This window comes from Amycolatopsis sp. NPDC041971 (assembly GCF_055588925.1).
In genome coordinates this window covers 1-56928 of record NZ_JBVJCE010000029.1, presented here as the reverse complement: position 1 = coordinate 56928, position 56928 = coordinate 1, and the positions used below count along the sequence as shown (strand labels likewise).

Below are 56928 nucleotides of genomic sequence, written 5' to 3'. Positions count from 1 at the left end.
GATCGCCGGGCTGATCGAACGGATGGCTAGGGAGAACCACAGCTGGGGCTACAAGAGGATTCAGGGTGAGCTGCTCAAGCTTGGACACCAGGTCGGTTCCTCGACGATCCGGCGGATCCTGAAGCGTGCGCGCATACCTCCCGCGCCGGACCGGCACACCGACACGACCTGGCGGCAGTTCCTGCGTACACAGGCCTCGACGATGCTGGCGTGCGACTTCTTCCACGTCGACTGCGCGCTTACTCTCAAGCGGATCTACGTGTTCTTCGTGCTGGAGGTCGGCAGCCGCTATGTCCACGTCCTCGGCATGACCACGAATCCGGACGGCAGGTGGACCACTCAGCAGATCCGCAACCTCGTGCTGGATCTCGGTGATCGAGTCGATGAGTTCAGATTTCTGATCCGCGACCGGGCCGGCCAGTTCACGGCCTCCTTCGATGCCGTCCTGGCCGACGGGGGCATCGAGACGATCAGGATTCCGCCGCGTTGCCCACGGGCGAACGGCTACGCCGAACGGTTCGTGCTCACGGCCAGAACCGAGCTCACTGACCGTATGTTGATCCTTAACGAGCGGCATCTGCACGCCGTGCTCGCCGAGTACGTCCGGCACTACAACGGTCGACGACCGCACCGCTCCCGCGAGCTTCGCCCACCCCGGCCGACCCACCCCGTGGCAGACGGCAACTCTCAGCGGATCAAACGACAGCGGCTTCTCGGAGCATGATCAACGAGTACGAACGAGCCGCGTAAATCCACTGGTCAGCACCGGTGACCAACTTTTGGAACCTCACAGGGTACGACTCGGGCAAAAGCCGGGACGAACTGGCCAGACGCGGCCTGCACGGACAGATCGCCCACAACGACAGAAAGCACCCATCCAGGCCAGCGGGCGCTGGCAGGTGGAACACACCAAAGGCCTGGCACAATGCGTTCACCCGGCTCCGGCGCTTCTACGAACGCCGCGAGACCGTCGTCGACGCCTACTTCGACCTCGCTGACACCATCACCGCCATCCGCGCGGCATGATCCGCAAAGCCTGGACTCTCTACCTCTGGGGCAGCCGACCCGCACGCAGCCCCTGAAGGTCATCAAATTGCGCGGCCTCCCTAGTCTGTTGTGTGGAGGCGCTGCGGGGACCTCACATGGATAATCACCTGGGCCGTTTGATCCAGGCAGATACGGCTGAATGGTTTAGCACGCTTTGATGTTGCCGTCTAAGCAGGACTGGGCTCTTTGAGTGATCTTTTCGCTATCTGACGCCTGTGTGCGGAGGACTGCGTTAGCGTCCTGGGCACGTCCAGGGGGTCGTGCGGCTTCCGTCGAGGGTGGACGCGGGGGAAGGTCTTAATTGATGAAAACAGGTCTGGGCGGAGCTTTGCGCTGCGCGGCGGTCGACCGTGAGGAAAGCAGAAGATCAGGGGTGTTCTCCCGTGTACTCGTTGCCACGGTGACCGTCGTAGCGGCTCTGATTTGCTTTACACCCGCGGCCACGGCGGCGGCTGCTCCCGAAGAATTGTCGCTTTCCGGCGTTGTTCCGGCGACTCCGACCGAGTTGGGCGCCTTCCTGGGCCGAACTGTCGAGTCCAACACCTTTGCGCTCCGGCCTATGTCAAACTCGAATCAGTGTCTCGATGTCTACGCCAGCGGCCAAGGTCCGTGGGTGCAGGCTTGGACCTGTAATGGCCAAGCGAACCAGCAATGGTATTTCGTGTGGTACGACAACACCCACAACTGGGAGGTCCGCAGCGCGGACACGTGGTGTGTCGACAGCCGTAACGGCCGTGGTGAGTCACTGGAACATCAGCCCTGTACCGGTGTCGCCAGTCAGCGGTTCAACGTCTATCCGATCGACTCGGCGCTGGTGTTCGAGAGCGCCACACGCCCGAATCAGGTGTGGGACGTCTACGACCAGGGTAGGGGCACCATAGTGCAACTATGGGACTACAACCGCACCCCGAATCAACGATGGAAGAATTCTTGATTCCCCATCTATCATAGACCAGACATGGAGTCGCACCCAGCTGACTATACCGCTGAAGCGTGCACTGAAACTATCTAACGCTGGCTTCATAAAGGAGATCAGTCAATCATGAGATCCCGAACCGCACAAAGACTTATACTACGCGGGATATCCATATCCGCTATTTCCGCACTGGTGGCAACAATTCCTGTTGTGGTGGTCCAGGCCGCGGAAGCACCGTCTGGACCGGTCGATGCGGGGGTGTCGATTCCGGCATCGGCGTGGGTGCCGCCCGCGCAGGTGAACCGCACGCCCACCGGTGGCGCGCCCCCGGCGACCCTGTGGCAAGGGCCCGGTAGCCGTGGCCAGGCAGCACCTGATGCGATGCGAGCCGAGGCGGTGACCTGTTCCTCTGGGGTGGCCACCGGGATCTTGAAGCAGTATCCGCTGGAGCGTTTCCCGGTCTCGGACCGGTCCGAGCTCCTGGTGAACACCGCCAACGGCAACGTCGTGATCAATGCCAGCGATCTGACGGTGAAGGGCACCGGTCACCACCTGTCGCTCAACCATGTCTACAACAGCAAACTTGCCGATGGTGGAGCGCTGGGTACCGGATGGTCGCTGAACACCGGTCGAGATGTCGGCCTGACGTTCGAGGGCGACAACGTGGTGCTGCACGGCGACAGCGCGTACTGCGCGACGTTCACCAAGAACACCTCCGGCGGCTACAAACCGGCTCCCGGGGTCGGCGCGGAACTCGCGAAGCTCGACGGTGGCACGTACGCGCTGACCTTCAACGGTTCCAACGAAAAATGGTCGTTCAACGCCCAGGGCTGGCTTCTGTCCCAGGCCGACCGCAACGGCAACAGCACCACGCCTCGCTACCACGGCAACGGCACCCTCGCGTCGATCACCGACTCCCAAGGGCGGGTCACCACCTTCGCCTATGACAGTGCTCAGCACCTGACCGCCGTCACCGACCACACAGGCACCACCGCTGCGAGCTACGTCTACGACTCGACGGGCAAGCTGAGCAGCTACACCGACCGTGCGGGCAACCAGACCACGCTGCAGTACGACGCCGCGAACAACCTCAGCGCCCTCATCGACCCGAACAAGGGCAAGACCCAACTTTTCTACGATTCGTCCGACCGGGTCATCGACGTACGGGTTCCCGGCCAGGCGGGCCCGCTGACTACCTTGTTCGCCTACGGCGACAAGCAGACCACCGAAACCGACGCCAATACCAACAAGGTCACTTACAAGTTCGACGACCAGGGCCGCCAGATCGAGGCCGTCGACGCGCTCGGCCACTCACAGAAGAAGACCTGGACCGCCAACAGCGATGTCCAGGTGACCACGGACGGGCTCACCAACAACACCACCCGCAGCTACGACAGCCTCAACAATCTGATCGGCACCGAACTGCCAACCGGCGCCAAGAACGCCATCGGCTACACCAAGTCCGGGCAGCCGCACCTGCCCACCTCGGTCAAAGACCCCCAGGGCAACGAAGTCACCCGCGACTACGACAGCGCGGGAAACCTCACCAAGGTGCGTTCCACCGGTTTGAACGCCGACTTGCAGGTCCTCACCTACAACCATCCCCAGGGCACCGTGGCGTCCAGCGCGGACGGAAACGGGCAGCTCACCACCTTCGGCTACGACGCCGCAGGCAACCTGACCTCGATGGACCCGGCAGGGCCGATCCAGCCCACCCGCTACGGCTACGATTCGCTGTCACGGGTCACCAGCGTCACCGACGGCAACGGCATGCGCCTTGACTACAGCTATGACAAACTCGACCGCGTGGTCGCAGTCAGCCGCAACGGGCAAGCCTTACAGGCGCACACCTACGACGCGATCGGCAACCTGATCACGCGCCGATTCGGTGCGGTGACTACTTCATTCCAGTGGACCAAAACCCCGGCGGCCAGCCAGCCGACCCAAGTCAAACGTAGCGAAGGCACCTCGGTGGAGACCGTCGGCTACACCTACGACAAGGTCGGCAACCTCACAACCCTGACCGACGCGGGCGGCACCACCACCTACACCTACGACGCCGCGGACCGGCTCACCACGCTGGCCGATCCGTTCGGGCAGAGCACCACCTTCGGCTATGACGATGCCGACCGCCGTACCCGCGCCAACTTCGCCGGCGGCACCGTGCAGTACACCGGCTACGACAAGAGCGGCCGGCAAACCAGCATCACCGTCAACAAAACCGGCGGAATCCCACTCCTGCGCCACACCTACAACTACACCAAAACCGGCGGCGGAGACAGCAACCAGCTACAGGCCAAGAACATCAACGGAGACACCACCGCCTACACCTACGACAGCCTCGGACGGCTCACCAAAGCCGGCAACAGCACCTTCGCCTATGACACCGCCAGCAACATGACCAACCTGGCCGGCACCGCGTTCACCATCAACACCGCCAACCAGTCCACCACAGCGGGCAACGACAACCTGGCCTTCGACGGCGCCGGGAACCTGACCAGCAACACCGCGGGCAACACCAGCCACACCTACAGCCCCACCAACCAGCTCACCCGCACCGCCACCGGCGGACAGCAGGTGTTCTCCGCCAGCTACGACACCATCGACCAAACCCAACGCCGCACCATCACCGAAACCGTCAACGGCACCAGCACCACCCACGTCTTCGGCGAAACCGCACTCGGCACCACCCAGGTGACCGACAACGGAGCCCGCACCAGCTACACCCGCGACCCCGACGGCACCCCCATCACCCAGAAAACCGCCACCGGAGCACGCCACAACCTCATCACCGACTACCAAGGCAGCGTCCTCGGCCTCATCGACAGCAACGGCCAACTGACCGCCACCTACACCTATAGCCCCTACGGCACCGCGACCGCCACCGGCCCAGCAGCCGACACCAACCACTTCCGCTGGATCGGCACCTACCAACTCCGCAACGGAACCAACCTCACCGGCTACCGCAACTACAACCCCACCTGGGGCCGCTTCACCCAAACCGACCCCACCGGCCAAGAACCCAACCCCTACAACTACGCCCAGGCAGACCCCTGCAACAGAACAGATCCCACAGGCGCCGCGTCGTCAGCATGCGTCAAGGCCGGCGTCACCTCCATTCTCGGCCTGGTGGGGACCGCCGCCACCTACGTCACCAGCGCCGCCACAGCCGGCGTCACGGCCGGACTGGCAGTGGGATCGACAGTCGCTACCGTGACCGCTATCACCAATGCGGCGCTCGCGTGCAGCTAGCCACATCAATTGAACGCAAGGAGAACCAGACACGATGAGCAAATCCACAAGCATGGTCTTCCTAGTCATCTCAGGAATCTTGCTCGTCACCCTCGTCGTGCTGGCTGTCTTTTGGCCCACCACCCTCAATATCGTCATGGCGGCGGTTCTGGCACTGCTATTTGCCTACTCTGCCTTTTCCGTGAAGCGCAGATGGGAAAAACTGCGGTAGCCACAGGATGGGAAACGATGACGGAGAGCGCGGCTTGGTTCTTGCGCTCTCCGTCATCAGCTTACCTGGGGTCGCTTCACCCAACCCGACCCCGCAGGGCAGGAGATCAACCCGTACAACTACGCCACCGGCGACCCGATCAACAGCTGCGACCCCACCGGCGCCTACAGTGTCGACGACTTCATCTCGGACGCGGATATTATCGGGAAATTCCCTGGCGCTGGCATCGGCGCTATGGCGGGTCTTGTCGCCTGTGCGTTCGGCCCAGTCGGCTGCGGAGCGGGTGCCGGTATCGGTGGTGGGCTCGACGCCGTCGTAGGCATTGGAGTCGCAACGCGCAAACGGTTCGTTCCAGCCCTGTGCCGAACCTTCTGCCGCAAGTAAAAAACGCGAAGTGCTAAGGGTTGACAGGGTCTTGGACGATATGTACCTGGCCGGGACCCTGTCACCTTCTCTGCGCGGCGAACGCGAACCCGAAGGGAAGTGACTAAATGGAACATCGACTTAAATTAAAAACTGTACACGTCATAGCGACTTTGGTAATGGTACTTCTTGCTCTTGTTGCAGGCTTTGTTGGCGCTGCCCTTGCAGAAAAGTATAATTTGCCATGGCTAACCTTCCTACTGCTAGCCGTCGTAGTAGTGGTAGCACTCGCTCTATTTTTCAGGTCAGATCTTGCCAAAAATTTGCCTAAGAAGAGGAGGTAGTCCACCACTTCCGTCGCGGATGCGACGGCTGATCGAGGGCATTCTCATCACCCAAAAAACACCGCCGGGGCTTCGGTAATCTCATCACTGACTTTCCCGGCAGTGTATCCAGGATCGGCAACTGCCAACTCCGCAACGGAACTGGATCTCACCGGCTACCGCAACTACAACTCCACCTGGGGCCGCCTTACTCAAACCGACCCGCCGGCCAAGAACTCGCTCCCTGCAACTACGCCATCGGCGACCCCATCAACCGCAGCGATCCCGCCGGGGCCTACGGCGGGGCCGACCTCGGTCAAGACATCGGTTCTTATGCCTGGCAGCGGTCGGTACCGCAATCGCCGGGTCCGCGTGTGCCATCACAACCGGTGTCGGCTGCCTCGTAGCGGGAATCGCGGCAGGCGATTCTGGGAGAAGCGGGCGGCGGAGCGGGAGCGTTGATCGGCGGCGGCGACTCGGACAAGGCCCGAGACGGAATGATCAGCGGTGCGATAGGTGGATCACTGGGAGGTGGCGTGGGAGGACCCGGCCCACCACATCAACATCGCTGCCGACCCGCAGGGATGTTGGTCCTTCGGCGTCAATCGCGACTGGGCGCCGTTTGTCTCCGGTGTGCCGATAGTTGGAGAAGCGCTCTGCGGAGCCGGTTGCTGGCGTAGCAGCCTTTCTGCTTCCTCGCCACAACCGCTGCGGTGGGGTCTTCAGCAAGCACACCTCCCGGTGTCGGGAACTCAAGGCTCAGTGCCCGCTGCTGTGCCGGGCAACGCCGGTCTTGTCCCCGGCGACGATCGCGTCGACGTGCACACCTGAGTGGCTCATCGCGCATGCTTCTGACGGTGGTTGGATTGAACACATGGCCGCACTTCCAATCCATGATCGTTTTGGCAACACCTTGGTCGATTTTCGTTTCGTCACGGAAGAAGAGCTGGCTCGTCTGAGCAAGCAGATGGCCGCGCCAGCCTCGCTGATCGTCGTCTCCCACGCGGACGCTGTCCTGATGATGTTCGACAACTGGCGGAAGCAGTGGGAGCTTCCCGGGGGAACGCGAGAGCAAGGCGAAACCCCGCGCCAGACCGCCGCGCGGGAGTTGCGCGAGGAGACCGGCATCCAAGTGTCGAATTTGACTTTCGCCACAGTCGCCGAGTTCGATCTCACGAAGCCAGAGCGCAGGGAACTCCTTGCGGTTTATCGGGTTCGACTCAAGGTGGCGCCGCAGCTGACTGTGAACGACGAAGCGCTGGACTTCTGCTGGTGGCCGCCATCGCAACCGGTGAGCAAGGACATGAGCCCGCTGGACGCGGAAATCGCCAGGCGCGTGGTCGGCTCGTCAACCACCTGAACGCCGGCCACGATCTTCCGCCGTGAAGCGACACGGCTTCACGTAAAATACAAGATGCTCGCCCAGCTCGACGAACTCGAAACCGGCCGGGCCGATCGCCGCACTCGCTCCGAAGCAGGTCACTGGGCCGGGGAGATCGAGGGATCGACATGAGCGGGACCCTCCTGTGGCCGGGCAGCACTCCGCTTGAGTCGGTCAAGGCCATAGACGGTCCGCGATGGCGTCCGGCCCGCCCCTTGGCTCCGGCCGACGTAATGCGGTGACTTCGCCGGTTGCGGGGTTCTCAGCACAGAAGGTGTGAGCATCCCAGGTGGTGACGGGCGCCGGGAAGGTACTCGCCGGGATGTCTCCGCGGAGCCGGTCCTTCCAAACTCGCTGTAGTAGCGAACGTGTCAATCATCGGGGCCACGTGGGGGATGTTCTCTCATCCTTCAGCATGACAGCCAGTGCGATCTCGGCCGCCGCGACGAGCACTACCCCGACAACGACGCCCCACAATCCCCACTTCCACCGCTGCTCATCGTCGACAACGATGTTCGGTTCGCCGAATTGCCAAGAGCGAAGTTTCCTATCAATGCGGTCCATCAATACGTCGGCGGATTGCTCTGCAGATTCCCTTATCTGTTCAATCTCGGGAACGCAACGATCGATGTCGCGGCGGCTCGATTAAGGCTGCTAGTGACCTCGCTTATTTGGCTAGACGAGATGGCATCAGAAGCTTGCGAAAGTCTGGAGGATGCGGCCTCGCTGGGAAGCGTAGAAAAGGTTACTGGAGTTTGATTCGACGTCACCAAGACGAGATGTGGCCGCGTCGAGGCGATCAACATGCTCACGGTCAAGATAATGCCCCTCGATCCGGTCAAAGAGAGTCTGGAGTACTTCTGCGGCAGAGGAGCTGACGTCACAGAGGTCTGATATCGAGTTTTCGATTTGCTCTCTCGTGTTGTCAGCTGCCCCACGCGGCATATCTTCCAGTCGCTCCTCGGTAGGCCGATCCAAGCTGTCTACCTTTGACCTGATATTCTTCTCCATATTTCGCTTCCCTGTGTTAAGCGGGTCAACCGTGTAGATGTGCTCGTTCGTCTTACTGTCCACAATGCCGTGATAGAAGTCGCAAAAGTAGAAGGCATTTCGCTACTTTGAGGTCATCGCGGGCAAGCCGCAGGTTGATATTGTGGACCTTCTGGAGAGATGGCCCTGATGTGAGCTATCTGCACGTTCTTTTTCGGTGCGTCGCCGAAGATCTGCACACTGGGTTGAGTGCAATCGGGCTCGTAGCATTTCGTGCTAAGTGCGGATAGGGCGCCCTGGTCGCTTCGCTGTAATTTCGAATATCACCCACCTGGACCCTCCGATATCCCGAACCAGTCAACCGCCTGCCGAGGGACTGTATGCGGAGACACCGACAAAACGGTGCGGCGATGGCGTGACCGCGTCGGTGTGACAACTCGGTCGTAACTAGCGGTGCAGGTCAAGGGTTCATGCTGACAGCAAGCGGGTGCAGGCCGGTCATACATTGCGTTTGTTCGATCGCGGAAGCCCGGGTCACGACGGCCAAGACGTTGCGCCGTGCTCATCTAGCCGAGCATGGCGGCGTGTAGCGGTTCGCGGTAGAGCGCCGAGCCAGCGGATGTCACCGCGTTCGAGCTTGCCGATGTAGTTTGACGTCGGTCGTGTCAACCGCCTTGCTGCGATCAATGGCCGCCAGCGGGGAATCGAACTGACCGTCCGCGGGGCCGTCCATGGGGAATTTCGACTGACCCCTGGCGCCCGTCTAGATCACCGGGCGATGCTTAACGACGTTCCGTGCGGGGATGTCGGGTTACTCGGCGGGGCGGCGTCGTTTGTCGCGGATGTAGATGCCTGCGGCCTTGCCGTCGCCGGGGGTGCGGCGGTCTTGCCCGAACAACGTGGTGGCGTTGATCAGGCCGCTGAGCTTGGGGTAGCCGTAGTTGCGTGGGTCGAAGTCTGGGCGTTGTTTGGTGATGATGCTGCCTACGGCGGCGAGTGCGGCCCAGCCGTCGTCGTCGGAGGCAGCTTCGACGACGTTGCGGAGTTGGTTCACCAGTGCTGTCGGCTTTCGGCTGTGTCGCGGCCGTAGCGGTTTTCGGTTTGGCGTCCGTTTCCGCCGGTGCAGTGGGGGTAGCTGAGGTTCTCGGTGTAGATGAATTTGTCGCAGGCCCTAGGGGCTGCCCCGAGTTTGGCCGTCACCGGTGCCGGCACCGCTCCGGCCCAGTGGCCGGCGCTGGTCAGTCCCCTCCTCACCCTCGCAGTCGTGTGAGGCGGCTAGCGATGTCAGCAGGTAGACCCCTTGTATCGCCGTGCGTCGTCAGGACGATTCGTAGCGACCCGTCATGCGTGACGACACCGAGAATCCGTTCGTTCCGGACCTGCGTCGTCATCGTCGGTCCCCAGATCGCGACCGCGGACGGCGTGCCGGGCTCGTATGTCCCCAGGTTGGTGATCTCCAGGTCGGCGGTGGTGGCGGCGAGCATCGCTGCCTCTGCCTCCACGGCGTCGGCGGGATCGAGCGAGGCCAGCATGAGTGCCGCGTCGCGGGCGGCGTCGCGTGCCGCGCGCAGTTGCGCCGTCGCGTCCTGGGCGAGGGACCAAAGCGTGCTGTGCGCGGGTGCCCGCATGACGACAGTCGTCGCCGTGAAGCGGTTCACGACCTCATCATCGAGACCCAGCACCGAGCGGAGGTCGATGGGCACATTGATGCGGATGCTGTCGGCGCCGGTGAGCGCGGTGAGTGCTTGTGCGGCAGCGGCACAGAGTGCGCCTTGGACAGTTGAAGCGTGGGCACGAGCGGTTGAGCGAAGGAGCTCGGTCGTCGCGGGGTCGAGTTCGGCGCCTTCGATGCTCGGTGCCGTGGCGTCGAACGGACGGATCGTGGCGACAGGCGGGTCTGTCGCAGTGCCCGGGGCGTGCTCGATCGGCTGCTCTGCCCGGGGTAGGCGCTCGAGCAGACTCTCCTGGTCGATGGGCACCGGCCGAGCCGGGAGCGTCCGCCCGTCGAGGATCGCGAGGAGGTCGTGTGCTGCGCGGAGTGCGCCGCGTCCGTCGGCGATCTGGTGGGAGAACGTCAGAAGGACGATGGTTCCACGGTCACCAGGACCGTCGCTCAACAACGTCGCGCGCGCCAGAGGACTCCCGTTGGCGTCGATGGGACGCGTCTGCTCCTTTGCTGCCGCTTCCCGCCAGTCGCCCGTGCGGGCCTCTCGGATCGGAATGAGCCCGGTCGACCGTCGGAATACCGGGCGATCACCGGTGCGATCGATGCCGACGGTGAGCAGCGGATGCGTTTGCTGCAGCTGCGCGAGCGCGCGCTCCAATTGCTGTGCCCAGACGGGCGACCCGAGTTCGATGATGAGCGAAAACTGTACTGGGTTGCGACTGATGTAGAGGTCGATGATGCGCTCGAACGCCCCTAGCGGGCGCAGGATCGAGTCTGCTTCAGAGTGGCGCATGCCGTCCTTCGTATCGTTGTGCTCGATGGGTCGGGCGCGTGTCGCGATTGAACCGGGCCACTCAGGGGCCGGGTCCCGCGAGGGGACCGTCGACGGGCCGCTGAGTGGCGGTTCCCGGTGGATGATCAGGGGTCCTGGTCAGAGTCGACAGTGTTGGTCTTCCTTGGGGACTTTCAGTTCGATGAGGTAGGCGGCGACGGCGGCGTTGACGCAGGGGTTGATCCCCTCTTGCGCCACGGTGTGCCGTGCACCTTCGACGGTGAGCACGGTGCCGCCGATCTCGTCGGCCAGGACCTTGCCGGCAGCGTAGGGGGTGGACGGGTCGCCGGTGATGGAGATGATCAAGGTGTCGGGCAGCCCTTTGACGTCCTGCGCGTAGGGAATGCCGAGGCTGGGCTTACCAGGCCAGGATTCGCACGCGTCCCGGCTGACTCCTTCGGCCTGCTCACCGGTCGCCAGGTACGGGCTGGTCCGGACGATGTCGGCGCGTAGCCGGGTTTCTTCCTCGGGCGTGCGGCGCACCTCGTCGTTGCAGTTGACAGCGAGGTTCGCCTCGGAGAAGTTGGTCCACACGCCCGAGGCGTCCCGACCGCCGAACAGGTCGCCGACCTCCATGATCTTCGTCCCGTCGCCCTGCTTGAGCTGGGTAAGGCCCTTGATGAGCACCGGCCAGACCTCGGGGTAGTACAGGCCGGCGGTGACGCCTCCGGTGGCCTGGTTGAAGTTCAGCGTGCGCCCCTTGCCGGCGGGGATCGGCTTGTCGATCAGCGGCTGGACCAGCTTCTGGAAGGCTTCCGTGGCCTGGGCCGGGTCGGTACCCAACGGGCAGTCAGGGCTGGTGGCACAGGCGGCTGCCAGCTTTTCGAAGTTCTGCTGGAAGCCGGCCTGCTGGGTGAGCCGCCGCGGCGGGTTCTCCAGGGTGGGGTCCACCACGCCGTCCAGTACCAGTGCGCGCACATTCTTGGGGAACATCTCGGCGTAGACCGCGCCGAGCCGGGTGCCGTAGCTCTGCCCCGCGTAGGTCAACTTCTCGTCGCCCAGAGCCGAGCGCAGGATGTCCATGTCCCGGGCGGCGTTACGGGTGCCGACCGCGGCCAGGATCTCCTTCCCGCCCGAGCCCTCCGCGCATCGCTCCACCAGGCGCCGGGTGTCGTCCTCGCTCCACTTGCCCGACGACGCCAGCAGTGTGGTCTGATCCTCACCGCGATCGCGTTCCTGGTCGGTGAAACAGCTGATCGCGGGCGTCGACGACCCGACCCCGCGCGGATCGAACCCCACCACGTCGAACCGTTGCAACAGCGGGCTCTTCGCGAACGCGGTACTGGACTTCGTCGCCTGGGTCATGCCCGAACCGCCCGGGCCGCCCGGGTTGAGCACCAGTGAGCCGATGCGTTGACCGGGGTCCCCCTGGGAGGGAAGCCGGAGTACAGCGACCTGAATGGTCTTTCCCTTCGGATCCTGGTAGTCCAGCGGCACCTTCAGCCGGGCGCACTCGAAAGGCTCGACGTAGAGCTTCTTCTCCCCCGGCGTGGAGCCGTAGCCCTCACACGAGCCGAACTTCAGCTTCTGTCCGTAGTACGCCGTCAATTCGGCGGGAGACGGCTGCGACTCAGCACTCGTCGAGGTCGGAGTGCTCGCGCAGGCGGTCGCCAGCGCGAGCACCACCGTCGCCCCGACAGCGGCACCTATGCGATCGGTGGTGCGTCGAGTGACAGGCGGGCCGGAGTCGTGCAAGGCCATGGAAGCCTCCGGGATCGATTCGTTGGCACGGTGCGCCTTCAACGAGACACTCGGCCGTAGCGGCACACTCAACCCCGTACCCGTGTGACCTTGCCGACGATCTCCGGAGATATCCGCGACCTCGCGAGTTCCGCGATGGTCCACCGAAGACCTTCCCGGCGTCCACTTGACCATGCCCTGAGGGGACAGGGTCGAATGCGGGCAGGCCCGCTGAGGGTGGGTCAGACAGGAGACGGGAATGTTTCGTACACGGGGTATGGCCCTGGTGGGGACGCTGGGTTCGATCGGTGTCCTGGCCGCGGTGATTCCGGCGACAGCCGGGGAATGGTGTCGCGGATCGCGAGCACGAAACCGGAGAAGCGGCGAGGCGTGCTGATGTTCAACCCGGGCGGCCCGGGCGGCACCGGGCTGGACCAGCCGGCTTCTTGATAGGCAAAGGGCTTCCATCCGGCGTCATGGACGCCTACGACCTGATCGGCATGGACACCCGGGGTGTGGGGCACTCGCCAAAGGTCACCTGCGGTTTCACCGCCGGCGACGCCTACTGGGGCAACATCCCGCCGTACGCCGCCGTGACCCGGCAGGCGGAGATCGTCAAGGAGGTCGCCGCGCGGTGCGCCTCGAACGACATCGGCGGGCGCCTGCGGCATCTGAGCACCGCCAACACGGCGCGCGACCTGGACCGGATCCGGGCCGCGCTCGGTGAGAAGAAGGCCAGCTTTCACGGGGCGTCCTACGGCTCGGCGTACGTCTCGCTGTTCCCGGACAGCACCGACCGGATCGTGCTGGACAGCAACGTCGGCGACACCCACCTCGACCGGGACGGACTGCGCCGGTACGGGCTCTGCATGGAGCAGCCGTTCCCCGGCTTCGCGAAGTGGCACGACTCGTACGGGCTGGGCCGCACGCCGCAGCAGGTGCGTGAGACCTACCTCGCCATCGCTGAACGGCCCGACCGGACACCGTCGCCCGACGGGATCACCGGTCCCCTCTTCCGGCAGCTCACCTTCGACCTTCTCTACAACGAGATGCGGAACAGACGTTCCGCGCCCTCGACGCCGAGCCGGCGGCCAACATCGAGCGCCGGCAACGGATCTGCGGGGAACCGGGCAACCACACCCCGGATTACTGACCCGGATGGTCGTGCGGGTCGGACAGCAGTTTGTTGATGCGCCGGAGAACGTCCAGCTGCGCGCTGTTGTAGAGCTCCGTCAGGGCCTTGCCGACGGCCTGCTCGACGTAGCGCGCACTGTGCCGGGTGCCGGCGTTCGTGATCTTCACTTCAGGATGCTTCGCGTACAGCGTGCGTACGTAGGGGACCATGTCCCGGGCCACCGCGGCGCGGGTCTGCTCGTCGGCGTCCGCGGAAAGCGTGTCGAACCGTCCGGCGACCGGGTCGGTGACGGGCTCACGCAGCATGTCCGTCCAGGCCCGCATGGTCCCCGCTCCGAGGACCCGGGTCAGCACGACGACGAATGAGCGGTCGGCGTGCGACATCCTCGCCACGACGTCGGAGGCCGCGAAGCCGGGTGGCAGTTCGGCCGGCGTCGGCTGTCGCAGGATGACGCCGAGTTCGCCGCGAGCGCGTTGGAGACGTTCGATGGTGGCCGCGAGTTCGGCGTCGAGGGCGCGCAGGGCTTCCACCGGCTGGTGGTCGGTGTCATCCATGGTCGAGATCTGGGACAGCGAGAACCCGAGGTCCGTCAGGCGTTTGATGCGCAGTATCCGAACAAGGTGAGCCACCCCGTACTGCTTGTAGCCGTTGGCACGCCGCTGTGGTTCCGCCAGCAGCCCGATGTCGTGGTAATGGCGTACCGCTCGTAGTGTGGTGCCGGCGAGTTGAGCGATCTCGCGGGTGCTCCAGGCCACTTCACTCCTCCGTCGACGGCCTCTCTCGGCTCAATGCCCGTCAGAGCCTGCCGGGGGCGTGGAACACGAGTTCAGGGTCGTACCTTTGTTTGGCGGCGAGTAGTCGCTCGGTATTCGGCCCGAAGACGGCGGCGGTGCGCTCTGTGTCCTCCGGCCCGAGCAGATTGGGATAGCCGCCCGGAAGGCGGTCGGTTCCCCGTACCCAGGCCCGGTGTCGGGGTTCATCGGCGTCCCCTGGTTCCCAGACCGCGATGGTCTCGACCATCAGGTGCGGCGTCCGGTTGCGGAACGCGGCGGCGTCGGCGGGCACGCGAGCGGCTGCCCCATGGAGGCTGTGCAGCGAGATCGCGGACAGCGGCGAGGTCTTGGCGCTTGCGGCCTCGAGCAAGGTCTCCTGAACGGTACGGTCGAGTCCGGTGACTGTCCGCGTCGCGATCTCGACGTGGCGGCCGGCCGGGAACATCGCGTCGATCTGTGCGAGCTGATCGACCATCGTGGTCGGCCCGACCTGCGCCGCCAGCGGCTCGCCGAGCTCAGTGAGCCGCTGCAGCACCCGGGTTCCCGCCTCGGGATCGCCGCACCAGGTCGGTGCGGCGAAGAGCGCCGGCTCACCGGTCGGGGCGGTGATGAAGCCGGCTTGCACCGTCAGCTCGTCCGGCCCGCGCAGCAGCGACTCCTCCAGTTCCGGCAGAGTGTCGAACCGGTACATGATCATCCCGGCCAGGATCGACGGCACCGAGTGCAACTGGATCCGCATCGTGGTGACCACGCCGAAATTGCCTCCACCACCGCGCAGCGCCCAGAGCAACTCGGGGTCGTGCTCGTCGTCGGCGGTGATCAGCGTGCCGTCGGCGAGCACTACGTCGGCCGACAGCAGGTTGTCGGAGGCGAGACCGAACCGGCCGCTCAGCGGTCCGTAACCACCGCCGAGCGTCAGGCCGGCCATACCGACCGAACCGGCCGTCCCGGTCGCCGCGACCAGGCCGGCCCGCTGCGCGGCCGCGGCCACGTCGGCCGCGGTGGCGCCGCCCGCCACGGTGGCGATCGCGGTGGCCGGGTCGACGCTCACCTGTCGCATCGGGCTCAGGTCGAGAGTCAGTCCGCCGTCGGCCAGCGCGCGACCGGCCCAGTCGTGCCCGCCACCGCGCACCGACAGCGGGAGACCCTTCTCCCGGGCGGTCCGAATCCCGGCCTGGACATCAGCCGTGTCCACGCAGCGAAGGACGGCAAGCGGACGGCTGGTCACCGCACCGTTCCAGATCGACAGAACTGCTTCGTATTCCGTTCCGGATGTCAGCATGTCACTCACGTCGCCAGAGTAACCCCATATTCATCAGAGTTAAACTCTGCTGAAGGGCCGCGGGCTATGCTGGGGTTGCCATGACCGAGCCTCTGAGAGGCCGCCGCGCCGAGTACGCCGCGGCCACCCGCACCGCCATCATCGACGCGGCGCGTCTGCTCTTCGCCCGTAACGGATTCTTCGCGACGAAGATCGACGACATCGCGGCGGAGGCCCGCGTCGCACCGGCCACGGTGTACGCGGTGACCGGTGGCAAACAGGGCCTGATCCGGACGCTGGTCGACCTGTGGAGCCAAGCGCCGATCGTGGCGCGGACGCTCTCTCGGATCGAGACCCTCGCCGACCCGGACGAGATACTGCGGCACACCGCCGCCGTGGTCAGGTCCATGCGCGAGACATACGGCGACATCATCCGGCTGGTGCTGTCGACCGCACCACACAACCCCGAGGTCGCCGAAAACCTGCGCGTGGCGACGACGCGCTACCGCGATGCCATCGAAACCGTCGCCACCCGGCTCCACGACGTCGGCGGTCTGCGCGAGGGAACGACGGTCGGGGAGGCGAGCGACATCCTCTGGTTCTACTTCGGATATTCCGGTTACTCGACCTTGCACGATGACAATGGCTGGACCTACGAGCAATCGGAAAGCTGGCTGGTCGCTCAAGCCGCCGCAGCCCTTCGCTGACACTCGGCCGCCGCCACTGCGGCAGGTCCACATCGACCCGCAGACCGCCGTCCGTGCCGGGGACAGCGGATACCCGTCCGTTGTGAGCGGTGGCGATCGAGTACACGGGGGACAGCCCGAGGCCGGCGTCGTCGCGGTGGTTCGTGCGGTCGGTGGTCAGGCGGCGGAACGGCTGGAACAGCGAGCCGACCGATTCGAGCGGTACGCGTTCGCCGGAGTTGCGTACGCTCAGCGCCGGCTAGACGCCGACGACCACTTCGATGGTGCCACCACGGCGGTTGTACTGATCGCGTTGTCCGGCAGGTAGTCGCCGGTGTGGCTGAACCCGATACCACCGATACGGCGGCCGGGTTGCCCTTTTCAGCCACGCGCGGCGGCCGCGCTGCCAACGGCCGCACAGGTAGTCCAGGGCACGAGTGCCGAACGGGAAGTTCCCTGGCACCGGAATCCCGTCGGGGAACAGCATGCGGGACTCGTACCGCCACAGTTCGTCGGAATGTTCGACGTAGGTCGCGGGCTCATTCTGGTCTGGCGAGTCCCGTAAGGACAGTAGGGCGCGGTTGGCGTTGCGTTCGAGGAAACCGGGCCGGATCACCTGGCCGCGGTCGCGGAATGCGCAAAACTGACTTCATTTTCTCACTGACCACTTCATCTCCGTTTCAGTGATGAAGCGGAGATGAGACTGGGCCGTCTGGGTAGTTGTCGTCGACACTGGACGAGACAGCTCGGTTTCGGTCGCCGGGCGGGTCCACAATTTCGTGAAGGCACCTTCATCACGGGAGAGTGATGAAGGTGACCTCTACTTGCTTGGACCGGTCAGGAGGGGTTGGGCAGCGGCATGCCGGGCAGGCTTTGGTCCTCCGGGACCACGCCGTCGACCAGGTAGGCGTTGACGACCTTGTCCACGGCCGGGTTGCCGTACCCGTAGATGCCGTGGTCACCTTCGCCGGTGACGGTCAGCAGCCGGGAGTTCTTGAACCCGGCGTGTGCCTTCCGGGCGCCCTCGATGGGCGTGGCCGGGTCGTTCGCCGACTGGACCATCACCACCGGCGGAACGCCCTTGCCGTTCACCCTGGGCAGCGGACGGGGCTGGTTCTCCCAGAAGATGCAATTCTGGATGAACATCCAGCCCCCGCCTTGCAGCAGCTTGCCCTGGTCGAGGAACTTCTGCGACCTGCGGATCACCGACTCCCGATCACCGGGCGTGGGGCTGTCGTTACACCGGACGGCGGTCAGCACGGCGAGCAGGGCGTCGAGGGGGTCCGGCTCGGCCGGTGCGGCCGCGATCGCCGCCCTGGCCTGCGCCTTGGCCTGCTCCGGCGCGTCGTTTCCGGTCAGCGTCTTGAGCTGGACCAGGAAGTCGGCCAGGGCCGGGAATGCCTTCTTGCTCTTGAGCAGACCGGCGAAACGGCTGTCCAGGTCGACCGGGCCGACCTTCACGCCGTCGACCTCGACCGGATTGCGGGTCAGGGCGTACCGGACCGCCTCGAAGGTCTGCCGGACCTGCTCGCCGGTGACGCCGAGCCCGTAGCGGTCGTCATGGGTCGCGGCCCACGGCAGGAAGTCCTGCCGCCAGCGGCGTTCGTACCCCATGGGCTGCAGGTCGAACGACGCCGCCCAGGTCGAAGTGAAGTCGACCGACGAGTCCAGCACGAACCGGCCGACACGGTCGGGAAACCGCTGGGCGTAGTGCGCGCCAAGCCAGGTGCCCGCCGAATAGCCGATCCAGTTGACCTTCTCCCGGCCGAGCAGGACCCGCAGCAGGTCCAGGTCCTTGGTGTTGTGGAAGGTGTCGACGAACCTGCCGAGTTCACCGGAGGCCTGCTCGCAGGTCTTCGTGAACAGCTCCACCGTGTCCAGGAGCAGGTCCAGATTGCGCGGGTCGCGGTCGCGCGGGTCGCGGTTCTCACCTTGGCCCGCTCCGCCGCACGAGATGTTCGTGCTCCTGCCGGTGCCGCGGGTGTCGATGCCGATGATCTCCTGGTGCTCACGCAGCTTGGCCTGCTTGCTCAGCGAGGCGGGAAACGAGCGGCCCGGCCCACCGGGACCGCCCGGGTTGGTGAGCACCGATGCCGTCGTCTCACCGGCGGACTTCAGCCTGCTGATCGCGATCGTCACGTCCTGCCGGTCGTCCGGGCGCTCCCAGTTGCGCGGGGACGCGAACGTCGCGCACTCGAGGATCTTCGCCGTCTCCGGTTTATCCGGCACGTCCTCGGCGGCGCACTGGCGCCAGGCCAGGTCCTGTTCGGCGTAGCGCGCCGGAATGCCGGTGGTGTTCACCGTGCCGGGGTTCGCCAGCGCGGGGGTCATTCCCGCGAGCAGGCCACCCGCGACCGCGGGAATCACCACGGTGAACCGCAATCTCCTGTACATATACCGCCCCTTTTGTTCAAATAGCCCGATTGATCTACGTCAACAGGAGCAGTTGAAACCATGCCCCTGGGGCATGCTCAAGGAACTCAGTAGAGATTCCGCTCATGGTCCGCCTCGATCCCGGCGCGGATCACCCGCTCATTGGCCGGCGGACGAGCGCGTCGAGGGGCGTCCGTCGACATCTTGGGCGTCACCACGGATCCGGGCAGTCGCCGATGACCTGATCAGACCGACGTTCGGCGCGCACACCAAGGTCAGAGCCGATGGTGTGTACGGTCACTCCCAGTCAATCGCAGTGCGCAAGGCCGAGCGGGCTGACTTGCCAGATCCGGCTCGGCGGCTGGCCTCGACCTATGCCTGCACCTGATCCGGCGCGACCACGGGGAGCGCGCCGCGAACAAGACGGCCCGCTATCTCGTCATCGCTGCCCACCGTGACGGTGATCAGGCGCAGTACGTACACGCGGAGCCGCTGGAGGATCGCGCCGCCTGGTTGGACGACCTCCGTGTCTGGCTGCGCGAGAACCTCCGCCGGCCGCTGACGCTCGCCGAATTGGGACGAGCGGCGAACCTCTCGCCCCGCACTCTCGCCCGACGGTTCGAGCAGGACGTCGGTACCACGCCCATGCGCTGGGTCGCCGCGGAACGGATCGCCGCGGCCAAGGAGCTGCTCGAGGCCACCGAGCTCACGGTGGACCGGATCTCGTCCGAGGCGGGCTACGGATCGCCGGTGACGTTCCGAACCGCCTTCACCCAGGAGGTCGGCATCTCACCGAGGCGCTACCGCTCGCGGTTCGCCACCTGGCTTGACACCACCGCTCCGGCATAACGTGCGGGACGGCACCTTGCCTACCTGATCGTGCGGACCCCCCCACCCCGACCGCGTTTCCCTGCTCGGGCCGGACAGGCGACGAAGCCGGTGAGCATCGCCGCCGAACTGGTCGACGCCAGGACCGATACGGCGGGTGGTTTCCGGGCCGGGTTCGCGGGCAGTGCCATGATCGACCGCGACCGGTGGGACGTGAACTGGAATCTCGCGACCGTGCCGCATCGCTTCGGGAACGGCGGTGTCCAGCGTCCGGACACGGGGTTTCGACCGTGCGTTTCCTGCTATCCGGGTTGGACGGCGCTGGTGCACGGTCGGGTTCGGCTGGTGTGGACGAGGGGTTGGGCGCCAGAATTATCGGTATGCTAATCGCGGTGCTGTACGGACTGGCTGCCTCCAGTGCGCTGGTGATCGGTTCGATCGTCGGTTCGTTGTGGCGCCCGCCGCGGCGGGTCACCGGCGTACTGCTGGCCTTCGCCAGTGGGGCGCTGATGTCCGCTCTGGCCTTCGAACTGTTCGAGGAGGCGTTCCATCTCGGCGGCGCGTTTCGGTCCGGGCTTGGCCTGCTGGCCGGGGCGGCGGTGTTCGTGCTCGCCGACTCCGCGCTCGACCGTTATGTCACCGGCCACTCTGGGCCCCAGCAGCGGGAGGTGACGAAAGCCGGGGCGCGCGGCGGCATCGGGTTCGCGTTGCTCGCCGCGGTGACTCTCGATGGAGTACCGGAGAACCTCGCGCTCGGCGTGTCGCTGGCCAGCGGGGTGTCGTTGACGTTGCTCGTAGCGATTTTCTTCTCCAACCTCCCGGAGTCGCTGGTCGGCGCCGTCGCCATGCGGGAGTCGGGGCGGAGCAGGCGAGCCGTCATCGCGACGTGGGCTAGCTGTGCGCTGCTGCTGGCTGCCGCGGTAGTCCTCGGCAGGCTCGTCGCGGGGGAGTTGAGCGATGCGGCGCTGGCCGTGGCGCTGTCCTTCGCCGGCGGGGCGGTGCTGGCGTCGCTGGCTGACACGCTGATGCCCGAGGCGTTCGAGCACGGCCGACCGCTGAACGCGTTCGCCACGGCGGGAGGCTTCTTTCTGTCTTTCATCCTCGCCGCCTGACCAGCGGAGGCGCGGTCGGTCGACGACGCAGGTTCGGCCCAGGAAGGCGGCGAGTTCGACGCGACTCCCGCAGAACACGGGCAAAGGGACGATATCGCTTCACGTACTCGTCCGCGGGCACGCGTTCGGGAGAGCCGCGATAGACGGGGAAGCCCTTACGCGCTCTCGCACCAAGGACGAACTGCTGCCACTGCTCTGCGTCGACTCCCTGACGCGGCACGGGAGATGTAGTGGGCACCCCTATCGGCAAGCTCTGGTCGTTCCATGGCCGCCGTGAGCGGCCGAGCCCACGATGCGTGTAGGGCAACGCGAGGAAAGCTCCCTTCACCGCGCGACATGCGGGGAAAGTCCCCTTCAGCACTATGCACTCAATGTATAGACTAAGTGTATACACACTGTGTATAGTCGCCCGCATGTCCATCGGGAACACCCTGCTCGAAGCCGGCCCCAAGCACGGTTACGACCTCGAACAGCTCTACGAGAGGCGGTACGCGATCACCGAAGCCGGCGTCACCAACGTCGAGGAATGGCTGAAGAGCCCGGAGAATCCCTCCGTCTGCCAGTGGGCGAACCGGGGTGGTGCAGGACACTTCGGTTTCGTGAAGGGTGTGGTTGCCCGAATCACCTGAAGAACGGCCGGATTATGAATGGCCCGTGCTGTTAGCGCCGGTCCGGGCTTCTCGCGCCGCACTTTTCTTTTCGGCGATGCAGGCACTTGCTCGTGCGCAGGATTCGTGAGGAACAAAGCGATAATGGTGACTGAAATAATGCCGCACCGATCGAGCACTGATCGATCGGTGCTCGATCGGTCGCGAGTCTTTCTCCCCCCGGCAGGGTGGCTGCCGATCGTGGTGGCCATGGCCTCGGCACTGGTGTTCATGCTGGTGCGCGCTCATCTCATCGACGACACGTACATCGCGTTGAGCTATGCCCGCAATCTCGCGTTCCATGGGCATTGGGGGTTGCTGGCCGAGGGCACGACCAACACGGCGACCTCGCCGCTGAATGTGCTTTGCCTCGCGGTGTTGACGTTCGTGGTGCGGGACGCGGTACTCGCCGCGGGCGTGTTGTATGTGGCGTGCCAGGTGGTGCTGGTGCTCGCCCTGCGCAGACTCGGGGTGGCCACCGGATTGCCCGGCTGGTTCCCGGTTGTCACGATCACCGCGCTGACGGTGAACCCGCTGCTGTTGTCCTCGATCGGGATGGAGGTCGGACTGGGTGCGGCGGGACTCGTCTGGCTGCTCGTCCTCTCGGTGGAAAGGCGTCCCTTCGCCTTCGGTGTGGTCGCCGGGACACTGACGCTGGTCCGCCTCGACCTTCTGATCTTCGTGACGTTGATCTTCGTGGCCCGGCGACAATTCTGGGTCGGTGGCCGACGCAGCGTGCGTGGTGCCGTGCTGGTGGCGGCACCGTGGTTCGTGTTCAGCTGGGTAGTGTTGGGCGCGGCGGTTCCGGACACCTTGATCATCAAGACCCTGCAGGGCGCGAAGCGGGCCTGGGGAGAGTGGGAATTCGGCAACGGCCTCGGACTTTACTGGCAGGGCATGCCAGGGCAGACGGTGCTGGCGTTCCTGCCCGTGATGCTGGCGTTGCCGGCCGGGATCCGCTGGCTGAGCTTGGTGGTGCGAAAAGACACAGCCAGTCGTCGGCTGCTTTCGTTCGCCGTGCTCGCCGCGGCCGGGGCGGTGTACTGCCTGGCATACGTCCAGCTACAGGTGCCGCCGTACCATTGGTATTACGGACCCGGCATCGTCGCGGCGACGGTGTTCGCCTGCGCGGTCGCGGCCGGGTTCACCCGTCGGGCCGAACGGGGATTGAGCCTGGTCGTTGTCACGGCGCTGCTCGTCACCAGCGTGGCGGGCTACGCCCATACCGGTTTGCCCCGCGACTTCGCACCCTTGACCACGAACTACACCTCCAGCGAACAGTACGCCCGGATCGGCCGTGACCTGGCCCGCCTGGCCAGTGGCCGGTCCATTGCCAGCGCCGACGAGATCGGTGTGCTGGCCTACACCTGCGACTGCGCGATCCTCGACGTGTTCTCCGACCGTGGACGGATGCCATCGGCGATCGCCGAACTCGAAGCGCGTACCGGACGATTGACCCGCGGACTGCTCAGAGTCAACTTCGCGTTTTTCGACTACACCACGCGGCCACGCGAACCCGACCTCGCTCTGCTGCGGATCCACGGCGCCCCACCACCGAACTACCTCGCAACCTGGACCATTTCCGCACCCTTGTCCCGCACCACGCAGCTTTACCTTGTCTCAGTGTCCTGAATGGACACTGGACACGCCTACTGTCGCGACTCGTTCGGCGTTTTGCAGGGTCTGCCCAGACTTCGGTTTTCTCACCGCAATCGAGCCTGCTCGGCCCACTCCCGCACACGGCCTGGCCCGGCCGGAACTCACGTTGCTTCCCTGGTTGCAGGCTCCCGGCTTGCGACTCGGCGGCGGCGCACAGCACGGTGTGGTGGTCGCTGAGCGGGGCGATGCCCATGCCGAAGCCGACCTACCGCTCGCTGACGGCACCTGGGCCGTTCGATAGCAAGGCTTCAACCGCCTGTGGGACACCATCGAGCACGTCGTCACCGCGTTTGACGTCCTCGACCGGCTCGGCGCGTCCCGGCTGGGCGTTTGGCCCTGAACGTGCCCGGCGAGCAGTACGTGTGGCTCGACGACCCCGGCAGCGACCACTCCTGACCCTCGTCGCCGTTTGTGGCGTGGACGTTCGGCGGGAGTGAAGTACACGCGCGGTGCGGCAGCGCCGCGACGAACCGGGCCGTCAGCGCTAGTTCGAAGGGCGGCGGCGGAGGCCGCCGTCCCGACGACGAAACAGGATCAGCGATCCGGACACGAGCCGTTCAGGAGTACTCGCGCGGCGAGTAGCGGGGCGCCGACACCCACTTCCAGCGGGGCCCAGCGGTGACTGGCGAGTAGGACCACGAGCCGAGAGCACGCTCTTCGGCGTGTCGAGTTCGGCTGGATGGGCGCGTTCCGGCGAGCCTGATCCACGAGGCCCCACTCGGTCGAGGGAAGCCACGTTTCGGGCGCTCACCGGCGGGATAAGCCAGGTTGGGACACCACAAGGAAGGCGCAGGCCATGGACGAAACCACTCAGCCCCTCAGCCCCGACCAGCCGATCTCGCCGGGCACACCGGAGGTCCCGGACCTCGACATCGACCCCGGACAGTTCTTCGACGAAGACACCCGGCGGCGCCCCAGCGCCTCGCCGCGCGAAGAGCCGCCGGACTGACGCGCCTGGCCGGTCCGGTTGATCCGGTGTGCCGCAGGAGCGCGCCGACCCCTTTCTTGCTGCTCGCCGTGTTCGTTCTCAGGTCAGAGGCTGCCCGCCGGTGACGCCGAGTATTTCGCCGGTGACGTAGCTGGATTCCTGCGAAGCGAAGAACACATAGGCGGGTGCGAGTTCGGCGGGCTGACCGGCCCGGCCCATCGGCACCTGCTCACCGAAGGAGTCGACCTTGTCCTCCGGCATGGTGGCCGGGATCAGCGGTGTCCAAATAGGACCCGGCGCGACCGAGTTCACTCGGATTCCCTTGTCGGCCAAGTCCTGTGCGAGCCCCTTGGTGAAGTTCGCGATCCCCGCTTTGGTCGTGGCGTAGTCCAGCAACTCCGGCGACGGCTGCGAGGCCTGGATGGACGACGTGTTGATGATGACCGACCCTCGTGGCATATGCGGCACGGCGGCCTTGCACAGCCAGAACATCGCGTAGAGATTGGTCTTCAGTACGCGGTCGAACTGCTCGGTGGAGATCCCGAGCAGGCCTTCTTGGCTGCTCATCTGATAAGCGGCGTTGTTCACCAGCACGTCGATGCCACCGAGGGTGGACACCGCCGTGTCGATGATGTGCCCGCAGTGACGCTCGTCGCGGATGTCGCCGGGCACGAGTTCGACCTGCCTGCCGGCTTCGCGCACCAGTTCGGCGGTGCGCTCGGCGTCTTCCTGCTCTTCCTCCAGATAGGACAGTACGAGGTCGGCACCCTCTCTCGCGAACGCGATCGCCACGGCCCGGCCGATGCCGGAGTCGCCACCGGTGATCACGGCCCTGCGGTCCAGCAATCGCCCGCTGCCGCGATAGGACTCCTCGCCGTGGTCCGGCGGAGGATCCATGGCTTTGCCCGAACCAGGGTGTTGCTGCTGTTGTCCTGATTGCTCTTCCGGGCTCGGATGCCGCTCCGCGGTCTCCTGGCTGTGCTGGTCTTCGGTCATGTTCGCCTCCTGCGGTCCCCATCATCGGCGTGGACGAGTGAACGTTCGTCCCGCACGGTCCGATCAGGACAAGTGTCGAGCTGTAGGTGAATTCGTGGTCCCGGTGCCGTGGACGAAGACCCCAGGACACAGACCTGATACCACCGGTCCGCCACGATAAAACCCAGCAGAGCCGGCTTCCGCTCACCCACTAGTGGCTATGCGAGAAGCCCACTGCAAGCTGAGTCGATGTCCAGCCGGTGCTGACAGCTGCTAGGAGGTACCCGGACGGCGGCGACTGTCCCTGCTGGTTCGGCTGAATCCCGGATCTCCCCGCGGTTTCACGGCGCGGCGGGATCGAGCTGGAAGCGTCCTGGGTGCGCGGCCCGCAGGTAGCGGACGGCGGTGGTGACCCCTACGTCGTGACCGGCGTCGAGCAGATCTCGAAGCCGCGGCAGGTCGTGGAGTTCGACCGCGTGGTGAGCTGGTGAGCAGGTCATAGTGGCCCTTATCCGCATGGGCTCGGCTGGACGGAAATCGCTCGCGGGGACTCCGCCGAACGCGACGGCTCAGACGCGACAGGTTCACAGGCATCAGCGAAGTGACGTTCTCCGACTCGACGGACCCGCGGCCGGGTCGTCGACGATGAGCACCGACTGCCTTCGGTCGCCGGCGAGCGGGGCGTGCTGGTTTACGGCCGGGTGTCGGCGACCTGGAAGCCCGACGGCGACGCGGTGGAGTGACGCCGCTCTGCCCCTTCTCCCGGGCCGAGCGGGCCGCTGTCACCGAGGAAGGGGACGAACTGGCGTCGTTCCTCTCGGACAAGGACAGCCGGGAGGTGCTTTGGTCAGAATGAGCCCATGTCGGACGAGATCCAGTGCTCGGGGCGGAGGTAGATGGCCGTATGCTCGCCGAGCTGGCTCAGCTCGAACTCCACGAAGCCGTCGACCTTGTCCGCGGGCAGATAACGCGCGGCCATCTGCCTCGACAGCTCGCGGGTGCCCGGCTCGGTCCGGACCACCGGCCCCTCCACTGCCACGTAGCGAATCGTCGGCTCGGTCCGCTGAACCATCAGGCTGAACCGCCCGGCCGCCTCGATCGCGCGAGCCTTCCGCGAGCCGGGCGCTGTGTTCACCCACAGTTCGCCACCGGGCGTGTAGTGGTACCAGATCGGCACGACCAGTGGCGCGCGATCGGCGCTCTCGACCACGGACAGCGCCCCGATCCGCGGCTCGGCCAGGAACTGCTCGCGTTCTTCCTTCGACAGTGGCATCACCCGAGACTATCGAGATGACCGGAGGGCCGCAGCTCTCAGCCCGATCAGCCCGTCGGCCGAACCAGGTGAGGTTGAGAACGTCGACGTGGAACTCGCGAGGGGGACGGCCGGGCCGGTGACGTCGACCGTATGACCACGACGCACCGATTCAGCGGCGGCGGCCCGCGCACACCTGCTGCGGCGAGACGCGGTCGCTCCTGCCGTCACCGCTCGTGATCGTGTGTTGTTCTTGACCTTCAGTCGAACCGCGGTGACACAATCCTTGGTCGCAGTAAGGGAATCCTCCGCGATGTCGCCGATCGGGTGGACGTGCTGACGTTTCCTGGCTCGCGTGGCAACTGGTAGGCGACTTCGGTCGCTCTATCGGTCACAGCGAACGCCCGACGCTGCGTGGTGAAGCAGAAAGCAAACTGTTCCAGGAAGATCCCATTGTCTTGTCCTGCGACGAGTTCCAGGACACCGACAGCGAACAGTGGACGTTGCTCGAACGCCTCACCGAGGTTGACAACCGCCTGCTGCTGACCGCCGGCGCCGCATAGCGCACTACCGTCGGGTTGTGGGAACGGGGTTCGCGGACGGCGAGGAGCGCCGGATTTCTGCACGTCGTAGACAGGGAGAGCGTTGCTACATAAGCCAATTTCATAGATCTTGAGGTCTGTGCCTGTGTGGTAAACCCGAAGCGTGCCCCCGTTGCCGCCGGAGGCGGCCAGTTTCCGATGGCAGGCCCTGCAACTCATCGCGACACCCCGCCAGGCGATAGGCATCGGCATCCGCGCTTGTCCAGAACGGGAGAAACCACTCCCATTTCGCTGTGGCCACCATGACGGACACCGTCGGCACAGCCTTCAACCGGCGCTCATGACGGTGCTGGGCAATCCGCACGCCTCCGATGCGTCGCGCACGGCGTTCCGTTCCCAGATCGGCTCGGTCTTCGAATACCCCGGGAAGAAAGATCTCCACATCGCCCTCGCCGACCGGTGGCTGCTCACGCCGCCGGCGGACATGCCCAACGTCTTCGACGCGATGCCGCGAGAGCACACGACACGTCGTCCTCGGCCACGGCGGGCGATCCGGCCGGCTTCGGACGCGGACACCTCGATCGCCGACTACGCGTTGCCGCTCATCAGCTTCGACAGCGACATCCCCACCATCGGCCGGCGCGACGAATGGCGTATCGAGGATTACGAATGCCGATGCTCGGCTCCACGGCCGATCCGCCGGCACTGACCGCGAACGCGTCGGCGGTACGTGACCACGAACGGCCGCGGTTCGACTACCTCTCCCATGACAGTTCGGAAAAGCGTACGGGACGTGAAGCCCTGCCGATTGGTCCACAATGGACGACGATGGTAGTTCTTTGCCTGGGACACCGCGAAATCGGACTGGCGAAAGTTCCGAGCCGACCGATCAGTGAGGGCACCGGCCATCCTTGGCGACCCGTACCTCCAGGAACGACACCTGCGGTATCCGGGTCGCCAACGCTTGAGCAGGATCAGAGACCGGCAGGCAAGAGGTGGCAGGTAGCCGGACACCGGCGCACACTGATGGATGAATCTCGATTTACTCATCATGTAGGCTGATCCCATGTCTGCCACTCCGGTTGCCCACATCACCTTCCGCCGTCTGCGGACGACGGACTTCCCACTGCTGGCCTCCTGGCTGGAACAGCCGCACGTGCACCACTGGTGGCACCACGAGACGACACCGGACGCGCTCGACCGCGACTTCGGCCCGTCCGCCCGCGATGCGGAGCCGGGGGAGGACCTGCTGGTCAGCGTGGGCGGCACACCGGTCGGGTTGGTGCAGCGGTCTTTCTGGCACGACTACCCGGAATACGTCGAGGAACTCGCGCCGTCGATGCCGGTGCCCGAGGGCGCGGTCACCATCGACTACCTGATCGGACCGCCGGAGCTGACCGGCTCCGGGCTGGGCAGCCGCATGATCGCGCAGATCGCCGCCGACACCTGGCGCGACCTGCCCGCGGCGAAGTTGATCCTGGTTCCCGTGCACGCCCGGAACGTCGCGTCGTGGCGGGCACTGGAAAAGGCGGGTTTCCGGCACGTCGGCGTAGCGGACCTGAAGCCGGACAACCCGGCCGAGACGCGGGAGCACGTTGTCTACCGGCTGGATCGCCCGTGAGCGTCGAGCTGCCGCTGCTCGGCGAGCCCGTCTCCGTGGAATTCGCGAACACGCTCTACGGCGAGTTCGACTTTCTCGACGAACCGGAGACCGCGCGGAGCTGGGTCGCCGAGGTGGTGCCCGGCCACGCCCTGCCGGAAGACGAGTTGACCGAGCTGCGGAACGCGGTGCGAAGGATTTTCCTGGCGGTGTCGGCCGGTGCCGCACTCGACTCCGCGGATGTGCGGCTGGTCAACGAATGCGCGGCGGGGGCACCGTCGGTGTGGCAGCTCACCTCGGGTGCGACGGCGGCGCAGACGCGGATCGGTGACCGCGTCCTGCTCGCCGAACTGGCCGAAGACTGCGTGCGGGTGGTGGCGTCGGCGGACGTCCGTCCGGTGCGGCTCTGCGAAAGCGACGACTGCCCCATGCTTTTCGTGCGAAAGCACCACCGGCGGCGGTGGTGTCACAACTCGTGCGGCCACCGCGTCCGCCAGGCGGCGTACTACCGTCGCACTCAAGCCTGAAGCAGGCACCTTCCCGGCCATGGGGCCCATGGCCGCCACTCGTGATGGCGCCCGGAGCCGCCTGCCACAGGTTTCGGACCTCTCCGGCTCGCCGATGCGAGGTTCTGGCGCTTGGTTCAGCTGTGGTGAAGGGCCGCGTTGTGGGGTGATGTGGACGGAGACGGTGGAACATCGGCGCGATCCTGATCGACATGCTGACCACGAACGACGTCACCGCCTTCGCCGACAAGGCGTACCAGGGTGCTGGCGGCACGGTCCGCACCCCGACACGCCCTCGCCTGTCACGCGGGCAGAAGGTGGTCAGCCGTGCCCACGCCCGCGTCCGCGCGCTCGGTGAACGCGCCGTCTCCTTGTTCATGGGCTGGAAAGTCCTGGCCAAACTCCGTTGCTGTCCACGCCGGGCCGCCGCGATCATCGCGGCCATCCTCGTCCTGCACCACATGGAAACCCGCCGCCAACCACGATGAAAAGGGTTCATCTCACAGCGATTCCGCGGGCCTTGAGGGTGTCCTCGGCGCCGGGGGCGGCCATCATGGCCTCGTCGCCGCCGTGAATCACGCGGAGGTTGGGTAGCAGGGCGAGGTCGTCCAGTGAGGTGACGTCGAAGAGGTCGTCCTCGCCGTCCCAGAACGGCGAGCACTGGTGGTAGATCTCCAAGCCACCGTCAGTGGTCAGTTCGTCCACGGCGGCCAGTTGGTCGGGGGTGATCTCCAAGTCGGTGAAGTACTGACGGGCTTCCTCAAGGACGGTGTACAGCAAGTCCTGTTCGCGCAGGTACTTCCACAGGTCGCCGGTGGCGCCCTTGGCGTGGAGAATGTCGGCGATCCGGAAACGGGGCTGGATGAGCTTGTCCTGGTACATGAGCTTGTCGATGACCAGCAGCTTGAAGTTGAAGTCGCGGAACATGCCCCATCATCTACCAGATTGCCCCGACAATCCGGGCGGTCAACACACACCTTCTGATCGGCGAACCGTGCACACTGATGCCCTTTCAGATCCAGATCGGCGTCGACGATTTCCCGCCGTGGCGGGCCGCTGGCCGAAGCGGCGGTGCGCGGTCTGGAACGGTACCCCGAACGACGGAGGCAGATTCCGCCACGCACATCCGCTGGTCAGGGCGTACACGATCGCGGTGAACACCGCACGAGCGTCCACCGGAGCCGTGCCGCAGCCCTGCGGTCGTGGCTCGAAGGCCGGGGTCAACGGCTCCACCAGCGGACACAGCTCGTCGCCTCGGGGTGGCCGGAACGCGTCATCGTCTATGTGTCGGTAAACCGGTAGGTGCCGAACGGGCGGTGCACTTACGATGATCTTCGTGCAGGGGTCACCGGTTCGCGAGTGGATGTTCTTGCTCTCCCGGCATTGTTCCGGCGAGTGGGAGCCCGTCCTGAGCGGAGAGTCCGGCGCCTGGGTCTTTCGTAGTGCCGACGGCTCGCGGTATGCCAAGTGTGTCCTGGCCGAGCAGGAGGATCTGCTGGAACAGGAACGAAACCGGGTGGAGTGGCTCAGTGTCAGGGGCATCCCGGGACCTGAGGTGCTCGGGTGGAATTCCGGCGCCAGCGGAGCGTGTTTAGTGACCAGCGCCGTCCGGGGTGTGCCCGCGGACAGTGTGCCCGCTCAGGCGCTTCGTCAAGCGTGGCCGTCGATCGCTGATGGCGTGCGAGGTTTGCACGCAGTGCCGGCGAAGGAATGTCCGTTCAGCCGGGGACTGGCGCAGATGTTCGCCATCGCCCAAGATGTCACCTCCCGGGACAAGGTCAATCCGGAGTTCCTGCCGGTCGACCAGCGGCGGACGCCGCCCTCGGAACTGCTCGCGCGGGTTGCCGGGCAGGTCGATCGCCGCCTCGTGCAAGAGGCTGCCGACACCGTCGTCTGTCACGGGGATCTCTGCCTGCCCAACATCATCCTCGACCCGGTCACACTGAACTTCGTGGGATTCATCGACCTTGGTCGCCTCGGCCGGGCGGATCCCTATGCCGACATCGCTTTGCTGCTCGCCAACGCACGCGAAAGCTGGGATGGCGAGAACCACGCGATCGCCGCCGACGACACCTTCGCCCGTATCTACGGGATCACGCTCGACAGCGACCGGCAACGGTTCTACCTCCACCTCGACCCGCTCACCTGGGGATAGCGAGCAAGACCGAGATCATCGCCCATGCTCGGCGGATCTCGCACGCTCCGGTGCACGGAAACGAGGTGTGATGACCAACCCGGATCGCGAAGGACGCGACGAACTTCATTTAAGCGGCACAGAAAGGCGACGTCGCAACTATACAGCGGCGCTTGGCCGACGGCGTCGACGTGAACATCACCGAGAAACGCAACAACTACACGCCACTGCTTTTCGCGGTGCAAGAGGGCAAGGTCGACGCCGGCACGAATGTCCAGGCCGTCTACACGCCGGGTGCGACGCCGCTGCACCTCGCGGTCATCCGGTGGCGGAAGTCGTCCGACGGCGCCATGATCAAGCTCCTGTTGGCCCGCGGCGCGGACAAGACCGCGACCGAGACCGACGCCCACACACCGGCCGAGATCACCAAAGGCCAGTACGGATTCCCCTCCGATTTCACGGAGCTGCCGCAACCATGACCGAGCACGCCCTCGACCCGATCACCGCGAACGCGTCCTCTCCCAGAATTGCGTAGTCACTGCGGGTCTGGGACAGGCCGTGGAGCCCGCGGCCGCTTGGGCGGTCACGGGCTCCACGGTTACCGGTGAGCGGGGTTCCGGATCATGGAGCCGCCGGTCCGTAGATCATCGGACCGTGAGGGTGTACTCCGTGGTCCCGGTCTTACCGGTGCTGTCCGTCGCGGTGACCGTCACCTTGTAGGTGCCACGCTGGTACGGACCCATGATCGTCATTCGCGAAGTGCCGCCGGAAACGACGGTCCGCGGTGAGAACATCGGCGAGTAGGGCAGGCCGGCGCCGCTGAGCCGGATGGGGCCCGTGCCGCCGGTGACGGTGATCGTTGCGTTGGTGTAGCCGCCGGGCGGGACGGTGCCGGAGTTCGGCGAGGTGGACGGCTTCGGGCCGTTGGTGGTGCCGCCGTCACCGATCGTGAGCGTGAACTCGGCGGTTTTGGAGCCGGAGGTGCCCTTGGCCGTGACGGTGATCTTGTAGGTACCCGCCGGGGTGCTCGCCGAGGTCTGCAGGGTCAGCTTGGCCACCTCACCGGAGTTGACAGTCGACGAGGGCTGGAAAGTGGCCGTAGTTCCGGTGGGCAGACCGGACGCGCTCAGGTCCAATTTCTCCGGGCCCTGGTCGCCCGCCGTAGTGGTGATGCTGGTGGAGACGTGCTTACCGGCCTCGGCCTGGCCGGAAGCCGGCGACAATGCCATGCCGAACTTGCCGTCGCCGGGCTGGGTTCCGCCGATCTCGGTGCGGGCCCAGTCACCCATCGCGTTGGTCAGGCGCGCCATGATGCTGTAGCGGTCGCAGGCGCTGGAGCCCCACGACGAGACGCCGACGATCACGCCGTCGACGATGAACGGCCCGCCGCTGTCGCCGGAACAGTTGGCGGTGCGTCCGTCGTTGTAGCCGGTGCACACCATCAGGTCGCCGTCGACCCGGATGTCGAAGACCTGGCAGCCGCTGGGGTCGTTGACCGGCAAGGTGGTCTTGCGTAATTCGCCGGAGCCGCCGCCCGCCGACGTTTTGCCGTAGCCGACGGAGGCGCCGGACTTGCCAGGCTGGGTCAGCGCGCTGTCTCCCGAGCCTGCCACCTTGGCCCACCGGCTTTCCGGCACCGGGAGGTCGTCGACGGTGGTGACCACCGCGACGTCGTAGCCGGTCCGCCAGCCGCCGGAGCCGGTGTAGCCGGGGTGGGTCTTGTACGAGGCGACGGCCGTGCGGAACGTCTCGTCGCCCGGGGTGTTCAGGTCGTCGTCGCCGTAGAAGTAGCTCTTGGCACCGGTGGCGTCGACCATGCAGTGCGCCGCGGTCAGGATCTTGCGTTTGCCGACCACGGAGGCGGTGCAGGACTGTCCCTGCGGGCCACCGCCCCCGACACGCATACCGGCGATGACGAACGGATACTCCTTCACAGTGGTGCGTTCCCCGTTGACGATCCGGGTTCCCACGTCTCCCGCGCGGAGCTGGTCGGTCGGGGTCGCCGCGATACTGATCTCGTCGGTCGGCGCGGCGTCCGCGGTGTGCATGATCGGCAGGGTCGCCGTGGCCAGTGCCAGGGTGAGTGCTGCGGCAAAGCGTGATGATCTCATCGTTCTCCTTCGATGGCGAGGATGGAGAGGGAGAGTGGTCGGCGCTGTCTGTCCACTTCGGTCAGAATGTGATCGACCAGCCCGTGAGCGTGCCGACGTCGAACCGGTAGATGTCGCGCACCGAGAGCCGCCACGTGCCGTTCGCGTCCTCGTGCGAGGCGTCGACGGTGAAGCTTTGGTGCACGCCGCCGGATTCGCCGACGCCGCCCGCGCGTTTGAGCGGATAGGACGACCCGCTCGGCCCGACCAGGTCGATGGCGAGGTCTCCGGTGTAGCCGTGGTCGATGTCCACTCGCACCGCCAGCGTGGCCGAGGCCTTGCCTTCGCAGGAATCCTGGCTCACGGAGGTGCCCACCGCGGCGTCCGCGTCGGGGATGGCCACATCCTGATCGTTGCTCTTGACCCCGCATCCGGGCGGCGTGCCGCCACCCAGGTCGCCGACGTAAAGCAGCTTGTTCGGCGAGGCCGTCCCGGGGTTGGTGATCAGGTCCGGGGTCGCGCTGCGCACCAGCGCGTCGCTGACCTGCTGCGGGGTCGCGCCGGGGTTCGCGGCCAGATACAGCGCAGCCCCGCCCGCGACGTGCGGGGAGGCCATGGACGTACCGCTGGCGGTACGGAACGATCCGGCGTTGTCACTGGAGTAGATGTTGCCGCCCGGTGCGAAAAGGTCGATGCAGCGGCCGTGGTTCCCGCCGCGGGTGCGGTCCTTGTTGAACCAACCGACGGTGAGCGCCTCCGGGACGCGCGCCGGGCTGACGGCGCACGCGTCCTTGCCGTCGTTGCCCGCGGAGACGGCCACGACGATCCCCTTGGCCACCAAGGCCTTGACCTGTTCGTCACCGACGCCGAGCGTGTCCATGCCCAGGCTCAGGTTCACCACCGCGGGCTTGACGGCGTTCTTGGCCACCCACTCCATGGCGCTGACCGTGGCCGAGTCCGGGCCGGAGCCTTTGCAGTCCAGTGAGCGCACGGCCACGACCTTGGCCTTCTTCGCCACCCCGACGGTCTTGCCCGCGATCGTCCCCGCCACGTGCGAGCCGTGCCAGTAGCAGTCGCCGGCGTCGGTATCGTTGTCGAGTGAGTCGTAGCCGTGACTCGCCCTGCCCTCGAACTCGGGGTGCTGGGTCTGCACCCCGGAATCGATGACGTAGGCGGTCACACCCTCACCCGAGTTCGGGAAGGTGTATTTCTTGTCCAGGGTGGCGGTTCGCTGGTCGATCTGGTCCAGACCCCACGACGGCGGACTCGGCTGCTCACCCGCGGCCCTGGTCGTGCCGTCCTGGTGCACTGCCTTGACCGACGGGTCTGCGGCCAGTCGCCGCGCCTGCCGCTCGGTAAGGTCGCGGACCGAGAAACCGTTCAGTGTGACCGAGTACGTGCCGGTCACCTCGCCGCCGTAGCGCTGGGTGAGTGTCGCGGCGTGACCGTCCGCCGCGGCACGGGCGCCACCCCCGAGCACCACGATGTACTGCCCGGTGTAATGCCGATCGGCTTGGACGACAGCCGCTTCCGCCTGCTGCGCCACGGCCACGCCCGCGGTCGCCACCACTGCCGCGGCGGCGACCGCGACGGTGAACAGGGTTGATATCCATCGCGTTCTGCACTGTTGCATCGATTCCTCCATCGTGCGTTCGAACGGCCGTAGGGCGGGGTTGTGACATCAAGCCGCTCGGGGAATCACCCTTCGTCCTGGGAGGCAGGGGAACAAGTGTGGTCGCGACCCGTATCGGTACCTGATCCTGTTTGGACGCAAGTGCCGTACCTCGCGGGGTTATGGCACCCGCGTCCGCCGACCTACCATGTCGGGATTCCTCTGCAGGCGGATCACCGACAGGAGCGAGCATGGTTGATGGCCGCGTGAATTCCCTCTCCGTCGGATCCTGCTCGCTGCCGATGATCGGCCGGGACACGGACCTCACCGCGATGCTCCGTGCGGTGAGGAACCCGCCGTCGGCTGTTTTCGTGGAGGGGCAGGCCGGAGTGGGCAAGACCAGACTGGTCTCCGAATTCGCCGCCGCAGCCGCCCGAGAGGGAACCCCGCGTGTGGTCATGGGTTCGTGCCTGCCGTTGCCCGAGCCGTTCCCGTACGGAGTGCTCCTCGACTGCCTCAGCCAGTGCGATGCCCTGCTGCTGGGTGAGCCCGGTCCGGTGACCGGTGCGCTGCGGGACTATCTGCCCGAACTCGCCGACCGTCTGCCGCCGGCGCCACGCGCCCTTGGCGATCCAGAGGCCGAGCGGCACCGAGTTTTCCGCGCCGTGCGCGATCTGCTCCGTTCACTGGGGCCGACCGTGCTCGTGCTCGAGGACCTGCACTGGGCGGACGAAGAGACCCGCCGGGTGTTGCGATTCGTGATGGCGAACCCGCCACCGGACTTGTCGATCGTGGTGACCTACCGCCGCGAGGACCTCCTGTCGGGGGCACCACTCGGCCACGCCTTCCATGTCCCGCACGGAGTCACCGGCGTCAACCTGATCCTGCGCCCTTTCGGCGCGGCGGAGGTGCGCACCATGATCGACGCCCTCGTGGGGGCCGCCGCGACGTCGCGGGGGTTCGCCGAGGCCGTCCTGCACGAGACGGCGGGGATCCCGTTCGTGGTCGAGGAAACGGTGCGGGCGCTGAGTGACCCGGTGCGGGACGTGCGAGCCGAAGGTGACCTCGCCCGGCGCGTCCTCGACGGGATCGACGTGCCGGCCGCGGTGGCGGACGCGGTCAAGGAGCAGCTGGGAACCCTGCCTGAGGCCGCGCGGATCATCACCGAGGCCGCAGCGGTGCTGGGCGTCCCGGAGACGCCCGAGGTACTGGGCGCCGTGGCGGGTGAGGCGAAAGCGGCACACCTGATCGCGTCGGTGGAATCCGGTGTGCTCGTGGAGGAAGCGGCCAACAGGTACGGTTTCCGGCACAACATCGCCAGGCGCGCGGTGTATGGTTCGCTGCCCGGTCCGCTGCGGCGGGACCTGCACGAACGCGCGATAGCCGCGCTGTCCGCCCTCGATCACGCGCCTGTCGCTCGCCTGTCCGCGCACGCCAAGGCGGCGGGTCTGAAGGGCGAATGGTTGCGGTACAGCGAACTCGCCGCCAAGGCCGCGGAGGACGTGAAAGACGTGTCCACCGCGGTCGACCTGCTGTTCGAGGTGCTGGTCGATGCGGAGACCAGTCCCGAAGCCACGAACCGGTTGGCGACCAAGCTGTGTGACTACGCCCTGACGGGACTACCCGGCGGGGTGATCACCGCGCGAGTCGAAAGCCTGCTGTCGGACCCGCGCCTGGCCCCGGACGTGCGAGGGCAGGTGCATCTGTGGTTCGGGCTGCTGCGTCAACGTGAGACCGGGTCGGTCGATCGCGGTGCCGAGGAGATCACCCACGCCATCGACCTGCTTGGTGACCAGCCGGAACGTACTGTGCGCGGCATGGCGGCCATGGCCGGACCATACCTGGGGACGGCGTCGGTCGCTGAGCACCAGACCTCGCTCGACCGGGTCGAGAGCGTCATCGACCACCTGCCCACCCAAGCCTCGCGCACCGCACTGCTGGCCACGACGCTCGGCGGGCGGCTCATCATCGGCGACCCGAGCACCTGGGAACGCATCGCGCAGCTGCCATCCCCGTCGGATGTGCAAGACCCTGAGGAACTCCACCACCTGGCTCGGGCACACTGCAACCTGGCGGACGCGTGCTCGTGGATCGGACACTATTCCCGAGCACGCGAGTTCCTGCGCGACGGGATCGCCTTGGCCAAACGAGTCACCTCTTCCTACGTCGTCGGCACCGCCGAGGCCACGGCGGTGCGGCTCGACTGGCTCAGTGGGCGATGGCAGGGATTGGAACAACGCATCGACCGCTTGATCGAAATCTACGCGGACCTGTTGCTGACCACGGATTTGCACCTCACGCGCGGTTGGCTGGCGGCGGCACGCGGTGAGTGGGTGCGGGCGGAGGAAGCCTTCCAGGCGGCGGCGGGGTCGTATCCGACAGCCCAGGTCTTCCCGGTGGGCATATCGGCGGCCGGCGGAATGGCGGGCATGCTTCTCAGCCGGGGCAAGGCCGCCGCGGCGGAGGAACACGTGAGACGCGGCGTGGCGCTGTTGCGGTCCAAAGGTGCGTGGGTGTGGTCAGGCGACATCCTGCCCCAGGCCGTCGACTACTACCTGACAGTCGGGGATGTCGACGCCGCGCGGCTGCTCGTCGCGGAAACAGCCCTTGGTCTGAGAGGGGTCGACGCCCCACTGGCCCAAGCGGGGCTGACCGCCTGCCGCGCGCGATTGGCCGCGGCCGCGGCCGACCGTGACGTGGCCGACCGGCTCTACCGGGAAGCGATCGACCTGCACTGGAACCTGGGCCTGTCCTACCGAGCCACCCAACTTGCCGAGCAGGCCGAAGGTGAAACCCTTACCGACGCCACGGTGCTCGAAGCGCTGACCCAGTCCTACGACTCCCTGGGGGCCACGGTCGACGCCGCCCGCTGCCGCCATCGCACCCGCAGCACCGGCGTGGCCACCCCCTCACCCCGCGGGAGGCGCGGCTACGGCAGCGAACTCTCCCCGCGTGAACAGGATGTCGCCCGCCTTCTGGCAGGCGGCCACACCAACCGCGACATCGCCCAAGCGCTGTTCCTTTCCCGCCGCACGGTCGAGGAGTATGTGGTCAAGGTCCGCCGCAAGCTGAACGTCTCCTCCCGCCACGACGTCCGCTTCTTATGAGATGCCGGGTGGGGTCCGGTACGGCAGTTCACCGTCGAGACTCGACGCAGCACGAACGGTCGCCGCGATGGCTGCCGGGCTCATCCCACGATCTTGGCCACCAAGCCGTCATCACTGGTGCACGCACCGATCGACCAACGACACACACGAACGAGGTGGGGCCAAGTCAGAGTGCCGGACCACGTCGACAACAACAGTAGGTGGAGCCACAACAAGATGCCGACCGATCCTGCAACCCGACCGCCGGGGCCAGTTCAGAATGCCGGACCGGGGCCGATTTGACTTGCGATGCCAGAACTGAGCCGCGGCACGCGCGGGTGAGCGCGATGCCCACCCCGCGCGTGCCGGTCGAGGGAAACCCGTGTTGACGCCGTAACCGGCAGGTTCAGCAGGCCTGCTGGTGGGATGCCCAGCTGATCTTGCTCGTGGGGCCGAGGTAGCGGTCATCGCCGGGGGGAGCGCAGTACCACTTCTCGTCCTGGCCGTCCCAGGTGTCCACCCAAACGCCGACAGGGATGGCCCCGCAGTGCTTGTAGTAGGCGTGTCCCCCCGCTGTATAGAAGCCGCACACCTCCTCCACCGTGTTCCCGGTCGCGCCGGCCTGTGCCGCGCCGGAGATCAGCAAAGCCGTCGCTCCCAGAAATACCGCGATTCCTCTGGTCAGGGTTTTGCGCATGTGAATTCACCTTTCTTTTCTGCTCGGATCAAGGGTTCATGCGATGTGATGGACGCAGCTCCAGTTGGGGTAACGTCAGTGCGTTCCTTGGTGATAGTCCTTTCGCCGGTGTCGCCCATGACGTTGCTGTAGACCTGGAGTTCGCTGCCTGTGGTGATACCCGTCAGGTCGGGTAGACGTTCCTGTAGTTATAGGAATCGAACTAGAAGGAAAAATCATAGGCAGGCATCCCCGCCTACGTGTTTTACGCTCGCAGCGAGCAACTGCTCATCGGTTTCGTGGATGCGAACCCGAGTTTAGCGGCGAACAGCGCCCTTGGATTGGAAAAATGCAAGGCCGCCGGTTTGGTTGGCGCTGGACGCCCGTCTGTCTCCGCGGTTGCAGCGGCGCCACGGGCCCTCGATCCACTAGTGTTTCGTGATTCTGTTTGGTTTACGTTGGGTTGACGGGGCGTGGTGTTGGCTGGGGTGGTGGAGTTGACGAAGGTGCAGCGTGCCGAGTTGCGGGCTCTGGTCTACAACTCGGACGTGGCTGCGACGGTAGCGACGAGAGCCCGGATCGTGCTGTGGTGCGCTGATGGCAGGCAGAAGAAGGACGTCGCCATGCTTGCTGGGGTGTCGCGGCCGACGGTGGATCTGTGGCTGGATCGCTACACGGCAGAGGGAATCGCGGGCCTGCTTGACCGGCCACGGGGCGCCAGCCGCGAGCAGGTCCCGGCCTCGATCCGAGCCCGGATCTTGGCGCTGAGCCGGACCAGTCCGCCGCCTTCAACCGGCCTGTCGCACTGGTCGAGCCGGGAGATGGTCGCGTTCATCGCCCGCGCCGAAGGTGTCTCGGTGTCCTACCACTATGTCGCGAAACTGTGGCGGGAGAACGGAATCAGACCGCATCACCACGGCACGTTCAAGCTCAGCAAGGACCCGGAGTTCGCCGAGAAGGTCGCCGACATTGTCGGGCTGTATCTGGACCCACCCGGCGGTGCGGTGGTGCTTTCGATCGACGAGAAAACCCAGATCCAGGCCCTGGACCGCACTCAACCGCTGCTGCCGATCGACTTCGACGTGACCGAGAAACGCACGCATGACTACGTCCGCCATGGCACCACGAACCTGTTCGCGGCGTTGAACGTGGGCACCGGAGAGGTCATGGGCGAGTGCGCGCCGATCCGCGATGGCGTGCAGTTCCTGGCGTTTCTGAAGAAGGCCGTGACACCGCACGCGGGCAAGGACGTTCACGTTGCGCTGGACAATCTCTCGACCCACACCACCCCGGAGGTCATGGCCTGGCTGGCCGACAACCCGCACGTGCGGTTTCACTTCACACCCAAGGGATCCTCCTGGATCAACCAGATCGAGAACTGGTTCGGGATCATCACCCGCCAGTCCATCCGGCGAGGCACCTTCACCAGCGTCAAGGTCTTGATCAAGCAGATCCGTGACTACATCGCGCACTGGAACTCCACCGCCAAGCCCTTCACCTGGACCGCCACCGCCGACGAGATCCTGGCCAAGGTCAAGCTCGTCCAGACCAACATCAAGAAACTCGTCGACAACAACGCCAAGTAACGACATCAGGATCACGAGACACTAGTTCATCCGAGCCGGCCGTGGTCGTACCAGGTGTCACGACCACGGGGTTGGATGCCTCCTTTCGGTTCAAACACAGCCAGGAAGCTCCACCGGAGCACCTCTACTGCCATGCTTTTCGAGGTACGGATGTCGCTCCTGGCATTGCCGGAACCGAGGGGAATAACGGTGGGGGAGACTTTGTCGTCTGACGCCGAGTTCTGGAAGACTCGGTCGCCCGATCGCCGCCTGGCGCGCTGGGTCAGTTTCTACTGGCTTTCCAGCGAACCACCCGTGTTCCGGAAACACCTACGGTGGCGGCGTTTTCCCCGTCGTCGGGCTTTCGAACAAGCCGATGACCTATACGCGGGTGGGCCGGGAGCGAGGGATCGTCATCGAGTTGACCCCGCTGGGCGCACGAGCGCTGTTCGGTCTGCCGCTGCGGGAAATCGGCCGGACCAGTGTGGGATTCGACGATCTCCTGGGCGCACGAGCCAGAATGCTTCGGGATGAGCTGCGTGAGGCGCGGGATTCGAACCATCGGTTCAGGATTCTTGACCGGCGGTTGTCGAGCTGGCTCTTGGACGAACCGGTTCTGTCCAAGTCACTCGACCGCAGCTGGCGCAGCCTGACGATATCGGGCGGTGCCGTGACGGTCGACGAACTCGCGAACAAGCCGGCCTGAGTCGTCAACATCTGGCCACCCGCTTCCACCGGGAAGTCGGCCTGCCACCGAAAGCTGTCGGGCGGATTACCCGTTGTCACCACGCGATCCGGCTTCTGACAGGCACGAACCCGCCGCCGCTATCCAGGCTCGCGGCGCTGTGCGGCTATACCGATCAAGCGCACCTCAATCGTGACTTTCGTCTATTGATCGGTCGCACCCCGACGGCGTTACTCCCGCCCCGGGAGCGCGATCGACCTCTATCTTGGCAGCCTCATCAGCCTGCGCCCCTCACCACGGACCGGCACCAACCTGGAAGCTGGCTGCCCGCTTCTCTAGCCGGTAGAGGGCACCAGACGGCTACGGCGCTGAATATGACAGTCTTCGACGCCGAACTCCAGTTCACCAGTTGTCGAGCGACTTCACGGGATTCCCGCCGTGCTGATCCACGGGTGCTACGACGCCAGCAGCCCGCTCGGGATCGCCTGGTCACTGCACCGGGTCTGGCCCGGAAGCGAGCTCGTCGTTTTCGACGACACCGGTCATAACGGTGGCGGCATGACCCCCGCGATCATCGCCGCCACCGACCGCTTCGCCCAGGACCGGGAGTAGTAATCGCTGCGGCAGGCAGCCATGCCAACAGACGCTGGGAGATGCCGATTATCGCTTGTCGTCGCAACTTTGCTCTGTGTACTGGTGCCGTGCACATACACGGTGAGGTGCGGGTGGTCAGCTCGGTGTGGTGTCGGTGGAGGTTATCCGGGTGGCGATCCGGGTGCGGTTGCTCACGCCGAACTTGGTCATGATGTTCTGCACGTGTGTTTCCACCGTGCGGACGGAGATGACCAGTTTTGTGGCGATGTCCCGGTTGGACAGTCCTGCGCCGACGAGGGAGGCGATCTCGCGTTCGCGGATGGTGAGCGATTCGCCCGGTAGGCCCAGGTCTGCGGGTGGAACGCTCTTTCCGAGCGCGTAGGCCATTGCGGTGTCGTCGGGTAGGGCCTCGCCGGCGGCGCGGGCCTGGTTGAAGCGGGCTTCGCCAAGGGCGTCGCGGGCCTTGTTCAGGTGGTCGAAATGGGGCACGGCAAGAGATCCTGCCGCCTCGGCAGAGGACCCGACGAGGTGCCAGAGCCTGGCGGCGACGCCGAAAAGAATCGCCGACCGCAGGTGTTCGTCCTGTCGTGCGGCCAGCCACGCCAGAATTTCGGTGTGGTGGGCGGCGCCGAAGCGGTTGCCGATGCGCAGGGAGGCTCGCAGACCCGAGTGCGACGCTTCCATGGAGACTGTGGCGTCGCCATAGAGTGCCTCGACGCATGAGCGGGCGTACTCGGCCATACTGAGGTAGTACGCTTCGCCCGCCGACTTGGTCAGCGTGAGCATTCGTCCCGCGACCTCGCGCGCCCGGTCGAGGTCTCCGAGTGTGGAGATGCTTACGGCGAGGATGAACAAGGGGTGGAATTCGCGGCGAAGATCTCCTTGGGCTCGGAAGGATGCCGCGGTGTCGGTCGACAACGTGACCGCAGACTCGAAGTCGCGCTGCAACATCGCACCCAGCGCGCGTACATGCTTGACGAAGGTCTGTGCTGGTTCGGCTGAGGTCGCCGTCAGCAGTGTGTCCGCCTCGGTCAGCAGTGTCTCGGCGTTCTCGACGTCGAACTGCCATAACGCGTGCAGCGCGCAGACTCCCAGTCCCATCGGGCGGTCAGGATGGTCGGCAGGTGTCTTGGCGAGCGCTCGTTCGAGCCACGTGCGGGCTTCGGCGAGCGATCCGCGTAGCGTCCAGTATTCGTCGAGCCTGGTGGCGATCCGCAACGCGACCAAAGCCTCACCTGGTTGCCGCAGCGCCCAGTCCAGTGCGGCCCGCAGATTCGCGTGCTCCTGATTCAGTCTGGTCACCCAGCCGTCCTGTGCGGCGCTGACCCATTCCGCTTCGGCCGTCGCGGTCAGCCTGTCGTACCACTGACAGTGGCGCCGCATCGTCTCGGTCAGTTCACCGGACTCAGCGAGCAACTCGTGGCCGTACTCGCGCAGCGTCTCCAGCAGCCGGTACCGCACGACGTCGCCGTGTTCCTCGCGCAGGAGCACGGATTTGTCCAGCAATCCGTCGATCAGGTCGAGCACGGTCAGAGTGTCGGTCCCCGCGCAGACGAACTCGGCCGCGGCGAGTTCGAAATTGCCGGCGAAGACCGAGACCTGCCGCCAGACCGCCTGCTCCGACGGCGAGCACAGCCGATAGCTCCAGTCGATGGTGGCGCGCAGGGTGTGGTGTCGTTCCGGGGCGGTGCGCGGGCCAGTGGTGAGCACGGGCAGGCCTCGGTCCAGCCGGTCGGAGATCTGCCGTGGTGACAGTGCGCGTACCCGTGCCGCGGCCAGTTCGATGGCGAGCGGTAGACCGTCCAGCCGCCGGCACAGCAGCGCCACGTCGGCGAGTGTGCCGTCGTCGACCAGGAGAGAGGGCACCACCGCACGTGCCCGGTCCAAGAACAACTGGACTGAGGGGAAGTCCGCAAGCGCGTCGGACCCGGCCTCTGGAGGGACGGAAAGCGGCGGTATCGGCATTACCCGCTCACCGGGGATGTCGAGGGACTGCCTCCCGGTGGCCAGCACGACGACGCCCGGACAGGTGTGCAGGATGGCCTCGACTACGTCGGCGCACGCGCTGACCACGTGCTCGCAGTTGTCCAGCACGAGCAGAAGCGCCTGATTCCGCAGGTGGGCGAGCACGGTGTCGAGGGTGGTCTCGCCGGGCCGGTCGTGCAGGCTGAGGCGGTCGGCGATGAGATTGGCGATCAACGCGGGGTCGCGGAGTTCGGCCAGACCGACGAACACCGCGCCGCCCGCGTAATCCGGCGCGGTCTGCCGCATCACCGTGATCGCCAACCGGGTCTTGCCGACTCCTCCCGGTCCGGTGAGGGTGGTCAGCCGTCCGGTGTCGATGAGCCTGCGTACCTCGGCACCTTCGGCGTCACGCCCGAAGTAGCTGGTAAAACGGCCTTGGCCGGTGTCGTCGGCACGTCGGGCGAGCCAGTACATGCGGCCGAATCGTACGGCACCGTGAAGCAGACGACAGGTCCGCGACCGGATAGCCGACGCCACAAGCGACCTGGCGTCTTCTGCTGGAGAGGACGAACCTGCTCGTGGCGTTGTGCTGTGTCAACGCCGGGGTTGCGGACGCGGAGCCGTGCCCCGATCGGGGACGGGGGCATGGATGGCTTCCCTGATCAGCCGTGCGCCGTCGGCGGGGGTGAGGTACCGGGCTGTGACCAGTCCGGCGGTGCTGGCGGCGACCTGGCGGACGTAGTGGTCGTGGGTGGGGTAGAGCTGGGCGAGGGTCGCGGCGGGCAGCGGGGTGACATGTCCGGCGATGGCGCAGAAGGAGGGGCCGGTGGAGGTTCCCGACCACGTGGCGGTGGGCACGTCGAGGTAAGGGGAGCGCAGGCCGCCCATGACGTTGCCGAATCGGTCGGTGGCCGGCGTTCCGTTGTGGACGGTGATGGGGGCGGCGCGAGGCGGGATCGTTTTCCCTGTGACCCAGTGGTCGAGGTTGCGTAGTGCGGCGTCGAAGAAGATCTGGCTGGGGAAGGGGCTGCGGGGCCCCTGATCGCAGCCGGGGGCAGGCACTTGCCGTCCGGCTTTGACGATGTCGGCGGGTTTGGCGGATGCGTGCAGTTCGTCGGGGGTGGCGTGGCCGGCACCGGCCATCTCGTAGCCGCGGTATTGGTCGCCGGGCAGGTCGCTGTCGGGGCGACGGGAGTCGATTCCCCTCAGGTAATCCGATTGGGACATCAGGTGCAGGATCGGTGTTCCAGCGTGGTCGAACTGCCTGCGGGGGTCACCGATGGGTGGCGCGGGGTCGCATTGGTTCATCGGCGCGGCACCCACGAAGGAGCCCCCGGCGACCGCGACGAGGTAGCCGTCGTAGATCGGGCGTCCGGTCGCGCGGACCACGAGGGGCTGGATGCCGTTGACATAGTTGTAGAGGTAGCCGCCGGTTTGCGAGTAGCCGAACCCGTACAGCCGTTGGACCGGTGGGTTGTGATGTTCTCCGTACCGCAGAGGGTTGTCGGTCCGGTTGCCGCGCAGGAGAGCGCCGATCTGGCTGTAGATGTCCCACGCCAGGCCGTTCTCGGTCGCTCGGGAGCTGTCACCGGGAATGAGTGTGAGCGGGTTGGCGCAATTGGCCGGATCGGTGACCGGTAGCGGGTTGGCCAGGGAGAGCGGCGCGTAACGAACAGGATCGAAGTTCTGGAGCGCGGCGACGGACACGGGCTTGATGGTGATCCCGACCCAGGCGTCGCCTTCGGCGATGAGCTGACGGCGCAGCATCGCCCAGCCGATGTTGAGGTCGAAGAGGTTGGAAGGATTGAGCATCTCGACGACGACCTTGCCGCTGAATCGCTTGCCCTTCGCGGGTTTCCGTACCAGTAGCCGCGTCGTGTAGGGAGCGTTCGGGGTGCGGACGGCGGCCGGGCCACCGGCTGGCCAGGTGTAGACGTTCGCCCGGCCGCTGAGGAAGTACTCGGCCTCGGTGTATCCGCTGGCGGCGAGGTTTTCCGGCACGGACTGGTGGGCCGCGGCGCCGAAGGCATGAGACCGGTTGTCCTGCGCGATCGGGCCGGTCACCCGGGGCAGGACACCACCCGGGGTGGCTGAGGCGGGAACGGCGATCAGGCCGGCCAGGACTGGTGCCAGGAGGCCGGCTGCGATGCCGCGGCGGAGTGCGGATCTGGGGCGCATGGGATTCCTTTGATGCGGTTGTGGTCGGTGTCGTGAGGTGGGGTGGCGGCTCTGCGGCGGCAGCGAGGTCAGTCGTCCTCGTCGATCCAGTCGAGGCTGCGGCGGACGGCTTTGCGCCACTTGCGGTAGCGGCGTTCTCGGAGCTGTTCGTCGAGGCGGGGGTGCCATTCGGCGGCTTTGTGCCAGTTGCTCCTGAGGACCTCCAGGTCGGCCCAGTAGCCGACCGCGAGGCCGGCGGCGTAGGCGGCGCCGAGGCAGGTGGTCTCGGCGACGGTCGGCCTGCTGACCGGTATGCCGAGGGTGTCGGCCAGGAGTTGCATGAGCAGATTGTCGGCGGTCATGCCGCCGTCGACGCGTAATTCGGTGAGGGTGGTGCCAGTATCGGCGCGCATGGCGTCGACGACTTCACGGGTTTGCCAGGCGGTCGCCTCCAAGGCGGCGCGGGCCAGATGGCCGGGTTTGACGTAGCCGGTGAGGCCGGTGATCACGCCGCGGGCGGTGGCGTTCCAGTGCGGGGCGAACAGGCCGGAAAAGGCGGGGACGATGTAGCAGCCGCCGTTGTCGGCGACGGTTGCGGCGAGGGTTTCGATTTCGGCGGCGGTGTGGATGAGGCCGAGGGTGTCGCGGAACCATTGGACCAACCCGCCCGTGACCGCGATCGACCCTTCCAGCGCGTAGGACGCGGGGTGGCCATCGAGCTGGAAGGCCACTGTGGTCAGGAGGCCATGCGCCGATCGCACCGGTTCGCGGCCGGTATTGAGCAGGAGGAAGCTGCCGGTGCCGTAGGTGCTTTTGACATCTCCGCGGGAGAACGCGGTCTGGCCGAACAGGGCGGCGTGCTGGTCGCCGAGTGCGGCCGCGACGGGCACGCCCTCGAGGACTCCGGTGGCGACGCCGTAGGGATGTGAGGACGGCCGGATGGCGGGAAGCATGGCTCGGGGAATCCCGAATTCCCGCAGGATGCTCTCATCCCAGTCAAGCGTGGTGAGGTTCATCAGCATGGTGCGGCTGGCGTTGGTGACGTCGGTGACGTGTAATCCGCCGGTGAGGTTCCAGATCAGCCAGCTGTCCATGGTGCCGAACAGCACGTCGCCCTGTTCGGCGCGCGCGGCGAGACCGGGGATGTTGGCCAGTAGCCACGCCAGTTTCGGTCCGGAGAAATACGTTGTCAGCGGGAGACCTGATCTTTCGCGGAAACGGTCCATATCGGACTCTGCCGCGAGGGTCTCGATCGTGGTCGAGGTTCTGGTGTCCTGCCAGGAGACGGCGTTGTGCACCGGGACCCCGGTGGCTCGGTCCCACACCACGGTTGTTTCGCGCTGGTTGGTGACACCGATAGCGGCGAGCGAGAGAGCTGTTGTCCCCGCATAGGCCAAAGCTTCTTTGACGCTCTGTTCCACACAGGTCCAGATCTCCCGCGGGTCGAGTTCCACCCAACCCGGCTGGGGGAAGATCTGGCGGTGCTCCCGGCGCGCGAGGGAGACGATACCGCCGCGGCGATCGAAGATCATGCAGCGGCTTGAGGTCGTGCCCTGGTCGATGGCCGCGACATACCGACCGCGTCGGTCGGCTCGGACGGGGGTCATGGCTCCTCGCAAGGGGTTTGCCCGGACAGAGAGAGCATCAGCCTTCCGGCCGCGCGGGGGTATCGGAATCCGGAAGGCTACGGAGATCGCCACGTACGTAGTGGACGTGGTGGCTGCCCGCCACCTGCTCGGCGGGCAGCCGCCAACGAGAGTCTGCGAGGTCAGGACATCGGACAGGTCGCCTGGAATTCGCTGACACCATTGCCGGTGGTGGCGGGGCACAGGAACTGGTTGTAGCGGGTGTCGTTGTCGATGAACCGCTTCATCCAGGCTTCGGTGAACTTGCCGATCACCGGGTGTTCCCTGGTGAAGGTGCCGTGATCGGCGCCGGTGACGTTGATCAGACCACGTTCACGGGCGCTGGTCATGCTGGTGTACATGGGGCGGGCATGCTGCGCGATGCCGGCGACGTTGTCGGCGGTGCCGGCGAGAAGCAGGGTGGGTGTGGTGATGGACCCCCACGTCTTGTCCTGGTTGTAGGGGGCCAGCGGGACGCCGGCCTTGATGGTCTTGCGGACCGATTCCGCGTAAAGGGTGCCGCCACCGCCCATGGAGTGCCCCATGACGCCGAGCCGGGTGCTGTCGAGGCGCTGCCGGACCTGGGTCGGGGATTTCTGGGTGAGGTAGTCCAGCGCGGCGAGCAGCTGATTACCGCGGGAGGTGGGCTGGTCCTGGGTGTTGATCGTCGCCATGGTCATGACCACGAAGCCGCGCGACGCCAGGTGCGGTCCAAGCCACGCGATCGCGCTCTCGGGCGAGGTGTACCCCGGGACGACGGCGATGCCACCGAAGGTGCCCTGACTGGTGTCGGTCGGGTAGTGGATCGTCCCGCCTCCGAACCCGGTCACCTGTGAACGCGCGATCGTCACCGACGTCACGGCGAACGTGCCCCGCGGGGCACGAACCGATTCCTCGGTCGGTGCAGGGCCGCGTTCATAGGCGTTCGCGGTCACCGAGGCGGTGAGTCGTGGCGCTGTTGTCGCGCCGTCGGCGGTACCGCCGATCACGGCACAGGCCAGAACCGCCGACAGGACGGCAACGCTCCTCCGGGTCGTGAGCTGAAGTCGCATGAAGTTCTCCTCGTTGAGTTCACCTGACTGCGCAAACCCGGGCTTCCGGCTCGCAGCCTCGTACCGGCGGGTGGCATGAACCTGCCATAGCGGACCTTCGCCGCCAAGAAACTTTGTTCGACAATGTCGAACATTTGAATCACTCAAGGCCCAGTCTCGACTACAAAGCTGAGTCTGACGGGATTTATGGGTCAAAGCCAGATTTTCGGGAGTCTCTTGTTCGGCATTGCCGAACTGCGTATGGTTGCGGCGGCTCGCGTCCCCAAGCGAGCGACATCGGGAAATGAGGACATCACATGGTTCAGCGACGAACTGTGCTAGGCGCTGCGACGGCCGCGACGGCCGCGACCCTCTTCGGCAACGCGAGTGCCGATGCCACCGGCCGAGCGAAGGGGGAGACCGTCGCCCTCCGGATGCGGAGCCGGATCCTGGGTGCGGACGTGCCTTATTCGCTCTATACGCCGCCTGGCTACCGGCGCGGCGGGGCACGGACCTACCCGGTCCTGTACCTGTTGCATGGTCTCACCGGGGATCACGCCGAATGGGTGCGGCTCGGCCGGGTACGCGAGATCGTCGACGCGGCGATCGCGGCCAGACGGCTGCCACCGACCTTGGTCGTGATGCCCGACGCGCGCCGCGATACGACCAGACCCTCCACCGATCAGTTCGTGACGTACTACATGGACGACGCCGACGACGCCGACGGCGCGTTCCGCTACGCCGCCATGTTCCTTGACGAGTTCATTCCTTACGTGGAGACCGCCCACGGCGCAGGGGGGAGTGCGGCGCGCCGTGGGATTTGCGGCCAGTCCATGGGCGGCTTCGGCGCCCTGTCGTTCGCGTTGCGGAGACCGGGTCTGTTCGCCGCGGCGTTCGGCTTCAGCGTCGGGCACCGCACCGCCGAGGAGATGAAGGCCTTGCCCGTCGCCGAGTACAATTGGCGCTTCGCTCGTGCCTGGGGCGCGGATCTGCAGGGGCGGGCCCGGCTCACCAACCCGCTCTACCGGCAGTGGAACCTGCTCGACACCATCACCCGGTCGGCGACCGCGGACATGTCCCGCACCGCCTGGTTCCTCGATTGCGGCTCGTACGACCAGTTCTTCCTCGGCAACGTCGAGCTGCACACGGCCCTGACCCGCAAATCCGTGCCCCACCACTTCATCGCACGCGAAGGCGCCCACGAGTGGGCCTACTGGACCAGCGGACTGCCCGCGGCACTGGACTTCATGGCCGCGTCGTGGAACGGACGCGCACAATGACACGCTCGGAGGCAAAGGTGTCTACAACGCCCGAGGCGGCGCCGCGTCGCCGAGACAAGATGCATTACCTGTACCTGGCGGTGATCGCCGCCGTGGTCCTCGGCGTCATCGTCGGGTTCGCCGCGCCGGGCCTGGCCAGGGAACTCAAACCGCTCGGCACCGGTTTCGTCGACCTGATCAAGATGATGATCTCCCCCATCATCTTCTGCACCATCGTCCTCGGCATCGGATCGGTGGCGAAGGCCGCGAAGGTCGGCAAAGTCGGGCTGCTCTCACTCGGCTACTTCCTGACGATGTCGACCTTCGCGCTCGCGATCGGCCTCCTCGTCGGCAACCTCCTGCACCCCGGCGAGGGCCTGCACCTCGACCCGGCCGCCGCCGCGAAGGCCCACACCCAAGCCGAAGGCAGCGAAGGCACCATCGACTTCCTGCTCGGCATCATCCCGAAGACCATGGCCTCGGCATTCACCGAAGGCCAAGTCCTGCAGACACTGCTGATCGCCCTCCTCACCGGATTCGCCGTCCAGAAACTCGGCACCAAGGGCGAACCCATCCGCCGCGGCATCGAGCACATCCAACGCCTCGTGTTCCGCATCCTCGCCATGATCATGTGGGCCGCCCCGGTCGGCGCCTTCGGCGCGATCGCCGCCGTCGTCGGCGAAACCGGCTGGGGCGCGCTACGCAGCCTCGCCGTCATCATGATCGGCTTCTACCTGACCTGCCTGGTGTTCGTCCTCGGCGTACTCGGCACCGTCCTGTGGCTCGGCGCACGCATCAACATCTTCACCCTGTTCCGCTACCTCGCCCGCGAATTCCTGCTCATCCTCTCGACCTCGTCGTCCGAATCAGCCCTGCCACGCCTGATCGCGAAAATGGAACACCTCGGAGTCTCCAAACCCGTCGTCGGCATCACCGTCCCCACCGGATACTCATTCAACCTCGACGGCACCGCCATCTACCTGACCATGGCCACCCTGTTCATCGCCACCGCACAAGACCAGCCACTCACACTCGGCGAACAGATCTCCCTGCTACTGTTCATGATCATCGCCTCCAAGGGCGCCGCGGGCGTCAGCGGCGCCGGCATCGCCACCCTCGCCGGCGGCCTCCAAACACACCGGCCCGAACTGGTCGACGGCGTCGGCTTCATCCTCGGCATCGACCGCTTCATGTCCGAAGCCCGCGCACTCACCAACTTCGCCGGCAACGCCATCGCCACCATCCTCATCGGAACCTGGACCAAAGAATTCGACCGCGAACAAGCCCACCGAGTCCTCACCGGGCGAGCACCGTTCGAGGAGGTGCCGGACGGGCCGTGAACTTCCAGTCGCGCCGGCGGCATCGTTAGGGTGGCAGCGTGCCAGAACGGATCCAGTCGGTCGAACGCGCGGCCACCATCCTGCGACTGCTCGCCTCGGGGTCGCGCCAGCTCGGCGTCGTCGAACTGGCCCACGCGATGAACCTGCCCAAGGGCACGGTGCACGGACTCCTGCAGACGCTGCAGTATGTCGGGTTCGTCGAACAGATCGGTGCCGGCGGGAAGTACCGGCTGGGTCCGACGCTGCTGCACCTGGGCAACGTCTACCTCGACGTCAATGAACTGCGCTCCCGAGCCCTCAGCTGGGCGGACTCTCTGGCCACCCGATCGGGCGAAAGCGTCCGGATCGGCATCGTGCACGAGAACAAGGTGCTCATCATCCACCATGTCTTCCGCCCGGATGACAGCCTCCAGATCTTGGAAACCGGGGCGCTGCTACCACTCCACGCCAGCGCGCTGGGCAAAACCCTGCTCAGCTTCGACCTGCGCGGTGACGTCCTGGCCGACAGCATCGACCTGCCCGGCAAGACGCCCGCTACCATCGTCCAGCGCGACGAACTACGCCAGCAGATCACCCTGATCCGGGCAGAGGGCTGGGCGATGGATCGCGATGAACTCGTCCACGGCGAAGCCTCCATCGCCGCGCCCATCCACGACGAGCGCAACCTCACAGTGGGCGCGATCGCGATCACGGGCGCCATCGAGCGGATCTGCGATGAAGACCGACAGCCCCGTCGCGACCTCGTCGCGGCCGTTCGTGAGACCGCCCGCTCGATCTCCCGCAGCCTCGGTGCCCCGACCTGGTGACCAGTACGCACGCCAAGACGGATTTCACGGTGAGTCTCGGCTTTCGTCCGCGACCGAGATTCCGACGTCGCCCGCGATCTCCGGAAGAATCCCGGGCACGACGAACTCCATCTTGCCCGTCAGGAAGACATCGACGGCCAGTACGTAGATCACGAGCGGCAGACGGCCGGTCTTCGTCGCGTGCAGAGTCGCAGTCGACAGGGCGTGAGAATTGCTTCCGGTGGAGTGAACTGGTGCCATACCAGGACAACAAGGTTCACTGGTCGCAGGGACCCCCACGACCAGTGAACCTCGGCGTCGATGCTGGGCATGTGGCCCACGGCGGCGAACAGCCGGCGAGGGCTCAGATCCCGGGCCCGTGGGATAGGCGAGCTTCGAGATATGAGGTCCAATCGTGTGCCGCGCGTTTGATTCCACTTCACGGCGGTCTCTGTCTCGATACCTGTGAGGGGGGCCAGGATCGAGGCGGGTGGTCGGCGAGCTTCAGGAAGGTATCCGTTGTTGTCGTGGTCACGTGGTCGTGGCGAAGCCGCACGATCGTCGTGACGAAAAGTCCATAGAGGAGGGTGAGAACGCCTGTGACACGAACCGTGAGCGGGATGTCTTCCTCGTCGAGACACCGGCGCATCTGAAGCAGGCATTCGTCGTCGTCGAGCAGCGTCAGCCGTGGCGGGTATTGCGGGAAAGGGACGCGGATCCCCGCCGGAATCAAGCCGTGGGTCCGGGCCCAGGTGATGAAGGGATACAGGTACCGGTAGTGGCCGCGGCCGCTGTCGAGCCATTCATCCACAAGCGACTGCGAAAGGCCGGAGAGCGCGAAGTCCTGGCTGTCGAGCCAGTACAGGAGCCGGGAGGCGGCCAAGACCACCCTGACCGTGTTGGGCTCACTCAGTCTCTCGCCGGAGGCCACCCGCACAATGTGATCACCAAATCGCCGGACGTCCCTACCGCGGCGACGCCACCGCCCGGCGACAACACTTGTGTCAGCCCGCCAGGTCATCGTGAGCGCCACAGACGTCGGTCGCGCGTTCAGGGAGCCGATACGTACGTGCCCGGTGTCGTGGAGGTGTCTTGAGCTGACAACACCGGTGGGCGAACTGCACGGGGAGGTGCGGCTCGCCGGGGACTTCGCCGGGGGTCAGATCGCCCTATCCGCCGCGATGGGTCTACGTGACCAGCACAACGTCACCCTGCCGAGGACACCCTGGTCGAGGACACACCGGTCAACGTCTGGTCGGTCACCGAACCATGATCAACGAAACCACCGGGTGACAAGACTGCGTTCGAGCGGGCGTGCGGAGCTGCCGTAGCGGTTTACGGGGTATGTCGGAGCCGAGTTGCTCGACGGGCTTAACGGAGAACTCGGCAGGGGAGCCTTCGGCGGTCGAGTCGAACCAGGAGGCGCAAGATTGCCTTCTTCAACGAAGGCTCCTGGTGATTTTTCTGAAGAGTGTTCAGGAAGTGAACAATCTGAGTCACGGGGCCGGGCTTCAAGCCGGTCAGACCACATGTCGAGGTCAGCTTCGAGTCCGAACCGCGATCTCCCCTGCGAAAGCCCGCGCCCGGCCGCTGTCCTCCGCATGCCAGACCACGCCGAGCACCGACTCCGGCAGCCCGGTGAGTGGCACGAAGACGACCGAATCCCGGTGTCCTTGGTGTTCGGCCGTCGAGCGGCACAGCACCATGCCGCCCTGGCCTGCCGCGGCGAGGCCCATGCCTTCCTGCAGTGTGCCGACGGTCGGTCCGCGCGGTATCCGGCGACCTCCGGGGGTGATTTCGGGGGCTTGGGCGCGGCGCCAGTATTCCGGGGCCGGGCCGCGGATGCCGATCAGAGGGCATTCCGCCAGCTCCTCCACGGTGACGGATTCCCTGCGGGCAAACGGATGCCGAGGCGAGACGGCGAGCATCTGCGGCTGACGAGAGAATACCGGGCCGAGCATGAGATCCGGCTCTTCCACCGGAAGCAGCACCACCGCGGCATCGATCTTCCGACGGCGGAGCGAGCCGAACGGATCGGCCAGCGGGATTTCGGTGAGTTCCACCGCGCAGTCCGGATGGTGCTTCTCGAATCCACCGATGGCGTTCGCGAGGTGGTCGTCGATGATGCCCTGGAAACCGATTCGCAGCACCCCGCCGATCCCTCGCGCGGTGGCGCGCGTGTGATCGACGGCGGTCCGCAGCGCCTCATATGCCGGACGCAGTTCGGCGAGGAACTTCTCCCCCAGCGGAGTCAGTTCTACCCGGCGGCTCGTGCGCTCGACGAGCGTCGCGCCGATCCGTCCCTCCAGTGAGCGGAGCAGTTGACTGACCCGGCTCTGGGAGACGTACAGGCGTTCGCCTGCCCGGCCGAAGTGCAGCTCCTCGGTGAGCACCAGGAACGCCTCCAGCTCACGGATCTCCACACCACTCATCGGGTCTCCTCCATCCCCCTGGATCCAGTAGTCTCGCTCATAGAAGGATGAGACATCAGCCGTTGTTCCCGGCAGCGGACGACGGTTGCCTAGAACATGTGGCGTCAGAGGAAACCGGACAAAGGAAAAACGGCTGGCCGGCGGTGAGCTCTCTCGCGGGGGCGACCTTCACCGTGGTCACCTCGGAAATGCTGCCTGTGGGTCTGCTGACCCCGATCACCCGTGACCTGCAGGTCACGAAAGGCGCGGCAGGCCTGACGCTCACGGTCACCGGCCTGGTCGCGGCCGTCTCCGCTCCTCTGCTGATCCCGGCGCTCAGGAATTTCGATCGGCGGGTCGTGCTCTGCGCGTTGATGGCCCTGCTGGCGACAGGGAACTTCCTGGCAGCGTGGTCGCCCGGGTTCAGCGTCATGCTGGTCGCTCGGGTCCTCGTCGGAATCGGCATGGGCGGAGTGTGGGCGATCGCGGCGAGCCTGGCCGTGCGGCTGGTTCCACCGCGGTCGATCGGATCCGCGACCTCGCTGATCTTCAGCGGAATCGCAGTGGCCTCCGTGCTGGGTGTACCGGCAGGCAGCTACCTCGGGGAATTGGCCGGCTGGCGGGCCGCGTTTGTAGGGGCCGGTGGTCTTTCACTGGTGGTACTGGCCGCGCTGCTGATGTCACTGCCGTCGTTGCCGACGGAAGGGGCCGTTCGCCTGGGCGAGATGGTGCGGCTGGCAGGCGTGCCGCGGGTGCGCCTCGGGCTGATCGTGGTGGCGCTGATCGTCACCGGGCATTTCGCCGCGTACACCTATGTCCGGCCGGTACTGGAAGAGGTGTCCGGGGTGAGCGCGGGGCAGATCGGAACGCTCCTCCTGGTCTACGGGCTCTTCGGGGTCGCGGGCAATTTCGCTTCGGGCGCCGTAGCGGCGCGATCGCCACGGGCGACCCTGCTGGTGCTCGGCGGGACTTTGTCGGCGACGATGGCGCTGGTTCCGATCCTGGGGCTGACCACGCTAGCGGCGGCGGCGCTGTTGGTGGTCTGGGGCTTGGCGTACGGCGGTGTCTCGGTGGCCTCGCAATCATGGATGCTGGTGGCCGCCCCGGAGGCCCGTGAAGCGACGTCGGCTCTGTTCGCTGGAGTGTTCAACGCGGCGATCGCGGCCGGGGCGTCGGTCGGCGGACTGGCCACGGACGCAGCCGGGACCACTGCGGTGATGTGGCTCGGTGGGGTATTCGCAGCCGGGGCGGTGCTGGTTCTTGCTACCGTCGGTGGCCGGTCAGCCTAGCTACGCTTAGACGGCGGGTTCGCCGCCAAACCAATCGACGCTAGCGCCCGACGATCACCAACCGCGGCTTGAGCGCAGTCCTTGCCCGCTCAAGCCGTCTCCGATTGGGCGTACGCGTTGACCTGCAGGAATGGTCAGAATCCGGTATCGCGCGACACTCGCTGACACGGCGGCGGAGGGGACTCATGATCCCTTGACCGTCGGTTCGAGCCCGACCCGGCCCACCACCTGGGAGCACTGCGGTCCATTGTGGACGCTCCCGGCTCAGAAGCGGGGAAGCTCCAGCAGGTTGTTCTTCCAGATCCCGTCCGCCCGCGTGCGCAGGAATTCCGGGCCGAAGGTCGGCTTGAGGATCTCCACGGCGACCCGGTGGATCCCCTCGTCCACGTAGGCCTTGCCGTCGTCGTCCTCGATCCACGCCACGATCGCCGAAACGAAACTCTCGCCGGTTTCGCCGCTGCCGGGATTGACCCAGCGCAGTTTCGTGATGCTTTCGTGGAATTTCCCACCTTCGAGCCGCGCTGCGATGATCTTGATGGCCATGGTGCTACCTCTTCGGCTGGATGCCCTCGAAGCGAACAGGGGTAATGCGGTACTCGCCCCCTGTCCGCGCCTCGTTACGCCGTCCGGTCGCCGTGCCTCGAACGTTACGAGTTCGAGCGCGGAGCGTCCGTTCTGAGTCATATGACGCAGACCGCGCACGTTCCGCCGTGTCAAGGTCCTCGAACCGGCCGGGAAAGCCTGCCGGAGGAGAGGGGAAACGAACATGTGCGCTGCCCACAAGAAGACGGCCGGGATCCTGGGCGCGGCGGGAATCGCGCTGGCCGCGACGGTACTGGCCGGTTGCGCTCCGGACCCGGCACCGGCGGCGGCACAGGCGTCGCCTTCGCCGTCCGTCGCGGAATCGGCCGCGGCGGTGGCCTGGATGAGCGGATTCTGCGGCGCGGTCAAGGATTTCGTCGAGGGCAACAACAAGATGACCTCGGCGACCGGCGAGACCGTCGAGGCCATCAAGAAGAGCACGAGCGACCAGCTCGGGCACTACGCGGCCATTCTGTCCAAGACCGTCGACGGCCTCGGCGCATTGCCCGCCGCGCCGGTTCCAGCCGGAGAGACGGCGAAAAAGGAGTTCCTGGGGAAGTACACCTCGGCACGCGACAAGACCGTGAAAGCGAAGGCCGATCTGGACGCGTCGGGAAAGAACGACACCGCGGCGCAAGCCCGTGCGGTCGAAGGGCTCATCTCTGCCCAGAAGGACACGCACGGCGCGCTCGACCCGGTCGCGGCCATCCTCGGGGCACCCGAACTGAAGACGGCCGCCGCGACCGCCGAACGCTGCCGCCCGTGACCCGTGACCGGCAAGTCCAGCCGCGAGTCGTCCCTCCAGTCACGCGTGTTCGCCTTCCAGTCACGCGTGTTCGCCTTCCAGTCACGCGTGTTCGCCTTCCAGTCACGCGTGTTCGCCTTCCAGTCACGCGTGTTCGCCCTCCAATCACGCGTGTTCGCCTTCCGCGCACCGGCAAGTCACCTATCGAGGGGTAACGCAAAGGTGTCGTGTCGCGGGGTTTCGCTCGCGGCCGTGGGCGACGGTGTCGCGAAAGCCACAGTGATGATGTGTGTGGACGGAGACTTGGCGGGGTCTGGCTCGGAAAGCCACTGACGCCCTGGTTGGGGTTGTCTTGCGAA

Annotated in this window: 48 protein-coding genes and 6 pseudogenes (1 of these 54 only partly in view); 30 read left to right on the top strand and 24 right to left on the bottom strand. The window is 66.0% G+C overall.

Features of this window, described 5'->3' with window-relative positions; translation table 11 throughout:
* The 7 genes and pseudogenes from ACZ6DT_RS38490 to ACZ6DT_RS38460 form a co-directional block, all read left to right on the top strand.
* Positions 1 to 724 carry the 3' portion of an integrase core domain-containing protein gene (locus tag ACZ6DT_RS38490; protein WP_465604453.1) on the top strand. It extends 317 nt beyond the left edge of the window, so 724 of the gene's 1041 nt are visible here — the last part of the coding sequence; its start codon lies off the left edge, out of view; its stop codon occupies positions 722 to 724.
* A 44-nt stretch (positions 725 to 768) separates the two neighbouring features.
* Complete coding sequence (locus ACZ6DT_RS38485; RefSeq protein ID WP_465604451.1) at positions 769 to 1026, top strand: hypothetical protein; 258 nt, start codon at positions 769 to 771, stop codon at positions 1024 to 1026.
* Positions 1027 to 1351: 325 nt separating this feature from the next.
* Positions 1352 to 1981 (top strand): RICIN domain-containing protein, encoded by a 630-nt coding sequence (locus tag ACZ6DT_RS38480; protein ID WP_465604448.1) that lies wholly within the window; start codon positions 1352 to 1354, stop codon positions 1979 to 1981.
* Positions 1982 to 2173: 192 nt separating this feature from the next.
* Entirely contained in the window at positions 2174 to 5215 is a 3042-nt protein-coding gene (locus tag ACZ6DT_RS38475) for an RHS repeat domain-containing protein (protein ID WP_465604445.1), read from the top strand.
* Between the two features lie 34 nt (positions 5216 to 5249).
* On the top strand, positions 5250 to 5426 hold the full coding sequence (locus ACZ6DT_RS38470) for a hypothetical protein (protein WP_465604442.1): 177 nt from the start codon (positions 5250 to 5252) through the stop codon (positions 5424 to 5426).
* 75 nt (positions 5427 to 5501) lie between these two features.
* Positions 5502 to 5810: pseudogene (locus tag ACZ6DT_RS38465) on the top strand (RHS repeat-associated core domain-containing protein); the annotation flags it as partial.
* A 1176-nt stretch (positions 5811 to 6986) separates the two neighbouring features.
* Positions 6987 to 7472: an NUDIX hydrolase gene (locus ACZ6DT_RS38460; protein ID WP_465604439.1), complete on the top strand. Its 486-nt coding sequence runs from the start codon at positions 6987 to 6989 to the stop codon at positions 7470 to 7472.
* A gap of 1822 nt (positions 7473 to 9294) precedes the next feature.
* On the opposite strand, the gene ACZ6DT_RS38455 is transcribed toward ACZ6DT_RS38460, so the two are convergent.
* The 3 genes from ACZ6DT_RS38455 to ACZ6DT_RS38445 all read right to left on the bottom strand — a co-directional run bounded on the left by ACZ6DT_RS38455 (position 9295) and on the right by ACZ6DT_RS38445 (position 12682).
* Positions 9295 to 9537, bottom strand: coding sequence for an OST-HTH/LOTUS domain-containing protein (locus tag ACZ6DT_RS38455; RefSeq protein WP_465604436.1), 243 nt, complete (start codon positions 9535 to 9537; stop codon positions 9295 to 9297).
* A gap of 196 nt (positions 9538 to 9733) precedes the next feature.
* Positions 9734 to 10942 (bottom strand): phthiocerol/phthiodiolone dimycocerosyl transferase family protein, encoded by a 1209-nt coding sequence (locus ACZ6DT_RS38450; RefSeq protein ID WP_465604433.1) that lies wholly within the window; start codon positions 10940 to 10942, stop codon positions 9734 to 9736.
* Positions 10943 to 11080: 138 nt separating this feature from the next.
* On the bottom strand, positions 11081 to 12682 hold the full coding sequence (locus ACZ6DT_RS38445) for an alpha/beta hydrolase (protein ID WP_465604431.1): 1602 nt from the start codon (positions 12680 to 12682) through the stop codon (positions 11081 to 11083).
* A gap of 455 nt (positions 12683 to 13137) precedes the next feature.
* On the opposite strand from ACZ6DT_RS38445, the gene ACZ6DT_RS38440 reads away from it, so the two are divergent.
* Positions 13138 to 13851 (top strand): alpha/beta fold hydrolase, encoded by a 714-nt coding sequence (locus tag ACZ6DT_RS38440; RefSeq protein ID WP_465604429.1) that lies wholly within the window; start codon positions 13138 to 13140, stop codon positions 13849 to 13851.
* On the opposite strand, the gene ACZ6DT_RS38435 is transcribed toward ACZ6DT_RS38440, so the two are convergent.
* Both ACZ6DT_RS38435 and ACZ6DT_RS38430 read right to left on the bottom strand, forming a co-directional pair.
* Positions 13808 to 14551 carry a helix-turn-helix domain-containing protein gene (locus tag ACZ6DT_RS38435; protein WP_465604426.1) on the bottom strand — a complete coding sequence of 248 codons (744 nt, stop codon included), beginning with the start codon at positions 14549 to 14551 and terminating at the stop codon, positions 13808 to 13810. The two genes, ACZ6DT_RS38440 and ACZ6DT_RS38435, sit on opposite strands and share 44 nt — an antisense overlap.
* Positions 14552 to 14591: 40 nt before the next feature.
* A complete protein-coding gene (locus ACZ6DT_RS38430; protein ID WP_465604472.1) occupies positions 14592 to 15851 on the bottom strand; it encodes an FAD-binding oxidoreductase in 1260 nt (419 codons plus the stop codon).
* Between the two features lie 80 nt (positions 15852 to 15931).
* On the opposite strand from ACZ6DT_RS38430, the gene ACZ6DT_RS38425 reads away from it, so the two are divergent.
* Entirely contained in the window at positions 15932 to 16537 is a 606-nt protein-coding gene (locus ACZ6DT_RS38425) for a TetR/AcrR family transcriptional regulator (protein ID WP_465604423.1), read from the top strand.
* Between the two features lie 28 nt (positions 16538 to 16565).
* On the opposite strand, the pseudogene ACZ6DT_RS38420 reads toward ACZ6DT_RS38425, so the two are convergent.
* The 3 genes and pseudogenes from ACZ6DT_RS38420 to ACZ6DT_RS38410 form a co-directional block, all read right to left on the bottom strand.
* Positions 16566 to 16769, bottom strand: a pseudogene (locus ACZ6DT_RS38420) (ATP-binding protein); the annotation flags it as partial.
* A gap of 6 nt (positions 16770 to 16775) precedes the next feature.
* Positions 16776 to 17132 carry a hypothetical protein gene (locus tag ACZ6DT_RS38415; protein ID WP_465604420.1) on the bottom strand — a complete coding sequence of 119 codons (357 nt, stop codon included), beginning with the start codon at positions 17130 to 17132 and terminating at the stop codon, positions 16776 to 16778.
* Between the two features lie 221 nt (positions 17133 to 17353).
* Positions 17354 to 18910, bottom strand: coding sequence for an alpha/beta hydrolase (locus ACZ6DT_RS38410; protein WP_465604417.1), 1557 nt, complete (start codon positions 18908 to 18910; stop codon positions 17354 to 17356).
* A 492-nt stretch (positions 18911 to 19402) separates the two neighbouring features.
* Here ACZ6DT_RS38410 and ACZ6DT_RS38405 point away from each other — a divergent pair, with 492 nt between their 5' ends.
* From ACZ6DT_RS38405 to ACZ6DT_RS38385, 5 genes and pseudogenes are all read left to right on the top strand, one after another.
* Positions 19403 to 19738 carry a helix-turn-helix domain-containing protein gene (locus ACZ6DT_RS38405; RefSeq protein WP_465604414.1) on the top strand — a complete coding sequence of 112 codons (336 nt, stop codon included), beginning with the start codon at positions 19403 to 19405 and terminating at the stop codon, positions 19736 to 19738.
* Positions 19739 to 20097: 359 nt separating this feature from the next.
* The gene (locus tag ACZ6DT_RS38400) at positions 20098 to 20829 is read left to right on the top strand and encodes a ZIP family metal transporter (RefSeq protein WP_465604412.1); all 732 of its coding nucleotides are present in this window, start codon (positions 20098 to 20100) and stop codon (positions 20827 to 20829) included.
* 413 nt (positions 20830 to 21242) lie between these two features.
* Positions 21243 to 21386: pseudogene (locus ACZ6DT_RS38395) on the top strand (PadR family transcriptional regulator); the annotation flags it as partial.
* 300 nt (positions 21387 to 21686) lie between these two features.
* Positions 21687 to 23108, top strand: coding sequence for a hypothetical protein (locus ACZ6DT_RS38390; RefSeq protein ID WP_465604410.1), 1422 nt, complete (start codon positions 21687 to 21689; stop codon positions 23106 to 23108).
* 823 nt (positions 23109 to 23931) lie between these two features.
* Positions 23932 to 24084: a hypothetical protein gene (locus tag ACZ6DT_RS38385; RefSeq protein WP_465604407.1), complete on the top strand. Its 153-nt coding sequence runs from the start codon at positions 23932 to 23934 to the stop codon at positions 24082 to 24084.
* A 78-nt stretch (positions 24085 to 24162) separates the two neighbouring features.
* Here the strand turns inward: ACZ6DT_RS38385 and ACZ6DT_RS38380 are convergent, their stop codons facing one another.
* The 3 genes from ACZ6DT_RS38380 to ACZ6DT_RS38370 form a co-directional block, all read right to left on the bottom strand.
* A complete protein-coding gene (locus tag ACZ6DT_RS38380; RefSeq protein ID WP_465604404.1) occupies positions 24163 to 25059 on the bottom strand; it encodes an SDR family oxidoreductase in 897 nt (298 codons plus the stop codon).
* 320 nt (positions 25060 to 25379) lie between these two features.
* Complete coding sequence (locus ACZ6DT_RS38375) at positions 25380 to 25538, bottom strand: hypothetical protein (RefSeq protein WP_465604401.1); 159 nt, start codon at positions 25536 to 25538, stop codon at positions 25380 to 25382.
* A gap of 347 nt (positions 25539 to 25885) precedes the next feature.
* Positions 25886 to 26311: a pyridoxamine 5'-phosphate oxidase family protein gene (locus ACZ6DT_RS38370; protein WP_465604399.1), complete on the bottom strand. Its 426-nt coding sequence runs from the start codon at positions 26309 to 26311 to the stop codon at positions 25886 to 25888.
* A gap of 861 nt (positions 26312 to 27172) precedes the next feature.
* Between ACZ6DT_RS38370 and ACZ6DT_RS38365 the strand changes: the two genes are divergently transcribed.
* The 4 genes and pseudogenes from ACZ6DT_RS38365 to ACZ6DT_RS38350 form a co-directional block, all read left to right on the top strand.
* Complete coding sequence (locus tag ACZ6DT_RS38365) at positions 27173 to 27541, top strand: hypothetical protein (protein ID WP_465604397.1); 369 nt, start codon at positions 27173 to 27175, stop codon at positions 27539 to 27541.
* A 357-nt stretch (positions 27542 to 27898) separates the two neighbouring features.
* Positions 27899 to 28453, top strand: coding sequence for a GNAT family N-acetyltransferase (locus ACZ6DT_RS38360; RefSeq protein ID WP_465604394.1), 555 nt, complete (start codon positions 27899 to 27901; stop codon positions 28451 to 28453).
* Positions 28450 to 28959, top strand: coding sequence for a CGNR zinc finger domain-containing protein (locus tag ACZ6DT_RS38355; protein ID WP_465604391.1), 510 nt, complete (start codon positions 28450 to 28452; stop codon positions 28957 to 28959). The genes ACZ6DT_RS38360 and ACZ6DT_RS38355 overlap by 4 nt, the downstream gene beginning before the upstream one ends.
* A gap of 182 nt (positions 28960 to 29141) precedes the next feature.
* Positions 29142 to 29426, top strand: a pseudogene (locus tag ACZ6DT_RS38350) (transposase family protein); the annotation flags it as partial.
* A gap of 7 nt (positions 29427 to 29433) precedes the next feature.
* On the opposite strand, the gene ACZ6DT_RS38345 reads toward ACZ6DT_RS38350, so the two are convergent.
* Both ACZ6DT_RS38345 and ACZ6DT_RS38340 read right to left on the bottom strand, forming a co-directional pair.
* Entirely contained in the window at positions 29434 to 29865 is a 432-nt protein-coding gene (locus ACZ6DT_RS38345; protein ID WP_465604390.1) for a DUF6892 domain-containing protein, read from the bottom strand.
* A 135-nt stretch (positions 29866 to 30000) separates the two neighbouring features.
* Positions 30001 to 30222: pseudogene (locus tag ACZ6DT_RS38340) on the bottom strand (transposase); the annotation flags it as partial.
* A 79-nt stretch (positions 30223 to 30301) separates the two neighbouring features.
* Between ACZ6DT_RS38340 and ACZ6DT_RS38335 the strand changes: the two are divergent.
* Together ACZ6DT_RS38335 and ACZ6DT_RS38330 are read left to right on the top strand one after the other, a co-directional pair.
* A complete protein-coding gene (locus ACZ6DT_RS38335; RefSeq protein WP_465604387.1) occupies positions 30302 to 31093 on the top strand; it encodes an APH(3'') family aminoglycoside O-phosphotransferase in 792 nt (263 codons plus the stop codon).
* A 152-nt stretch (positions 31094 to 31245) separates the two neighbouring features.
* Positions 31246 to 31551, top strand: coding sequence for an ankyrin repeat domain-containing protein (locus ACZ6DT_RS38330; RefSeq protein ID WP_465604384.1), 306 nt, complete (start codon positions 31246 to 31248; stop codon positions 31549 to 31551).
* 165 nt (positions 31552 to 31716) lie between these two features.
* On the opposite strand, the gene ACZ6DT_RS38325 is transcribed toward ACZ6DT_RS38330, so the two are convergent.
* Together ACZ6DT_RS38325 and ACZ6DT_RS38320 are read right to left on the bottom strand one after the other, a co-directional pair.
* On the bottom strand, positions 31717 to 33183 hold the full coding sequence (locus ACZ6DT_RS38325) for a trypsin-like serine protease (protein ID WP_465604383.1): 1467 nt from the start codon (positions 33181 to 33183) through the stop codon (positions 31717 to 31719).
* 61 nt (positions 33184 to 33244) lie between these two features.
* Positions 33245 to 34795, bottom strand: a complete 1551-nt coding sequence (locus ACZ6DT_RS38320; protein ID WP_465604381.1) for a S8 family serine peptidase — start codon at positions 34793 to 34795, stop codon at positions 33245 to 33247.
* Positions 34796 to 35025: 230 nt separating this feature from the next.
* Here ACZ6DT_RS38320 and ACZ6DT_RS38315 point away from each other — a divergent pair, with 230 nt between their 5' ends.
* On the top strand, positions 35026 to 37881 hold the full coding sequence (locus ACZ6DT_RS38315) for an ATP-binding protein (RefSeq protein ID WP_465604379.1): 2856 nt from the start codon (positions 35026 to 35028) through the stop codon (positions 37879 to 37881).
* A 385-nt stretch (positions 37882 to 38266) separates the two neighbouring features.
* Here ACZ6DT_RS38315 and ACZ6DT_RS38310 read toward each other — a convergent pair whose 3' ends face one another.
* A complete protein-coding gene (locus ACZ6DT_RS38310; protein ID WP_465604377.1) occupies positions 38267 to 38557 on the bottom strand; it encodes a DUF6355 family natural product biosynthesis protein in 291 nt (96 codons plus the stop codon).
* A gap of 470 nt (positions 38558 to 39027) precedes the next feature.
* Between ACZ6DT_RS38310 and ACZ6DT_RS38305 the strand changes: the two genes are divergently transcribed.
* The 4 genes and pseudogenes from ACZ6DT_RS38305 (at position 39028) to ACZ6DT_RS38290 (ending at position 41398) form a co-directional block, all read left to right on the top strand.
* The gene (locus ACZ6DT_RS38305; RefSeq protein ID WP_465604375.1) at positions 39028 to 40122 is read left to right on the top strand and encodes an IS630 family transposase; all 1095 of its coding nucleotides are present in this window, start codon (positions 39028 to 39030) and stop codon (positions 40120 to 40122) included.
* A 355-nt stretch (positions 40123 to 40477) separates the two neighbouring features.
* Entirely contained in the window at positions 40478 to 40807 is a 330-nt protein-coding gene (locus ACZ6DT_RS38300; protein WP_465604374.1) for a hypothetical protein, read from the top strand.
* Positions 40696 to 40959 (top strand): annotated as a pseudogene (locus ACZ6DT_RS38295) (helix-turn-helix domain-containing protein); the annotation flags it as partial. The gene ACZ6DT_RS38300 and the pseudogene ACZ6DT_RS38295, both read left to right, overlap by 112 nt.
* A 265-nt stretch (positions 40960 to 41224) precedes the next feature.
* Positions 41225 to 41398: an alpha/beta fold hydrolase gene (locus tag ACZ6DT_RS38290; RefSeq protein WP_465604373.1), complete on the top strand. Its 174-nt coding sequence runs from the start codon at positions 41225 to 41227 to the stop codon at positions 41396 to 41398.
* 117 nt (positions 41399 to 41515) lie between these two features.
* Here ACZ6DT_RS38290 and ACZ6DT_RS38285 read toward each other — a convergent pair whose 3' ends face one another.
* The 4 genes from ACZ6DT_RS38285 to ACZ6DT_RS38270 form a co-directional block, all read right to left on the bottom strand.
* A complete protein-coding gene (locus tag ACZ6DT_RS38285; protein ID WP_465604372.1) occupies positions 41516 to 43819 on the bottom strand; it encodes a helix-turn-helix transcriptional regulator in 2304 nt (767 codons plus the stop codon).
* Between the two features lie 120 nt (positions 43820 to 43939).
* Positions 43940 to 45523: an alpha/beta hydrolase domain-containing protein gene (locus tag ACZ6DT_RS38280; RefSeq protein ID WP_465604370.1), complete on the bottom strand. Its 1584-nt coding sequence runs from the start codon at positions 45521 to 45523 to the stop codon at positions 43940 to 43942.
* A gap of 68 nt (positions 45524 to 45591) precedes the next feature.
* Entirely contained in the window at positions 45592 to 47109 is a 1518-nt protein-coding gene (gene glpK / locus ACZ6DT_RS38275) for a glycerol kinase GlpK (RefSeq protein ID WP_465604368.1), read from the bottom strand.
* 161 nt (positions 47110 to 47270) lie between these two features.
* Positions 47271 to 48179 (bottom strand): alpha/beta hydrolase family protein, encoded by a 909-nt coding sequence (locus ACZ6DT_RS38270; RefSeq protein WP_465604367.1) that lies wholly within the window; start codon positions 48177 to 48179, stop codon positions 47271 to 47273.
* Positions 48180 to 48475: 296 nt separating this feature from the next.
* Between ACZ6DT_RS38270 and ACZ6DT_RS38265 the strand changes: the two genes are divergently transcribed.
* From ACZ6DT_RS38265 to ACZ6DT_RS38255, 3 genes are read left to right on the top strand one after another with little or no spacing between them, the layout of a single operon-like run.
* Positions 48476 to 49438, top strand: coding sequence for an alpha/beta hydrolase (locus ACZ6DT_RS38265; RefSeq protein ID WP_465604365.1), 963 nt, complete (start codon positions 48476 to 48478; stop codon positions 49436 to 49438).
* A gap of 59 nt (positions 49439 to 49497) precedes the next feature.
* Positions 49498 to 50757 carry a cation:dicarboxylate symporter family transporter gene (locus ACZ6DT_RS38260; protein ID WP_465604470.1) on the top strand — a complete coding sequence of 420 codons (1260 nt, stop codon included), beginning with the start codon at positions 49498 to 49500 and terminating at the stop codon, positions 50755 to 50757.
* A 38-nt stretch (positions 50758 to 50795) separates the two neighbouring features.
* A complete protein-coding gene (locus ACZ6DT_RS38255) occupies positions 50796 to 51563 on the top strand; it encodes an IclR family transcriptional regulator (protein WP_465604363.1) in 768 nt (255 codons plus the stop codon).
* 24 nt (positions 51564 to 51587) lie between these two features.
* Here the strand turns inward: ACZ6DT_RS38255 and ACZ6DT_RS38250 are convergent, their stop codons facing one another.
* The 3 genes from ACZ6DT_RS38250 to ACZ6DT_RS38240 form a co-directional block, all read right to left on the bottom strand.
* Positions 51588 to 51716, bottom strand: coding sequence for a hypothetical protein (locus ACZ6DT_RS38250; RefSeq protein WP_465604361.1), 129 nt, complete (start codon positions 51714 to 51716; stop codon positions 51588 to 51590).
* Positions 51717 to 51981: 265 nt separating this feature from the next.
* Complete coding sequence (locus ACZ6DT_RS38245) at positions 51982 to 52473, bottom strand: hypothetical protein (RefSeq protein WP_465604359.1); 492 nt, start codon at positions 52471 to 52473, stop codon at positions 51982 to 51984.
* 607 nt (positions 52474 to 53080) lie between these two features.
* A complete protein-coding gene (locus tag ACZ6DT_RS38240; RefSeq protein WP_465604357.1) occupies positions 53081 to 53974 on the bottom strand; it encodes a LysR family transcriptional regulator in 894 nt (297 codons plus the stop codon).
* A 143-nt stretch (positions 53975 to 54117) separates the two neighbouring features.
* On the opposite strand from ACZ6DT_RS38240, the gene ACZ6DT_RS38235 reads away from it, so the two are divergent.
* Positions 54118 to 55242: an MFS transporter gene (locus ACZ6DT_RS38235; RefSeq protein WP_465604356.1), complete on the top strand. Its 1125-nt coding sequence runs from the start codon at positions 54118 to 54120 to the stop codon at positions 55240 to 55242.
* Between the two features lie 264 nt (positions 55243 to 55506).
* Here the strand turns inward: ACZ6DT_RS38235 and ACZ6DT_RS38230 are convergent, their stop codons facing one another.
* Positions 55507 to 55785: a DUF3892 domain-containing protein gene (locus ACZ6DT_RS38230; protein WP_465604354.1), complete on the bottom strand. Its 279-nt coding sequence runs from the start codon at positions 55783 to 55785 to the stop codon at positions 55507 to 55509.
* A 223-nt stretch (positions 55786 to 56008) separates the two neighbouring features.
* On the opposite strand from ACZ6DT_RS38230, the gene ACZ6DT_RS38225 reads away from it, so the two are divergent.
* A complete protein-coding gene (locus tag ACZ6DT_RS38225) occupies positions 56009 to 56590 on the top strand; it encodes a hypothetical protein (RefSeq protein WP_465604352.1) in 582 nt (193 codons plus the stop codon).
* The last annotated feature ends 338 nt before the right edge of the window (positions 56591 to 56928 follow it).

Bases quoted from the DNA above. Each gene is read 5' to 3' on its own strand.
- ACZ6DT_RS38375 (WP_465604401.1), bottom strand. From the start codon at position 25,538: ATGACCTGCTCACCAGCTCACCACGCGGTCGAACTCCACGACCTGCCG.
- ACZ6DT_RS38315 (WP_465604379.1), top strand. From the start codon at position 35,026: ATGGTTGATGGCCGCGTGAATTCCCTCTCCGTCGGATCCTGCTCGCTG.
- ACZ6DT_RS38385 (WP_465604407.1), top strand. From the start codon at position 23,932: ATGGACGAAACCACTCAGCCCCTCAGCCCCGACCAGCCGATCTCGCCG.
- ACZ6DT_RS38225 (WP_465604352.1), top strand. From the start codon at position 56,009: ATGTGCGCTGCCCACAAGAAGACGGCCGGGATCCTGGGCGCGGCGGGA.
- glpK (WP_465604368.1), bottom strand. From the start codon at position 47,109: ATGACCCCCGTCCGAGCCGACCGACGCGGTCGGTATGTCGCGGCCATC.
- ACZ6DT_RS38425 (WP_465604423.1), top strand. From the start codon at position 15,932: ATGACCGAGCCTCTGAGAGGCCGCCGCGCCGAGTACGCCGCGGCCACC.
- ACZ6DT_RS38285 (WP_465604372.1), bottom strand. From the start codon at position 43,819: ATGTACTGGCTCGCCCGACGTGCCGACGACACCGGCCAAGGCCGTTTT.
- ACZ6DT_RS38270 (WP_465604367.1), bottom strand. From the start codon at position 48,179: ATGCGACTTCAGCTCACGACCCGGAGGAGCGTTGCCGTCCTGTCGGCG.
- ACZ6DT_RS38265 (WP_465604365.1), top strand. From the start codon at position 48,476: ATGGTTCAGCGACGAACTGTGCTAGGCGCTGCGACGGCCGCGACGGCC.
- ACZ6DT_RS38470 (WP_465604442.1), top strand. From the start codon at position 5,250: ATGAGCAAATCCACAAGCATGGTCTTCCTAGTCATCTCAGGAATCTTG.
- ACZ6DT_RS38300 (WP_465604374.1), top strand. From the start codon at position 40,478: ATGACCTATACGCGGGTGGGCCGGGAGCGAGGGATCGTCATCGAGTTG.
- ACZ6DT_RS38480 (WP_465604448.1), top strand. From the start codon at position 1,352: ATGAAAACAGGTCTGGGCGGAGCTTTGCGCTGCGCGGCGGTCGACCGT.
- ACZ6DT_RS38310 (WP_465604377.1), bottom strand. From the start codon at position 38,557: ATGCGCAAAACCCTGACCAGAGGAATCGCGGTATTTCTGGGAGCGACG.
- ACZ6DT_RS38460 (WP_465604439.1), top strand. From the start codon at position 6,987: ATGGCCGCACTTCCAATCCATGATCGTTTTGGCAACACCTTGGTCGAT.
- ACZ6DT_RS38230 (WP_465604354.1), bottom strand. From the start codon at position 55,785: ATGGCCATCAAGATCATCGCAGCGCGGCTCGAAGGTGGGAAATTCCAC.
- ACZ6DT_RS38440 (WP_465604429.1), top strand. From the start codon at position 13,138: ATGGACGCCTACGACCTGATCGGCATGGACACCCGGGGTGTGGGGCAC.
- ACZ6DT_RS38410 (WP_465604417.1), bottom strand. From the start codon at position 18,910: ATGTACAGGAGATTGCGGTTCACCGTGGTGATTCCCGCGGTCGCGGGT.
- ACZ6DT_RS38400 (WP_465604412.1), top strand. From the start codon at position 20,098: ATGCTAATCGCGGTGCTGTACGGACTGGCTGCCTCCAGTGCGCTGGTG.
- ACZ6DT_RS38320 (WP_465604381.1), bottom strand. From the start codon at position 34,795: ATGCAACAGTGCAGAACGCGATGGATATCAACCCTGTTCACCGTCGCG.
- ACZ6DT_RS38360 (WP_465604394.1), top strand. From the start codon at position 27,899: ATGTCTGCCACTCCGGTTGCCCACATCACCTTCCGCCGTCTGCGGACG.
- ACZ6DT_RS38260 (WP_465604470.1), top strand. From the start codon at position 49,498: ATGCATTACCTGTACCTGGCGGTGATCGCCGCCGTGGTCCTCGGCGTC.
- ACZ6DT_RS38240 (WP_465604357.1), bottom strand. From the start codon at position 53,974: ATGAGTGGTGTGGAGATCCGTGAGCTGGAGGCGTTCCTGGTGCTCACC.
- ACZ6DT_RS38430 (WP_465604472.1), bottom strand. From the start codon at position 15,851: ATGCTGACATCCGGAACGGAATACGAAGCAGTTCTGTCGATCTGGAAC.
- ACZ6DT_RS38345 (WP_465604390.1), bottom strand. From the start codon at position 29,865: ATGTTCCGCGACTTCAACTTCAAGCTGCTGGTCATCGACAAGCTCATG.
- ACZ6DT_RS38335 (WP_465604387.1), top strand. From the start codon at position 30,302: ATGTTCTTGCTCTCCCGGCATTGTTCCGGCGAGTGGGAGCCCGTCCTG.
- ACZ6DT_RS38445 (WP_465604431.1), bottom strand. From the start codon at position 12,682: ATGGCCTTGCACGACTCCGGCCCGCCTGTCACTCGACGCACCACCGAT.
- ACZ6DT_RS38325 (WP_465604383.1), bottom strand. From the start codon at position 33,183: ATGAGATCATCACGCTTTGCCGCAGCACTCACCCTGGCACTGGCCACG.
- ACZ6DT_RS38390 (WP_465604410.1), top strand. From the start codon at position 21,687: ATGGCCTCGGCACTGGTGTTCATGCTGGTGCGCGCTCATCTCATCGAC.
- ACZ6DT_RS38370 (WP_465604399.1), bottom strand. From the start codon at position 26,311: ATGCCACTGTCGAAGGAAGAACGCGAGCAGTTCCTGGCCGAGCCGCGG.
- ACZ6DT_RS38450 (WP_465604433.1), bottom strand. From the start codon at position 10,942: ATGCGCCACTCTGAAGCAGACTCGATCCTGCGCCCGCTAGGGGCGTTC.
- ACZ6DT_RS38280 (WP_465604370.1), bottom strand. From the start codon at position 45,523: ATGCGCCCCAGATCCGCACTCCGCCGCGGCATCGCAGCCGGCCTCCTG.
- ACZ6DT_RS38365 (WP_465604397.1), top strand. From the start codon at position 27,173: ATGACGGTGCTGGGCAATCCGCACGCCTCCGATGCGTCGCGCACGGCG.
- ACZ6DT_RS38380 (WP_465604404.1), bottom strand. From the start codon at position 25,059: ATGACCGAAGACCAGCACAGCCAGGAGACCGCGGAGCGGCATCCGAGC.